Origin of the sequence: Variovorax sp. YR216 (assembly GCF_900107745.1) — a bacterium.
GTDB lineage: Bacteria > Pseudomonadota > Gammaproteobacteria > Burkholderiales > Burkholderiaceae_C > Variovorax.
Map to the genome: position 1 here is coordinate 1 of NZ_FNRO01000031.1, position 43,302 is coordinate 43,302.

The 43,302-nt window shown below is 62.5% G+C and carries 47 protein-coding genes and 2 pseudogenes; 10 read left to right on the forward strand and 39 right to left on the reverse strand.

Translation table 11 applies throughout. The features are described 5' to 3' along the window. Positions 1–227: 227 nt before the first annotated feature. From BLW05_RS34305 to BLW05_RS34315, 3 genes and pseudogenes are all read left to right on the forward strand, one after another. Positions 228–368: pseudogene (locus BLW05_RS34305) on the forward strand (quercetin 2,3-dioxygenase); the annotation flags it as partial. Between the two features lie 57 nt (positions 369–425). Next, entirely contained in the window at positions 426–869 is a 444-nt protein-coding gene (locus BLW05_RS34310) for a DoxX family protein (protein ID WP_093169260.1), read from the forward strand. Positions 870–1,025: 156 nt separating this feature from the next. Then, complete coding sequence (locus BLW05_RS34315; protein ID WP_093169262.1) at positions 1,026–1,928, forward strand: hypothetical protein; 903 nt, start codon at positions 1,026–1,028, stop codon at positions 1,926–1,928. 290 nt (positions 1,929–2,218) lie between these two features. Here BLW05_RS34315 and BLW05_RS34320 read toward each other — a convergent pair whose 3' ends face one another. From BLW05_RS34320 to BLW05_RS34380, 14 genes are all read right to left on the reverse strand, one after another. After that, complete coding sequence (locus BLW05_RS34320) at positions 2,219–3,001, reverse strand: cyclase family protein (protein ID WP_093169264.1); 783 nt, start codon at positions 2,999–3,001, stop codon at positions 2,219–2,221. Positions 3,002–3,054: 53 nt separating this feature from the next. Continuing rightward, on the reverse strand, positions 3,055–3,609 hold the full coding sequence (locus BLW05_RS34325) for a flavin reductase family protein (RefSeq protein WP_093169266.1): 555 nt from the start codon (positions 3,607–3,609) through the stop codon (positions 3,055–3,057). After that, entirely contained in the window at positions 3,606–4,733 is a 1,128-nt protein-coding gene (locus BLW05_RS34330; protein WP_093169268.1) for an LLM class flavin-dependent oxidoreductase, read from the reverse strand. The genes BLW05_RS34325 and BLW05_RS34330 overlap by 4 nt, the downstream gene beginning before the upstream one ends. 220 nt (positions 4,734–4,953) lie before the next feature. Further along, the gene (locus tag BLW05_RS34335) at positions 4,954–5,493 is read right to left on the reverse strand and encodes a winged helix DNA-binding protein (protein WP_093169270.1); all 540 of its coding nucleotides are present in this window, start codon (positions 5,491–5,493) and stop codon (positions 4,954–4,956) included. 499 nt (positions 5,494–5,992) lie between these two features. Continuing rightward, positions 5,993–7,720: a type IV secretion system DNA-binding domain-containing protein gene (locus tag BLW05_RS34340; protein ID WP_093169272.1), complete on the reverse strand. Its 1,728-nt coding sequence runs from the start codon at positions 7,718–7,720 to the stop codon at positions 5,993–5,995. After that, on the reverse strand, positions 7,720–7,863 hold the full coding sequence (locus BLW05_RS35780; protein WP_143045017.1) for a helix-turn-helix domain-containing protein: 144 nt from the start codon (positions 7,861–7,863) through the stop codon (positions 7,720–7,722). Before BLW05_RS35780 ends, BLW05_RS34340 begins: the two co-directional genes overlap by 1 nt. 167 nt (positions 7,864–8,030) lie before the next feature. Continuing rightward, positions 8,031–10,283, reverse strand: a complete 2,253-nt coding sequence (locus BLW05_RS36715) for a helix-turn-helix domain-containing protein (RefSeq protein ID WP_256330641.1) — start codon at positions 10,281–10,283, stop codon at positions 8,031–8,033. Between the two features lie 237 nt (positions 10,284–10,520). Then, positions 10,521–11,789, reverse strand: coding sequence for a DUF1173 domain-containing protein (locus BLW05_RS34355; protein WP_093169276.1), 1,269 nt, complete (start codon positions 11,787–11,789; stop codon positions 10,521–10,523). Beyond that, positions 11,786–11,992, reverse strand: a complete 207-nt coding sequence (locus tag BLW05_RS34360; RefSeq protein ID WP_093169278.1) for a hypothetical protein — start codon at positions 11,990–11,992, stop codon at positions 11,786–11,788. Before BLW05_RS34360 ends, BLW05_RS34355 begins: the two co-directional genes overlap by 4 nt. 13 nt (positions 11,993–12,005) lie before the next feature. Continuing rightward, positions 12,006–12,254, reverse strand: a complete 249-nt coding sequence (locus BLW05_RS35785) for a hypothetical protein (protein WP_143045018.1) — start codon at positions 12,252–12,254, stop codon at positions 12,006–12,008. Between the two features lie 22 nt (positions 12,255–12,276). Beyond that, entirely contained in the window at positions 12,277–12,936 is a 660-nt protein-coding gene (locus tag BLW05_RS34365; protein ID WP_371127019.1) for a phospholipase D family nuclease, read from the reverse strand. Next, complete coding sequence (locus BLW05_RS34370; RefSeq protein WP_093169282.1) at positions 12,876–13,238, reverse strand: hypothetical protein; 363 nt, start codon at positions 13,236–13,238, stop codon at positions 12,876–12,878. The genes BLW05_RS34365 and BLW05_RS34370 overlap by 61 nt, the downstream gene beginning before the upstream one ends. Next, positions 13,238–13,525, reverse strand: a complete 288-nt coding sequence (locus BLW05_RS34375) for a hypothetical protein (RefSeq protein WP_093169284.1) — start codon at positions 13,523–13,525, stop codon at positions 13,238–13,240. Before BLW05_RS34375 ends, BLW05_RS34370 begins: the two co-directional genes overlap by 1 nt. Positions 13,526–13,579: 54 nt before the next feature. After that, positions 13,580–14,440, reverse strand: coding sequence for a lytic transglycosylase domain-containing protein (locus BLW05_RS34380; protein ID WP_256330642.1), 861 nt, complete (start codon positions 14,438–14,440; stop codon positions 13,580–13,582). Between the two features lie 75 nt (positions 14,441–14,515). Between BLW05_RS34380 and BLW05_RS36235 the strand changes: the two genes are divergently transcribed. Continuing rightward, positions 14,516–14,743, forward strand: coding sequence for a hypothetical protein (locus BLW05_RS36235; RefSeq protein WP_177142949.1), 228 nt, complete (start codon positions 14,516–14,518; stop codon positions 14,741–14,743). 31 nt (positions 14,744–14,774) lie between these two features. On the opposite strand, the gene virB11 is transcribed toward BLW05_RS36235, so the two are convergent. The 16 genes from virB11 to BLW05_RS34460 form a co-directional block, all read right to left on the reverse strand. Further along, positions 14,775–15,797 carry a P-type DNA transfer ATPase VirB11 gene (gene virB11, locus BLW05_RS34385; protein WP_093169286.1) on the reverse strand — a complete coding sequence of 341 codons (1,023 nt, stop codon included), beginning with the start codon at positions 15,795–15,797 and terminating at the stop codon, positions 14,775–14,777. Between the two features lie 11 nt (positions 15,798–15,808). After that, positions 15,809–17,038 carry a TrbI/VirB10 family protein gene (locus BLW05_RS34390; protein ID WP_093169288.1) on the reverse strand — a complete coding sequence of 410 codons (1,230 nt, stop codon included), beginning with the start codon at positions 17,036–17,038 and terminating at the stop codon, positions 15,809–15,811. After that, positions 17,038–17,946, reverse strand: a complete 909-nt coding sequence (virB9, locus tag BLW05_RS34395; RefSeq protein WP_256330643.1) for a P-type conjugative transfer protein VirB9 — start codon at positions 17,944–17,946, stop codon at positions 17,038–17,040. Before virB9 ends, BLW05_RS34390 begins: the two co-directional genes overlap by 1 nt. A 7-nt stretch (positions 17,947–17,953) precedes the next feature. Next, entirely contained in the window at positions 17,954–18,622 is a 669-nt protein-coding gene (locus BLW05_RS34400) for a VirB8 family type IV secretion system protein (RefSeq protein WP_093169292.1), read from the reverse strand. Continuing rightward, positions 18,619–19,503, reverse strand: a complete 885-nt coding sequence (locus BLW05_RS34405) for a TrbL/VirB6 family protein (RefSeq protein WP_093169294.1) — start codon at positions 19,501–19,503, stop codon at positions 18,619–18,621. Before BLW05_RS34405 ends, BLW05_RS34400 begins: the two co-directional genes overlap by 4 nt. A gap of 2 nt (positions 19,504–19,505) precedes the next feature. Next, on the reverse strand, positions 19,506–19,847 hold the full coding sequence (locus BLW05_RS34410) for a hypothetical protein (RefSeq protein ID WP_093169296.1): 342 nt from the start codon (positions 19,845–19,847) through the stop codon (positions 19,506–19,508). Next, positions 19,840–20,076, reverse strand: a complete 237-nt coding sequence (locus BLW05_RS34415; protein ID WP_093169298.1) for a hypothetical protein — start codon at positions 20,074–20,076, stop codon at positions 19,840–19,842. The genes BLW05_RS34410 and BLW05_RS34415 overlap by 8 nt, the downstream gene beginning before the upstream one ends. Positions 20,077–20,094: 18 nt before the next feature. Beyond that, entirely contained in the window at positions 20,095–20,781 is a 687-nt protein-coding gene (locus BLW05_RS34420) for a TrbJ/VirB5 family protein (protein ID WP_093169300.1), read from the reverse strand. Then, the gene (locus BLW05_RS34425) at positions 20,778–23,456 is read right to left on the reverse strand and encodes a VirB4 family type IV secretion/conjugal transfer ATPase (protein WP_218135275.1); all 2,679 of its coding nucleotides are present in this window, start codon (positions 23,454–23,456) and stop codon (positions 20,778–20,780) included. Before BLW05_RS34425 ends, BLW05_RS34420 begins: the two co-directional genes overlap by 4 nt. Further along, complete coding sequence (locus BLW05_RS34430) at positions 23,443–23,742, reverse strand: VirB3 family type IV secretion system protein (protein ID WP_256330644.1); 300 nt, start codon at positions 23,740–23,742, stop codon at positions 23,443–23,445. The genes BLW05_RS34425 and BLW05_RS34430 overlap by 14 nt, the downstream gene beginning before the upstream one ends. 6 nt (positions 23,743–23,748) lie before the next feature. Then, positions 23,749–24,132 (reverse strand): TrbC/VirB2 family protein, encoded by a 384-nt coding sequence (locus tag BLW05_RS34435; protein ID WP_093169303.1) that lies wholly within the window; start codon positions 24,130–24,132, stop codon positions 23,749–23,751. 64 nt (positions 24,133–24,196) lie between these two features. Continuing rightward, positions 24,197–24,736, reverse strand: a complete 540-nt coding sequence (locus BLW05_RS34440) for a KfrB domain-containing protein (RefSeq protein ID WP_093169305.1) — start codon at positions 24,734–24,736, stop codon at positions 24,197–24,199. 11 nt (positions 24,737–24,747) lie between these two features. Continuing rightward, on the reverse strand, positions 24,748–25,809 hold the full coding sequence (locus BLW05_RS35790; RefSeq protein ID WP_143045020.1) for a CAP domain-containing protein: 1,062 nt from the start codon (positions 25,807–25,809) through the stop codon (positions 24,748–24,750). Positions 25,810–25,907: 98 nt separating this feature from the next. Beyond that, entirely contained in the window at positions 25,908–26,933 is a 1,026-nt protein-coding gene (locus BLW05_RS34450; protein WP_093169309.1) for an OmpA family protein, read from the reverse strand. Positions 26,934–26,945: 12 nt separating this feature from the next. Further along, positions 26,946–28,544, reverse strand: a complete 1,599-nt coding sequence (locus BLW05_RS34455; RefSeq protein WP_093169311.1) for a YadA family autotransporter adhesin — start codon at positions 28,542–28,544, stop codon at positions 26,946–26,948. A gap of 505 nt (positions 28,545–29,049) precedes the next feature. Next, entirely contained in the window at positions 29,050–29,886 is an 837-nt protein-coding gene (locus BLW05_RS34460) for a TcpQ domain-containing protein (protein WP_093169313.1), read from the reverse strand. Positions 29,887–30,261: 375 nt separating this feature from the next. Here BLW05_RS34460 and BLW05_RS34465 point away from each other — a divergent pair, with 375 nt between their 5' ends. Then, entirely contained in the window at positions 30,262–30,687 is a 426-nt protein-coding gene (locus BLW05_RS34465) for a hypothetical protein (RefSeq protein WP_093169315.1), read from the forward strand. A gap of 683 nt (positions 30,688–31,370) precedes the next feature. Here the strand turns inward: BLW05_RS34465 and BLW05_RS34470 are convergent. The 4 genes from BLW05_RS34470 to BLW05_RS34490 all read right to left on the reverse strand — a co-directional run bounded on the left by BLW05_RS34470 (position 31,371) and on the right by BLW05_RS34490 (position 36,789). After that, positions 31,371–32,816: a carotenoid oxygenase family protein gene (locus BLW05_RS34470; RefSeq protein ID WP_177142950.1), complete on the reverse strand. Its 1,446-nt coding sequence runs from the start codon at positions 32,814–32,816 to the stop codon at positions 31,371–31,373. Position 32,817: 1 nt separating this feature from the next. Then, positions 32,818–34,281, reverse strand: a complete 1,464-nt coding sequence (locus BLW05_RS34475) for a sensor histidine kinase (RefSeq protein ID WP_093169320.1) — start codon at positions 34,279–34,281, stop codon at positions 32,818–32,820. Beyond that, the gene (locus tag BLW05_RS34480; protein WP_177142951.1) at positions 34,281–34,910 is read right to left on the reverse strand and encodes a response regulator transcription factor; all 630 of its coding nucleotides are present in this window, start codon (positions 34,908–34,910) and stop codon (positions 34,281–34,283) included. The genes BLW05_RS34475 and BLW05_RS34480 overlap by 1 nt, the downstream gene beginning before the upstream one ends. Positions 34,911–36,027: 1,117 nt before the next feature. Continuing rightward, complete coding sequence (locus BLW05_RS34490) at positions 36,028–36,789, reverse strand: SOS response-associated peptidase (protein WP_093169326.1); 762 nt, start codon at positions 36,787–36,789, stop codon at positions 36,028–36,030. Positions 36,790–37,412: 623 nt separating this feature from the next. On the opposite strand from BLW05_RS34490, the gene BLW05_RS34500 reads away from it, so the two are divergent. After that, complete coding sequence (locus BLW05_RS34500) at positions 37,413–37,883, forward strand: excisionase family DNA-binding protein (RefSeq protein WP_093169328.1); 471 nt, start codon at positions 37,413–37,415, stop codon at positions 37,881–37,883. After that, the gene (locus tag BLW05_RS34505) at positions 37,883–38,464 is read left to right on the forward strand and encodes a PIN domain-containing protein (RefSeq protein WP_093169330.1); all 582 of its coding nucleotides are present in this window, start codon (positions 37,883–37,885) and stop codon (positions 38,462–38,464) included. Before BLW05_RS34500 ends, BLW05_RS34505 begins: the two co-directional genes overlap by 1 nt. 108 nt (positions 38,465–38,572) lie before the next feature. Here BLW05_RS34505 and BLW05_RS34510 read toward each other — a convergent pair whose 3' ends face one another. After that, positions 38,573–38,785: a hypothetical protein gene (locus BLW05_RS34510; protein ID WP_093169332.1), complete on the reverse strand. Its 213-nt coding sequence runs from the start codon at positions 38,783–38,785 to the stop codon at positions 38,573–38,575. Between the two features lie 511 nt (positions 38,786–39,296). Here BLW05_RS34510 and BLW05_RS36990 point away from each other — a divergent pair. Next, a pseudogene (locus BLW05_RS36990) lies at positions 39,297–39,404 on the forward strand (3-deoxy-7-phosphoheptulonate synthase); the annotation flags it as partial. Positions 39,405–39,586: 182 nt separating this feature from the next. Here BLW05_RS36990 and BLW05_RS34525 read toward each other — a convergent pair. Both BLW05_RS34525 and BLW05_RS34530 read right to left on the reverse strand, forming a co-directional pair. Then, entirely contained in the window at positions 39,587–40,801 is a 1,215-nt protein-coding gene (locus BLW05_RS34525) for an alkane 1-monooxygenase (RefSeq protein WP_093169334.1), read from the reverse strand. Between the two features lie 226 nt (positions 40,802–41,027). Then, entirely contained in the window at positions 41,028–41,222 is a 195-nt protein-coding gene (locus BLW05_RS34530; protein WP_093169336.1) for a hypothetical protein, read from the reverse strand. A gap of 58 nt (positions 41,223–41,280) precedes the next feature. On the opposite strand from BLW05_RS34530, the gene BLW05_RS34535 reads away from it, so the two are divergent. After that, positions 41,281–41,571: a hypothetical protein gene (locus BLW05_RS34535; RefSeq protein WP_143045022.1), complete on the forward strand. Its 291-nt coding sequence runs from the start codon at positions 41,281–41,283 to the stop codon at positions 41,569–41,571. 321 nt (positions 41,572–41,892) lie between these two features. Here BLW05_RS34535 and BLW05_RS34540 read toward each other — a convergent pair whose 3' ends face one another. Continuing rightward, on the reverse strand, positions 41,893–42,264 hold the full coding sequence (locus BLW05_RS34540) for a type II toxin-antitoxin system VapC family toxin (RefSeq protein ID WP_093169340.1): 372 nt from the start codon (positions 42,262–42,264) through the stop codon (positions 41,893–41,895). Next, positions 42,251–42,460: a type II toxin-antitoxin system VapB family antitoxin gene (locus BLW05_RS34545; protein WP_093169342.1), complete on the reverse strand. Its 210-nt coding sequence runs from the start codon at positions 42,458–42,460 to the stop codon at positions 42,251–42,253. Before BLW05_RS34545 ends, BLW05_RS34540 begins: the two co-directional genes overlap by 14 nt. Positions 42,461–42,898: 438 nt before the next feature. On the opposite strand from BLW05_RS34545, the gene BLW05_RS34550 reads away from it, so the two are divergent. Continuing rightward, a partial coding sequence (locus BLW05_RS34550) for a 3-keto-5-aminohexanoate cleavage protein (protein ID WP_143045023.1) occupies positions 42,899–43,302 on the forward strand: 404 nt, incomplete at its 3' end.

The window sequence follows — 43,302 nt, forward strand, 5'->3', positions numbered from 1 at the left end:
TTTCCTCCCTCGAGGTTTGTGCGACACCTGCCCTCAGCTTGTGGTCACTCCATGCGCTGCGCGTTTGCCGGGCAGATGTCTCACAAACCTTAACGAGTGCAGTCCTTAAAGAGGGCGGGGCGGACTGCGGCTTCGTGCCCTGAGCGGAAGTCCCAGGCTGCAAATTTTGACGTTCGGGCGCCTGAGGCTTCATGCGCAAAGCGGCTGATGAAACCGATCTGCACGCTGTGCACATGGTGCGCGGCGAGCTCGAGGTGAACGGCCAGAAGCTCACCGGCGGCGACGCGGCGAAACTCGAAGGCGAGTCGCAACTGCAGATCAAGGCCGGCAAGGACGCAGAGGTGCTGGTGTTCGACCTTCAGCCCTGACCCAAAACCCAAACGGCAACCACCGGTTCAACCTTTTCAACACACAGGAGAAATTTCATGTCCAACTCGATCACCGCCACAGCAGGCCGCAGCGACGCCGGCGCGCTCCCCGCAGCCGATGTCTTCGCCCTGATCGGCCGCCTGCTGGTGGCCTACCTCTTCATCCCAGCCGGCTTCGCCAAGCTGACGGGCTTCTCCGGCATTGTGGGCTACATCACGTCCGTCGGGATGCCGATGCCCACTGTGGCCGCGGCCGTCGCCATCATCGTGGAGCTCGGCGCCGGCATCGCGCTGCTGCTGGGCTTCAAGACCCGCATCGCCGCCATCGTGCTGGCCGTATTCACGCTGGTGGCCTCGTTCTACTTCCACGCCTACTGGGCGGCGCCTGGAGCCATGAAGATGGTCGCCACGCTCCTGTTCAACAAGAACATCGCGGTGGTGGGCGGCCTGCTGGCGCTTGCGGCCTTCGGTCCCGGCCGCTTGTCGATCGACAAGAAGTAAGCCGGCCAGGGCCTGGCGCCCGAGCCCCGGGACGCGCAGCGTGGCGTGTCTCGGGGCTTCTTCCTTGGCTCACCCATCGCCTTGAGGATTTGTTAGCCCGCCTGAAAGGCAGATCATTCGAGAAATTCGTCCGTGTCGCGGATGGCTGGAGGCGCTATGTCCAAGCGTTGGGCTTTCATCTTGGTGGTTCTGGGGCTTGGCTTTCTCGCGCAGCATCAGGCGAGGGCAAGCATGTTCGACGCGCCACTTCCGGAAGACCTCTTCGTGATGGAACCCGCCCCTGAGGTACCAAGCCAACTCAAAGCGTTCTCCGGGAAGTGGACCGGCAAGTTGATTGGCGCGCAGATCCAGTCTGAGCACACGATGGTGGTGGAGCGCATGGACCCCAACATGACATGGGTGGTCTGGGCCATCGGCCCAGGTCGCTCCATTGTTGGAGGAGGGCAGTCCGGGTGGTTCCGTGTGCCCGGCCTGCTGAACAAGTCCTCGGAGCTTGTTCTCCTCATTGGATCTGCTCGGGTCGTCTACAGGCTCTCCGGCCCCGATGAACTCGAGGTAGTGAGTACCGTGCAGGGCTTCAATCAGAAAGGAACCCTCAAGCGGGTTGCAATGCCCGTGCTGCCCTACACAAGCAAGCAGCCTCCCACCTATTGGCCGAACCGGGCGGGACGCGGAGACGTGAAGCCAACGACGTCCACCGTCGTGGCCACCTTTCCGGAGACGGCCGTCATCTCGCCAGTGAAACCAGACACACCACCGGAGCGCGCCAAATGGCTCGGCAAGTGGGTGGGCTCCGCGTGTAACGACTTCGAATGCGATGTGAAGCTTGCAGTGCTCAGTGTGACGGCAGATTCGGCTCGCGTGATTCAGCTTTTCGCGTCCAAATGGGGGCCGCCTGAGCCGGCGATCCGCGATGCAGTGTTTGAAGGCGACGAGCTCATTCTGCGCGCCGGTCGGATGCGCACCGCCTATCGCATGCGTCCTTCAGGGCAACTCGATGTCTTTCGGGTCGACCCGAACGGCACGTTCGTTTGGGGGGCTTTGGCGAAGGAGCCCTAGCGGGTCCGCCATCGCCTGGAGCCGGGCCTGGCAGTTGGCAGATCGTTCCTTTTTTGGGTACCTTTGTACCTCAAATAGGAATTCACGAAAGGCGCCCTTGAGGCCTTTTTCTCGCAGGCCGAACAGCAGCGTGAACCGTCCTTAGGGAGGGCAGGGCGGATCAGCGGGTTCGTGCCCTTTGGTGGACCTCTGCGCGAGTTCGTCGAACTGGAGCAACCGGCCACGAGCAGTCCTTTGCTGGGCGTGCTGCGGCCGTCAAGTGTCAGAACGACAAGCAGTCAAGCGTTGGCTTACCCCACCAGCGCAAGGACTCGTAGTGGACTGCCCGACCCGCCCTCGATCTTCAGCGGTGCAGCAAGGATCACGACGCCCGTCGGCGGCAACTGGTCGAGGTTCGTCAGGCATTGCAGTCCGTACCTGTTCGAGCCATGCATCAGTGTGTGACAGGGATAGGCCACTGGCCACGCATGAGACTGGCCCGCATCGGTGTTGATCGTCTCGACGCCGAATCCCCTGACATCGCGCTCCTCGATCAGCCATTGCACCGCCTCCTGCGTCGGACCCGGCGTGTGCGCGCCGTCCTCGCGCATGTTGACGAATGCAGCCGGATCGTCGAGGCGCTTGGACCAGTCGGTCCGAAACAGCACCCAGGCGCCGGCCGGAATGCGTCCATGCCGGGCTTCCCATTCCTCGAGGAAATCCACAGTCAACAGCCAGTCGGGGTCCAGTGCGACCTGGGCACTCGCGTCCACCACCACCGCCGGACCGACAAAGTGCGAGGGGTCGATCGTGTCGACGGCGTTGTTGGGATGGTCCTTGCCGGTCACCCAGTGCACCGGCGCATCGAAGTGCGTGCCGGTGTGTTCGCCGCATGAGAAGTTGTTCCAGTACCAGCCCGGGCCGGCATCGTCGTATTGCGAGATCTTCTCCACCTTGAACGACCACACCTGGCCGAACTGCGGCGGCAGTTGCAGTGCGGGAAAGGATGGCGACAAGGTCTGGGTTAGGTCAACGATGCGCACCGAGTCGGTAGTCAGGGCACGCTGGAGCGGGGACAGGGAGCTTTGGTTCATGGAGGGTCTCTGCAAATGAAGTGGCGCGAGCGATGCGTGGCTCGCACGACGAACTAGGCGCGGCAATCGGCGAGCTGGTGATAGCCGCCTCGCCAGTACACCAGCGGGGCCGCCTCGATCTCGCCGCGGTGAATAGCCATCACACGTCCGACCAGGATCCAGTGCGAGTGCTTCTGGATCATGTCGTCGATGCGGCAGTCCAGCGAGATCGCACTGTCGAGCATGACGGGTGCGCCGCCTGCGGTGAGCTGCGTCCAGCGCTCGGTGGCGTAGCGCTGGCTGCCGGTCACGCCGCTCATGCCGGCGAATCGATCAGCGACCTGCTGCTGGGCGTGTGTGAGCATGCTCACTCCGAAGCGATCGGTTCTGAGCAGCAGCGATGCCGATGAACTCGTCCGGTTGACGCAGGCGATGACCGTGGGCGGATCGGCCGAGAGTGAGGTCACCGAAGTGGCGGTGAATCCGGAGCGCTCATGCCCGACCTGCACCGTGACGACGCTGACGCCCCCGGCGAGTTCGCGCATCGCCGACTTGAAGGCCGACGGTTCGGCCGCTATGGCGAGCGAATGCGGCGCGCCCGAGATGGATGTGGCTTGCTCGGCATTCATGCTGCCAACCGCAAGGAATCGGGGGCCACTTCGACGGGCGCGCGCAGCCCTCGGGATTCGAGGATGGGCAGGACCTGGTCGCGGAAGTAAGGGAACTCCTCGACGTAGTCAACGAAAGACAGGGTGGTTCCCTTGAAGCCCGCCGCGGCCAGCGCGCAAATGCCGTCCGCCACCTGCTCGGGGGTGCCGGTCAAGGGATAGCCTCCATGGCCGGCCGCCATGCGATCGCGGATCAGCGCCAACAAGTCATGAGGAAAAGACTTGGCATTGGCGAACTGCAGCGCAATGAGGTTGTCGACCGCAGCCCAGTCGGCGTGGTCGTTGCCGAAGTGCTTGAGATAATCCTTTGCCTCTCGCTCGGTGGGCCGGCACACGACATGCGAGAAGGTCAGTATGTCGACCTTGCGCTCTTGTGCGACGGCCTTGGCCTTCAACTCGGCAATCTCCTGGCTGGATCGATCGAGATCTATCGCGGGCGTGAACAGGAAGTCCGCGTTGTTCAGGGCGAACTCGCGCCCTTCGCTGGAGCCCGCGGCGTTCAGGATGGGCGGTCGGCCGCTGCGCGGCGCAGGAAGGCCGTAGGCCTTGCTGAGCTTGAAATACTCGCCGTGCCAATCGAAGGGACGCGGGTGTGTCCACAGTTTCTGGATGATGTCGAACCACTCCTGCGCGTAGCCATAGCGGGTCTTGTGATCGTCGGCCAGCGCCAGGCCGAGCGCTTCGTACTCCGGCCGGTTCCATCCGGCAACGATGTTGAGACCGGCGCGTCCCGCGCCGACCTGATCGAGCGTGGCGATCTGCTTGGCCACCACCATCGGATGGTTCGCCGCGGTATGGACCGTCGCGAACACAGTCAGACGCCGGGTGTGGGCCAGCAGCGCGGCTGCCCAGGTGACAGTCTCCAGCACGTTGCCATGAAAGTCCGTCTCGCCACCGTAGCCGATCCATCGCGCGATGGGCAGCATGAAGTCGATGCCAGCCTCATCTAGCAGCCTTGCCAGCCGCAAGTTGTTATCCCAGGAGTTGTCCCATCGTTCTTCGACCTTGGTGACAGACATGCCGCCCGAGCAGTTGGAGGCGAACGTGCCCAGCAGGAAGTCGGATGTATTCAGCAATCGATTCATGGATGCTCCTTCGGTTGACGACGGCTTGGATGCCGAGTTGGATCAGATAGACATTTAAATAGACTTTCTATTTGATTGAAGTATAGAAATCCACCTTCGAGCCGGTACCGGGGTTTTCCCCGGGGTTGCGAGTTCAGGGCAGGGCACGCCCCGTCGTGGTCCTCGTGCCCCGCCCGGGGGCCGAAGAGATGCGCTGCGTGGGATGAGGAAGAGGTGCGAATCAGCCTCGACGGTGGAACGTGGCGGCTTCCCGCGTCACTGATTCGTACAGCCGTTCCAGGAGCTCAAGATGGGCTCCGGCGCTGTGCGAATGCTGCCTGAAGGCGGGGTAGCGTTTGGCACCTTCCAGCAGCAACTTCTTTCGTAACTTGGCGTAGTCGTCACAGACCTTGGCGCCTTCCGCCGTGGCTTCGTAGTAGACGCCAGCCCTTCCCGAACCCTGCTTTTCGATGAAACCCATTTTGAGCAGCTTGCGGAGGCCGTACTGCACATTGGGCACGTCCTGGCGGTTCGTGAGATGCAGCAGATCTTTGATGGTCTTCGGTTGGTCGTGCATGCGAATCACGTGCAGCAGCGCGTTCTCCTGGCCGGTCAGGACCGCGCCCGTGACGGCCGCCAGGCACTCGGCCTGCCATCGCACGAACGACTCGTAGGTGCGCATCACGGCGTACTCGAGATCGGTCAACGCGACACCGAGATCGTCTTCGGCCAGGTGCCAGTGGTGCGAGGCGGTGGCGCGCTTTGATTTTTCGGATTTCATCGATTCGAGGAAGGCGCAAGGGTTGCCGAAGGCGAAATCGGCTGCGTGAGTGACGACGAATCATAGGGGAGTAGAAGCACCGAAGAGCTACACTTCCGCTTTTCGCTCGGAGCGTCTGCGATCGGATGACTCCGGCGGAAGTCGGGGCCGTTTGCACTCGTCACGCCATGAACTTGTCGCCGTGACGGTGCAGGTCAAAAGGCCGATTAGAGATCGAGGCATGATGTGCCATGCGAGCGTCTGCTCTCGCTTGAACACTATGTTCGCAATGGGACTGCGCAGCCTGGATGATTGAACTGTTCGAATACCGCTGCGCAGTAGCGGTGCGAGCAGGCGGGCATTGCATGCCTGACTGCTTGATGCTAAAGACCAGCCACTGCAAGTTGCAGGAGCTACGACTGTGCCCCACAAAATCCAGTTCTATTGGGTAAATCCCTGCGCCTTCACTCGGACTGGCAGGCTTGCTCATCGCCGACCAAAGGATGGGTCTGCGTGTGACTCAGCTTGAGGTGTGAGGCGCGGCGTCAGCGAACAGGTCTGCTGTGCGGTCTGCATTAATGGATCGGCGCGCCCGGCGTTTGGGTGCCTTCGAGGATGTCGTTGTCGTTGGAACTTCCGACGCCGGGCCTGGCTGTTGCACGGGCTTGGCGGTTTGCGCGGTGATCTCGATCGCCGTCGCCCGCTGCGGGTAGGCCACGTAGGGCAGCGTAATTTTCGCGATCGGGAAATCCTCCGCGAACATCACGTAGCCCTGCAGGTCCTTGAGGTTGGAGATCTCCGAGTCCATGACGACCGGTTCAGGCGGGCTGGCCACCAGCTGCCGGCTCCCGCCACCGCCGCGCCCAACGGTGTTCGTGATCTGGATACGCTCGACGTGCTGCTTGCCCAGGATTTCGCTGGCCTTGTCGGCATTGAATGCGTTGGACGCACCGAAAATCAGGTAGTTGCGGAAGCACGCGAGCAGGGTCTTCGCCGAGTCCTTGCCGTATGTTTCGTCCAGCTGCGCCCAGTCCTGGATGCTGCCGACGATGCGCAGACCGTGCTTGCGGCCCTTGGTGGCTGCAGGCACGAAGGATTCGAGCTTGCCCAGCGACTCCAACTCGTCAAGGAACAGCCAGAGGCGCGCGTCGGTCATCGGCTCGTGGCTGAGCGCCGTGGCACAGATCATGTCGATCCAGGTGGCGACCAGCGGGCGCTGCTCGGCGCGCATGTCCTCGCGCCAGGTGATGAACAAGTTGCCCGCCTCCGGGTTCTGAACCCACGCCCGCAGCGAAAATTCGCCCCTGGTCATGAAACGCAGCGGCCGCACGTACTTGTTCATCATGAACTGGACCGACGCAATGGCCTTCTCGGCGTTCTCGCGGAAGTAGCCTTGTGAATCCGTGCCTTCCAGGAAATCGCGGATCACGGAGCCGTCCTCGCGAACAAGCAGCGTGACCAGCGCGTCCTGGTCGGCTGCATTCGTCTCCACGAGCTTGCGCATCGTGTCGGCCAGAACGTCCCGCGTGTAGGCGCACCACTGCTCGTCGTTCGAATCGACCTGCGGCGGAATGATGCTCTTGGCGATGCGAGCGTAGTCGTGCACACCCTGGATTTCGTTGAAGATCGTCCAGCCCGCCGAGCGCGTGTCGAACGGGTTGAGGATCGTGTCGCCCGGGAAGCTGAACTTGGAATAGAAGGTGCCGTTGGGATCGATGACCGCCATGCGATCGCGCCGTTTGACGGCTGAGGAGATCATGGCCTCCATCGCGACGGACTTGCCGGCGCCCACCGACGCGCAGATCAGCGTGTTGCGGTTCTCCAGATGGATCGGCACGGGCATCAGCCCGACCATGATCGGCGCGAGGTCCTTGATGTCGGGATCGACCTTGCGGAATTCCTTGCGCCGGCGTGCGTTCTCGCGGCGATTGGCGGCGAGCACCAGGCTCTTGACCCGATGCCAGTTGGCCATCTTCGATCCGCGCATCCAGCGCCGAAATGGCGCGCCGCGGAACATGTCGTCCCCGTACTCGTGCAGCAGCCAGCCGACACCAGCGGCGATCGCCAGGCCTGACAGCAAGCCGCCCATGATGACTGGGTGATGAGGCGTGATCTGGAGAGCTGCGTTCAGCGCCTGTGGGAAGGGCGCCAGCGGGACGTTGCCCAGATAGGTGCCGGCGAGCCAACCCGCGACGGGCGCAGTGAGTCCGAAGAGCAGGGTGGCGTTTTCGACTTCGTGCTTTTGCATCAGTGCGACTCCCCCATCAGTGCCTCGGGCGGCAACGCGAGCCAGCTCGAGATCGTCGTGGCCGTGGTGCCCAGGGCGCGCGCGATTTCGCGCAAGCCTTGCCCTTGCGAGCGCAGCGCGTGCGCCTGCCGGGCCCGTGGCACGTTGGCCTCGCGGATGCCAAGGCCCGTGTAGTGGTCCGGTCTCTTGGCGCGTCTGGCCTGGCGTCTGCGTTCTTTGAGCAGTGCGGCTCGCGCCTGGGGGTCGCGAGGCAGGTCAATCGCGCGTATGCGGGTCCGGCGAGTGTTCGTATGAGCTTCCATCTGTCGGTTCAGGTGAGTGAAGGTGATAGCGGCGGCGAGTTCAGAAGTGCGCGCACCGCCGAGACGAAATCGCACGCGCGCAGGTGCATGACCAGATCGATGAGGCCGCCGCCGCCCTTGCCGGCCCGGGTGTCGAACCATTGCAAGCCCGAGAGCACGAGCTCCACGACCCGGCCACCATCCAGGCTGACGTGGATGCGCTGCCCGCTCTTGCGCGGCGCGTAGGTCGCATCGACCTTGAAGTGCAGGCCCAGCGCATCGAGGCCGCCGGTCAGCGACCCATGGCGAAGCTCGCGCAGCCGCTGCGCATCGAAGCGCCGGCCCTCCTGGCGGCACTCGCCGCGTACGGGTCCGGCTGACTGCACGAGCTGCAGCTGAACCGAGCCGCGATGCGCCACTCGACCCGGGGCGGGCGTGGCGTGCGGTGGGGTGCTCACCGGTTCCGCTGCGCCCTGGATCGGACTCAAGATCCCCCCCGACCCCCCCTGGGCTGCTCGCATCAAAGATGCGGGGACGGGAACCTGCACGGCTACGCCATTACTTAAAAAACTTTTGCTAGACGCTGGCCGGCGGAAGGGCAGCGCGCACGCGGGCTGTGGATAAGTTGCAGGCGTGAGGGCGCAGAGCGGTCGACCGGATTCAGTGGGCTCGGGAAGTGGCGCGCGGGCCTGGGCAGGCGTCGCGGTCGCTTTGCCTGCTTCGCCGTTGCTTGCTTCGATGCCATGGCCACCACACGTCATCGCCGCCGGGCTCGCTTCGATCCCCAGCGCCTCGGGCGACAGCTCCAGCCAGGCGGAAATCGTCTTGGGCGTGACCCCGAGGGCTCGCGCAATCTCACGCAGGCCCTGGCCTTGCGAGCGAAGAGCCTGCGCCTGCACGGCGCGCGGAATGTTCCCCTCACGGATGCCGCGGCCGGTGTAGTGGTCCGCACGTTGGGCCCTGCGCGCCTGGCGAGAGCGCTCTTTACGCACCCCCGCCGGCAGGATGACCACCATCTGATCGACCAGGCCCGCGCGCTCGATGTCTTCTCCAACCAGGCTCCACATTCCTTCGGGGGAATGAACGTAGCGTGGGTCCTTGTAAGGGGTCAGCCGCGCGCCGGCTGCCTTCCGCTCGTAGGCTTGGCTCGCGTTGCGCACGGCCGTGCCCATGGTGTCCAGCGCCTCGCGATCGCTCATGCCCGCGATGTGCGCGTTCTTCCAGGCCAGCAATTCGGTCTTGAGAGACGTCTCGTCGCTGCATGTCCACGCGAGGCAGCAGGTGGCGAGGAAGAGATATCGGTCGCGCGCGCCCTGCGCAATGCCCTGCGGATACGCCTTCGTGGAAAGCAGCGTCAGGTCCGCAAGGCGTGCAGCAGCGGTGGCAGCGAAGGAACGACCCCTACGGCACGTTCCCGGGGATGACGCATCCGGCGCCGCCCGCCTCGTCGCCTTCAGGTCACGCCGCGGCGCCAGCTCGAGGACCCGCGCCTTGCGTTGGGCCTGCAACTCGACACGCGCGAGCGGCAGGATCTGATCGGCCAGGAAGTCAAAGGCATAGCGCCGTGGCACGAGCACCTCGGCCGTCACCCGGCGGCAGTGCGCGGGCGCCTTCGTGTTGACGGTGCCCACGAGTCGGAGCACGCGAGCCGAATCGCACACGGAGGCGTCTGCCCCGAGAGGGCGGAGCAGTTCGATGAGGCGCTTCAGGCAAACCTTCCAGCGCAACTCGGCCTTGCCCGTCACAGCCCGCTCGAAAAGCCAGTACAGGTGCACGCCGTTGCCGGTGTGGGTGGCCATGTTCGGTGTCGGAATGCCCGCTTGTGCGAGCGCGTTCAGGGCCTCTTCGCGCATGGCCATGAAGTCGTCCTCGAAGTCGCGCCCGCGCGCCTTGGCCAGGCCGAGATCCAGATCGACCATCAGGCATGTCAGATGTTTGAGGCTCCTCCCGTTGCGCCAGCCGTAGAACGTGTTGACGCTGATGTAGCAGTCCGCTGCGCCCTGCAGCGTCTGCAGTTGCCGGACGATCGCCTCGAGCTGTTCTTGCCGCGTCCCATCTTCCGGCCTGCTCGTGACGCAAAGGAGCCGGTCCGACAGTGCGCGTGGATCGCCGGGACCGCCAGAATCGGCGGCGGGGTGCACCAACTCCAGCCTCACGGCAGCCTTCTTGCGCTGAACGGGCTGGTGATCACCCCTGGGTCGCACGATCGCCTTGTTGCCCACTGGCGTGCCGATTGCGAACCCAGGCCACAGCGCCGCCACGTGATGCAGGGGTGTTTCCATCCGATGCAAGGAAGGGAATGCATGGCCTTGCGCAGGCTGCTGTGATGGATCTCTAAGCGCCGACATGACTCACCATGCCGGCAGTTCGCATGTCTTTGAACATCGATTGCCTTTACGTGGCTTGGTGAGATAATCTTTGCGCTCCTGATCGACTCACCAAGCCTTGAACACTTGGATCAGGAACATCGGCAGCAGCGCGTTGCGAGCGCGCTTCTTCCACACGGTCTCAGGATCGGGTCAAAGGCCTCCAGGAATCTGGAGGCCTTTGACTTTTGGGGCCTCCGTCGCGTGACCGGGATGGTGTTGATCGAGCGGCAACGCAGGCATCTCGAGCTCGCCCGCGCGCCACAGCCATCGAGCGAGGTGGCTGCTCTGCATCAGTTCGTCGAGCGCGGCTTCGTCATCCCCAGTGGCGCCCGGTGGCAGCACATACATCGCCGTGGGCTGGGGGCTTGTATCCGTCGCGACCAGGCTAGCGAGCGGCCGATTGGCAGGCAGGTTGTAGCGAAGGGCCTTCGAAAAACGACGATGCGCCCCGGCCATCGCGTCGATCACCGTCTTGTCGTAGCTGCTCTCGAAGGGAATCCAACCCTCGGTGACCGTCATCAAGGCCACCTCTTCCAGCGAGGCGACTCCGGTATGGCCCACGCCGAATGTCCCGATGGCCACGAGGTGGGTGTCGGGCATGGCATCCCACAACCCGAGTTCGGTCTCGAAGCGCTTGCGCAGGCGCTTGTGGAGATCGTCGTTCATCATGAAATGCCAGTCAGGCAGATGCTTGAAGACGATCTTGTGCCCGTAACGGGAGGGCGCGAGTTCCTTGACTTCGCCGACCACGATCATGAGGGGACGAGGTCCGGATGCGATCTCTGTTGCGGCGGCTTTGGTGGTGTGCTTGATCCGGCGCTGCGCGATCTCGTGCGTGCGTTCGGCGTTGAAGCTCTCCGGAATGTAGAGGAGGTCCGCCAATGAGACGCCCTTTGCCGTCTTGTCCGAGGCCGCCTGCAGGAGGTGCTTGCGGATGACATACCAGTTGCGCTTGCCTGCCATCGTCGGCGACCAGCGGTTGAAGCCAGCTTCCTCCCACAGGTAGTGCAGCGTTCCCCGCAGCGTGAGCCTGTTGCCATCCGTCATGACGCTGCTCGCATCGGAGCCGCCGGTAGCCGGCGCAGGGCGGCCAGACGACTTCGCCAACGCAAAGTCGAATTTGAGCGCGGTCAGGCCCTTCTCCGGGTCTTCGTGGATGGCGCTGCCCATGACCTGGCCGATCCCGGAGAGCTCCGGGGGTGGCTCGTAGGAGTCGCAGGCAGGTGCATGGTCACGTCCGGTGTTGGGCATGCGCTTGATCGCGAGCCTGCCCGCGATCTTCGCGATGTACATCTCGATGCCGGGATTGCGGCAGAGGCAGAGCGGGCGAACCTTGCCGGCGTAGGCAGTCACCAGCTCGGCCGCAAAGCCGGGGTCGTCGCCCTGGACGATGACGTCGTTAATGCGGTAGAGGCTCATGTCACCGCACCCGGGAGAAGCGTTTCCTGCACGGCCTCGCATCGCTGGACCATCAGGCGCGCAAGGAGCTCGGCGTCTCGCGCGGCATCGACGATGTCGCGCCCCATGGCGCTTTTGAGCGCGTGCTTGAACCAGTGGCTTGCAGTGGGCGAGTCGAGGAGATCCTCGATCTCCGACAGGACTTTGTTCAGAGCGTTCGCCATCTGAAGCTCTCCCTCAGATGCGGCGGCGCACGAGCGCGGCCCGCTTGTCCGTCGCCTGCTGTCCGGCGGCGCTTCCCTCGATGGGTGGGCTGAAGTGCGCTCGGTGCTTGCCGGTCGCTTCCCCGCGGCCCTGTCTGGACCGCCGAAACGACTCGGCCAGGATGCTGGGTTGGCCTCGCCAGAAGAAGGCGCTCGTGGGTGCCGCAGGTTTCTGGCTCTTGCCCGCACTTCGCGCATTTCGATTATTTTTGCTTGCGTCCATGTTGTTTGCTCCCTGGCACTGTCTAGTAGGTCGATCGATAGGGTTGGCCTTGGGCCCAGCGGCTTTGCCAGTGCGCGATGTACTGGGCCGCGAGAGCCGGGTCGTTCCGCACCACGAGCACGTTCTCGCTGTTGCGTTTGGCGGCCGCGGCCGTGAAGTTGAAGCTGCCGGTCTCCACATGCCGTCCGTCGACGACGATGTACTTGTCGTGATGGATCGCATAGACGCTCACCGTTCGGGTCGGTATGCCGGCATTGATCAGAAGGTTGAGCGCCTCTCGGGAGGCGTGGGTCCGGCTCTCCGTCAGGTTGTTCTTGTGGTCCACCACGACGGCCACATCAACGCCGCGACGCTTCGCATCCAGCAGCGCCCGCACCACGCTCGGAGAGGTGAACGAGTAGGCAGCAAGCCGGATCGAGGAGTTGGCGGAGCCGATGACCTGGATGACGAGGCCTTCGGCGCCGCCATCCGGAGAGAACGCGACCTCGACGGATTCATGGGTCGCAGGAAGATCCGGGACGCTTGGCGCGGGACCTCGCGCGTGAGCCGCAGAAGCAAGCGCGATCAGGAGCGCAGGCGCAAGCAGCCGTGCGATCGCGGCGGATAGCTTGATGGATGGGGTCATTCCGTGGCCCCGATCTTTTCGCCTGACAGGGCCCACAGCTGCAGGCGATCCCTGCATGGAGCGGCCTTTTCGTGGAGGTCCGAGGTCAGGGTGTCGATGACGACATAGCCGGCGTAGCGCGCCTTCACCTCGCGCAGCACGAGGCGGCGCGCCTCGGCCGCATCGCTCGCGAAGACGCGGGAATGAACCAGCTTGACGATGGAGTCGGCGTCCCGTCGCTTCAGGAGCGCAGAGACCATGAAGGTCTTCGATTGCGCCTGGTCCGCACTCGCCAGGTTTGGCGTGAAGGTCAGGGCGATCGCGACGGCAACGCTCGACAGCCCGCGCATGGCCATGGAGAGCAGTTCGGCCGTGCCCATCACCGAGGCTCCCCATCCCCGCAGATCCAGTCGATGCAGGAGGCGTGCGTCACCTCCCGGGTGTCGGCGACCGTCAGTTCGGCGGTGTGATACCCACCGCGGTCGGGCTGGACCGCAAAGGTTGCGGCGAGCCGTGCCTCGGCGAGATTGGCGAAGACGACCGACTGAGGAACCCCCAGTCGCCCTGTGTAGGACATCCTGCAAGGGCCTTCATAGCCCAGGGGTAGCCTGCTGAAGGCTGTGACGGTACCGTGGTGGTCCTGACCTCCGGCTATCAATGTTCTCATGTGCTGGTCTCCTGATCATGGGACGGGGCTCTGTGGTTCATGGCAGTGCCCGCCCTAGTTGACGAACTGGACGAACGGCGCGTCTTGCTGCGCGTTGGTCGGCTGAACTGCTCGCGCAGGTGTCGGTGTTGGTGCCAGTGCGTTCCGTGCCGCTGAGGCTGGCGCGGGTGATGTGGGCGTGAGCAGCTGCACCTTGACCGGCGCCGTGTCAGGCGAGGCGGCCTGTTGTGGGGTGTCGACACGCTGGGCGGGCGCATCCGCATAGACGACCCATGGCGAAGGATCTGAAGGCCGCGTCCTCGCTGTCCGTGGGGAGGAGGGCCGAGCGGCCGATCGAACTGGTATCGCACTGTCGGAAGCCTGCGGCTGGACCGCAGGCACGACCGGGCTGGATTGCGCCAGATCGATCGCGTTGGCGACGACCTTCTGTACGTAGCTCGGCTGGCCCGTCGAATCCGGACGGAAGCCGCGCGTGAAGTTGCCCGAGTAGTAGCAGCTGAAGGCGGCGCGCAGTGCCTGCTGGTCGTCAGGAATCCGTTCCCGGGCGCGCAGGTAGCAGTCCTTCAGGATCGCCGCACCTGCCTTGAGATTCCCGCAGGGTTCGAAGATGGTCTCGTAGGTGTGGCTGTACTTGGCGAGGTTGTAGCGGTTGACCTGGCCGAGACCCATGGAGAAGTTGAAGCCCTTGCTCTCCAGGTCTCGGGCCGCGGCCACCGCCTCGTCGAGGCTGCGTGGCTGACGCTGGAGGCTTCCGCCCACCACGCCGATCGCGTAGGGGTTCCACGACGATTCGGTGGACACCACACCCTTGAGCGTGGTCGGATGGATGTCGGGCGCGCAGCGCGCGGCCAGCTCGTCGAAGGGGAGCGGTGACGGGTTTGCAGAGACAGGACCCGGCGCGATAGCCAGGAGCACTGCGCAGACAGCCGTCAATAGCACGCCTGGGTAAGATCGCCAAAAACAAGTCAAACCGTCCAGGAGGAGATTGCGATGGCGTCGCTTACCTGCATCGACTGCGGTCGATCGCTCATTCCGACAGCACGGTCCTGTCTGCACTGCAGCTCGGACGATCCCTTTGGGCATGCTCGCAGGCGCGAACGGCTGGCCTTCATTGCGCAGGTCGTCATCACCGTGCTGCTGATCTTGCTGGCGATTGCTGTCAATCGAGGATGGGTGGCGTCTGCGATGCTCGACGACGCCTCCCGCCATCTGCTCTAGCACGGGGAACTTCGCGTCCCTTCGCCGACGTTCAAGCACCCGCATACTGGATCTCCGAGATGTAGCGGCCGTTGCGCTCGGTGTATTTCCACTGCACGACAACGTCGACGCGGCGCTTCACGCGCTCGATGATCTGGTCACGGGTGAGCGACGTGTTCCCGTCCATCAGTTCGCCGAAGCGGTCGTACATCTCGGCCGGCGAATCGGCATGCAGCGTGGTGATCGAACCCCGGTGGCCGGTGTTGAGCATGTTCAGGAACTCGATCGCTTCCGGGCCACGGATCTCGCCGATGATGATGCGGTCAGGGGTGAGCCGCATGCAGCACCGCAGGAGAAGCATCGGGGTCACGGCAAACTGGCTGGCCGCCTGGCTGCGCGCATAGGACAGCCGCACCCAGTTCAGCTGGATGGGCTCGACCTCACGCGAGTCCTCGATGGTCACCAGGCGCTCATGTGCAGGGATGTACTGCAGCAAGGCGTTCAGACACGTGGTCTTGCCGCAGTACGTGCCGGCGGAAATGACGATCGTCTTGTGCGCGAGCACGGCCGCACGAAGGAACTCCTTCCAGTTGCCCGACCGGTAAAGGTCTCGCAGGCGATCGTCCGAATACGGCTCGTCGTCGACCTCCTGGTTCACGAACCGGAAAGCGCCTTGGGCCTGGTACTTGTCCAGGTCCATCTTCACCAGCGACTGCTTGCGGATCGTGATCGTGACGGTCCCCTCCGGAACGACGGGAGGCAGGATCATCTCGGTGCGGTAGGTCCCCCGCTCGAAGTCGGGGACGCCGTCCTCGAGGTTGACCGGGATCTCGGCCGAGAGGATCGGGCTGTCCCTGTCGACTTCCAGGCTCCTGAACGAGGCCGTGACTTCCGCAAGGGAGTGCAAGAGTTGGAAATTCAGCTCAGGCACTTCAATCCGCTGCGCGTAGAAGGAATCCCTCGTGCGCAGCCAGATCTCTCCGGGCTTGTTGATTTGGAGCTCGGTGACGCTCGGGTCATCGAGGTAGCGCGTGAGCGGGGCGAGCTTCGACCTGAAGGACGCGATCTGCGACATCGACCGGCCCTTCAGTTGATGAAGGTCACGCCATCGTGCTTGGCAAGCTCGATGTCGGCCTTGTAGATCGACGTGAAGTCCAGATCCCGGTTGACGTAGATCCGGATGCGGGTGGCCGCTGGCACCGTGATGGTGGGCGGCATGTTCACATAGGGCTGCAGCACCGTCTGGGAAGTCTGCGCGGCTGCCTGCTGGACCGACTGGCGGTAGTAGGACGAGGAGTTCTGCTGGTCCATCGAGCTCACACCCACATTGGCGGCGCCGGCGCCGATGATCGAGAGCAGGGCGGAGACGCCGAAGATCTCCGCGAAGTGCGTGTCGACCAGACCGCCCATGCCCGCGGTGCCAAGCTGGTCGGCGCCGACGCTGTCAAGCGTGACTTGCACGCCATCGGGCCGACGCAGGGTGTTCCAGACCGCAAAGAGGCGATCCTGTCCCTTGCGCAACTCGGCGCTGTAAACCCCGCAGACCCTCGATCCCCATGGAATCAGCGTGACGCGGCCCTGCGAGCCGTAGACGTCGCGCTGAACCGTCGCGCAGATCATGCCCGGCAGGTCGGAGATCGCACGCGGCTCGAGCACCGCCTCGACCATCTTCCCCTGCAGGATCTTGTAGTCGAGATGGTCGATGGTACTGGCCAGGCTTGTCGGCACGCCATTGCCGGACACCCCCCGGGCAAACCGCGAGTTGCTGTCCTGTGGCGCTCGCGCGGCTTGCTCGGCGGCCGCCACCCGGTCGCCTGCTGCGGCGATCGATTTTTGGGCGTCGTCTTGCTGCGGCGCACGGTTCGCGGAGTTCGGCGGGATGATCGCGGACTTCAGGCGCGCCTCGAGCATGCGGCGCTCTTGCTCACGGCGCTGAGCTTCGAGCGGGTCCTCTTGCGGGCCGGAGGTCTGCGTGACCGTTGCCGGCGTTGGGGAGGTCGCGGGCGCTGCGGCATTGGTGACGGGCGGGACGGTGGCTGCAGCCTGGTTCGAGGGTTCCTTGAGTTTCGGAACGGGCTTGCGCTCGGCGATCGTCAGATCGCGGTTCGCGGAAGGGGTCTGGGATCTGGAGCCATTCTGGACATACCAGACCGCGCCAAGCGCGGCCAACGTCAAGACGGCAAGGGCGACACCACTCAGCTTCTTCTTGCGCCCGTCGGCGATGATCGAACTGTTGGCCTGCTTCTCCCAGGATCCCAGGGCGGCTTCTCGCTCGGCCTTCAGAGGGTTGGTGGGCTTGTCACCGTGCTCGGCCATCACTCGCCGCCCCGACTGGTGCGTCCGCCGGGGCGACCGAAGATGATGGACGAGCGGTGACCGGCGAGCGCGTTGCTCTGCACGCACAGGTACGCTTCTCCGTTACGAAGCGTGAAGCGACCCGCAGTGCGTTCGACCACGAGGTAACCACCTTCTCGGCGCGTGTTGACGATCGACTCAGTCCCATCCGGCCCGACGGTGTAGACGGCGGGGATCTCGGCGCCCTTGTCGAACTGGAAATAGGTGAACTGGCCGTCGTCAAAAGCGCGCTTCAGCTGGATGGCACCGGTCTCTCCGGAAGTGCTGTAGTCGATGTTCATGCGGGCCATGTCGATGGCCGGCGCGTTGCCGGACGTGCCTGGGCCGTTCATGCCGCTGAACGTGTCGCGCTGCATCGAGCCTGCCGATCGCTGCAAGGCCTGTGGGTAGACGAAGCGCACCAGGAAGGTCTGCGTGGCCCGCCCCTTGCCGCTCATGAGTTTGAAGTAGTAGGTGCGCCGGTCGGTGATGACCGTCAGGTTCGTCTCGGCGTTTGGCTCAACAGGCTTCAGGAACAGGCGGTTGCGGTAGGGCACCGTCTGCCAGGCGATGGAGTCACCGAGGGTGACGACCTCGACTTTCTCGTCTGCGGCGAACTCGATCGATGTCTGGTAGCCGTAGGTGCCGACGATCTCGTACACCTGGTTCGGGTCGTAGGCCACCTGCCTGACGCGGTTGTCGGTGACCAGCGGGTTCGGGAACTTGGCCGCGTGTGCGGGCGCCGCACACGAGCAAAGGCCTGCGCCGAGAGCGAGCACTGCGGCGAATGAAGCGAAAAGAGGTGTGACAGCGAGAGGGTTCTTTGGAGTCTGATTCTTCATATCGTTCTCTTTCTTGTCATGAGGCGCAGCCGTATGGGCGCGATGCATTGGTGCGCTATTGGCGGCTCAGCTCCTGGTCCTTGCGGTACGCGGTGGCCGCGAAGCCGAGCGGGTTCTCCCAACGGTCGCCCAGAGCCAGTGGCTTGAAGGTGTATGTGTAGTGAACGAGCGCGGTGAAGTACTCGACCTTGGCTTCGGCACCCGGCTTCTCGAGAATAGACTGGAAGGACACCTGGTCCTTGCCAATCGCGGTGATCGCCGTGATGCGTGGCGAGCGCCTGCCGCCCGCACCGAGGTGGTAGTACGGATTGTTCGGGTTCTCGGCAGCCGTCTCGGCGTCGTACTGACGCGCAACCTCCTGCGTGGCGTGCAACCGGCACAGATCCGCATATCGCTGGCGCCAGGCCGGATCGAAGGTGTTGCAATACACGACGAAGTCGTTGATCTGGCTCTGCACGAAGCTTTCGTGGGCCGTCAAGGACTCGCGCGACGTGATCTCCTGCTTGATGACATGACCGTTGGCGTCTAGTACCGACACCACGGGAATGACCGTGTGTATCTTCGCCAGCACGGCGACTGCGCCACCGAGGCCGGCCACGCAGATGAGGAGCAGGGCGATGAGGAGGTAGGCCCTGTTGCGTTCCTGCCGGAGCTTGTTGGTTCCCCCGAGCTGCAGCGCCGCGCTCGCGACATCGCCTCGGAAGGTTTTGCTGCCCGCGCTCATCGTCCTGCTCCCTTGGTGATGGCAGAGCGCACGATCATCATGAGAACGCCGGTGGATGCGGCAGCTCCGCTGGCGAGCGCGGCGGCCCAGCTACGCACGCCCAGCATGAATAGGATCAGAATGCCTTCTACGACCACAAGCTGGAAGATGTCTGCACTCACCAGCGTTGTATCGGCCGCCGCTTGCACCACCGACGTGTTCTGCGCGATCTTCCCGGCCGCATCGAATGCGTCGCCAAAAGCCAGGAAGCCGAAGCGCACGATGGCCACAACCAGGACGTACATGATGCTGGACGTCAACATGGTGTTGAGCCAATTCATCCCCCAATGGCGCGTCTGCTCGAAAAGGAAGAAGGCCGAGAAGATCGGCAGCAGAACCATGGTGATTGCCAGGCCGAACTTGGCAATGGTCATGTAGAACAGCGCGACCACGAACAGGATGCAGTTCACAAGGAACAGGATCACGCCCGCCTGGATCATGGCGAGCTGATAGAAGTTGGCCTTCAGTAGCGCGTTGGCCACCGCCGAGACGTTCTGAAAGAGCGCGTCCAGCATGTTCGCGGTCGGTTGGCCGGCCATGATCGTGCCGGCCGCGCCTTCCATGAAGGACACGAAGGCGTTGTAGATCGAGCCCGCGAAGCCGCTCCAGTTCAACGTGCCAAAGACAGCAGCGGTGAGGACCGCCTTGGCCAGAAAGTCCTTCCACGCCAATGGCGAGTGACCGGCGTAGATTCGATAGCCGAACAATGCCCAGTAAAGGATCGCTGCCAAGTAGACTGGGGTGCTGACCGCTGTGGCGAGTGCCGGATACGTCTGGTTCAGAAATGCCTGAGTGACACTGTCGGCTCCGCCGACCATCCCAGTGAGGGTCATCGATGCCATGGCTACTTACCCCTCACTACTTGAAGCCAGCGCGCTCTGACGCGAGGATCGAGGACATCGTCGTCGTTCAGGCGAATTTGGCTTTGATTCCAGACGCTGGTCTTGATCTGATCGACGCAGCCTTCCTTGGCATGCGGCGAGGAGGTCTTGGCATCTTCGAAGACGATGGCGCCGCAGGGCTCGAAGAAGTTCGGCACCAGTCGCAGCATTTCTGCGCGATTCGCGGTCAGTAGCGGATTGGCCGGCGGGGCAATGGTCTGGCCCGCATGCAGGATGTAGACAGCGCCGCCTCCCGTCGCGATACCCGTGACGAAGGCGACGATTAATGTCCAAAGCCTACGCATGGTCTGTGCTCTCCAGAGCGATCGTGTTCAGGGGCCTGAAATCGCAGGCGCAGGGCGACTTGTCGAACTTGTTCGACAGGCTTGTGCAACCGGAAGCCGCGCTCACGACGAAGGCAAGAAGGAGCAGACGCCACCCCTTCCTGAGCAGCCATAGAGTCAACCAGCTTGGAAGCCAGAACGGAGCGGTGATGATCTTCACGAGCGTGAAGAGGTTCTTGAGAAGCGACATGTTTCCTCCCTTGGTCGGTCAGTTGCGGAAGAAGCGGTTGTTCTCCGCCGTGGCCTGGTTCTGCTGATTGAGCGCGTTGGCCTGCAGGTTGAGGTTCATCGCACCCAGCTTGCCCATGGCGCTTTGCAGCATCCCGTTCTCGGTCGCGATCCGGTTCTGCAGGTCCTGGGCATCCTTGACGTTGGAGGTCGAGTCCACCTGCTGGCTGAGCTTGGCGAGGTTGTTCAGGTGCGTCTGCACTTGCCCGTAAAGCGCATCACCGCCGGACATGGCCGCGCGCACTGAGTCGGTGCTGAGCTTGTAGCTCGTCGCGGTCTGCCCCTGCGGGTTCTGGAAGAGCTCCTGCGGCATGGTCTTGAGTAACTGCTCGTACTGGTCCTGCTTGGTGCCGTAGGAGCCCTTGGACTGCAGGGCGACAACCTCCTGCCAGGAGCCGGGCACGACCGAGGAGGCGTTGATCGAATCCGAAAGACCGATCTGACCGCGGCCGTAGCTGCCCGTCACGGCGTCGTACTGCTGCTTGAGTTGGTCGTACTGACGCTTCATCTCGGCGATCTGCTCCACCCACTTGGCAATCGTCTCGGCCTGGTTCATGGTGCTCAGCGTGTCCGAGATCGGGGCCGCGACGACGAGCTGGGCGGATGCGCCGGCGTGCATGCACAGGGCGAGGCAGGCAAGTGCAAGGTTCTTGGTGACAGGTTTCATCCGGTAGCTCCCTTTGGTATGAGGTTGTGGGTGTTCTTGGCGATCGCGCGCTCCATGAAGACCGGCACCCAGCGCTCGGGGTCTTCGGTGCCAAGCTCGCGCTGGATCTCGTGCATCAGGGCCACGCCCTTGTCGTTGGAGGACAGGACGGGAATGAACTGCGGCATGTCCGAAAGGTCGAAGATCGCCTTGACGGTCTCGTTGCCGCGCTGGATGAGGAACTTGCGCTGCTCGGGCGGTGTGTCGCGCACGAATTCGTAGGCGGTGGGCGAGACGTCCAGGGCATCCACGTAGTCGGCGCGCTTGGCTTGCCCATTGGGCAGGTAGATCCTGGTGGCCGACTGCTTCTGGATCGAATCGGTCTCGCAGTACAGGTACTTGGCGTCTGGCGTGACGAAGATCAGGAGGCCGTTCTTGCGCCGGATCTGCATGATGTAGCTGTCGATCTTGGCGCGCCAGAAGGCGTGCTTCACAAGGTTCTGCCCTTCCTCAAGGACCAGGATGAAAGGCTCGCCGTTCATGGCCTGCTCGATGCGGTGGAACGGATAGCTCAGGACGACAGGCAGCTCCGGGCGGGCGACCTCGTCCTTGATGAGCTGGCGCATCTCGAAGCAGTAGTGCCGGCATCTCGTCAAGTCGACGCTGTCGTGCTCGTTGTCGAAAACACCGGCGTTCGCGCCGTTGCCATGCCATACGCGCATGTCCTTGGCGAGTTCTCCCTGCCCGAAGCACCAGGCGATGTTGCGCAGGCGCCGATCGGCTTCGGGCAACTGGTAGTTTTCGGTGACCGCCTTCTGGAAGCGCTCGATGTCATCGGGCTGGATCTCCCCGCCGTAGCAGGTACGCATGAGGGTGAGGAGCTCGACGAGGTAGGAGCGGTTCTCGGGCGTGTCGGGGAGCCTGAACGGATTCCATCCCATGCTGCCGTGCACCGAGAGCGTCGTGTGCAGACCGCCCATCGCGCACATGAACACTTTTGCGCCTTCGCGGTTGTCGAACCAGAAGACCCGCGGGCGGGCCTTGTCGGCCATGGCGATCAAAGCGGCGAGGAGGGTGGTCTTGCCGGCGCCGGTGTCCGAAGTGAAAGCGGTGTGGCCGGCGACCATGCCTTCCAGCTCCCGATGGAAGTTGAAGTTGTAGGCGGAGCCGCTCTCGGTCTCGAAGGCCATGATCGCCGGGCCCCAGAGGTTCCCGTGGACCTTGCCAGTCGCGAAGTTGTGCAGCGAGGCGAAGCCTGCGAAGTTGCCGGACTTGATCTTCCCGCGCCGGCCCATGAAGTGCTGGGCCTGGCCGGGCAGCTGCGCCCAGAAGAAGGTCTCGGCCGCGAACCATTCGCGCACCGGCCGCACGCCGAGGTTCACGAAGGCCTTCTTCATGAGACCGACCGCGTCGTCAAGTTCGGCGATGGTTTGGCGCTTGGCTTCGACCGCATCCTTGGAGCTGGTGTCGGCGCCAATATGGACGAGGATGGTCAGATGATGCAGGCCGTTGACCGAGCGACCGCGCGTGAGATCCTGCAGGCCCTTGGTGATCTCCTGCGTGTCCTCTTCCGAGACGCCCGAATGATCGTTGACCGCGAGGCGTCGGCGTTCCTGCTTCATGTCGTGCTCGGCGCTGATGCGATCGGTGAAGAAGAACGACTGGGTGAGGACGAACTCAACCGGCTGCTTGAGGAATTCGTCGAGCATCCGCGACGGGGTGCGGGCCGGCCACTCGGCCATGCTGAGCACGGCGGCAGCGCGTGTGCCGTCGACGTTCTGTACGGCCATGGTGTTGCCAACCATCCTGCAGTCAATCCAGGACGCGGCCAGGGAACGATCGAGCGGTAGTTCAGAGACGGGGATGCGCTGATCCTCGAGGTTGACGAGGTAGTGCAGAAAGCCGCCTATCTCGGTGAAGTCCTCGCCCAGGTAGTCGAGGACGTGATCGCTGCGGTACAGATCTTCGTAGCCGTGGTCGCGCTGGAACTGGTGCCAGCTCAGGCCAAAGCGCTCGATCGCAGCCTGCGCCTCGGCGCGGGTTGCCCTAGCCCAGGGAAACGTCGGTCGGCGCTGAATGCGCAGCTTGCGCGCGCCGTAGGCCGATAGCGTCTGGACCACCAGGCTCGCGGCCTCGTTGAGGTCCTTCGACTGTTCTTCGAAGGACTCGATGTCTTCCTGGGTGGCCTTGGAGGCAGAAAAGACCGAGAACAGGCGATCGAGAAAGCCCGGCATGCCCTGCCGGAAGCGGTTGCGGACGATCGAGATGTAGATCTCGTTGACGAAAAATGAGCGTTGCTCGTAGCGCCGACGCCAGGCTTCGTTGAAATGGCGCGAAAACCATGTGCCGCCTTCGCCCTCGGGATAGCGGTTGAGCCGCTTGCGGATCAGATGGACGTAGACGCCGCGATCGCTATTGGCGATGGAGCGGAGTACCGTATTGCGCTGGCGTTCGAACTGCTTGATCTGCTCGTCGCTGAGCGATTCGAAGTACAGGCCATCGATCTTGATGACCTGCACCAGACCGTCGTCCTTGGTGATGACGGTCTCGTCGTCGTAGTGGACGGTGTACGGGATCATGTCGCTCAGGGCCAGTTCCCTTGCATCGACTACTGCGCCTGCGGGGGCGGGTGGCACCGACATCGACATGTCAAACGTGCGCCTGAGGCTCTCGGTGAACGCTTTAGCGAGGCGCATAACGGCGGCACCTCCAGTGCTTCTTGTTCGGACAATGCTTCAGGCGCATAGCCGCTTCGAAGATGTCGAAGAGGTAGACGTCTTTCAGGCACACGAGGTAGCTCACGAGTAGGAAGACCGGCACCAGCGCCGCGGCCCAGAGCGATCGCATAGTGAGTGCGGCCATGCCCGGGAAGTAGATGCTCAGGGCGAGGCTCGTGAGCGTGAAGCCGCCCACCATGGTGGGACGGGTCATCGCGGCGACGAGCACTTCGCCGTCGCTACCATCGTCGTGGGTCGACTTCACCGGCGCTCACCCCACCGAACCGCTCGCAGCGCTGCGAATGCTTCCGACCAAATTGGGCGCGAAGAAGACCAGAGCGATGCCGAATCCCCAGCCGCCCAGTGTCATCAGGTCGATCCGACCGGTCTTCCAGCGGTAGCCCTGAATGGCCAGCGTGATGATGCCGATGTAGTACCCCCACTCGTAAATGAGGAGGTTGACGACGGATTTGAGGATGCTGGTGAGGCCGCCGAAAAGCCCGGAAGCGTCGGCGGTTTGCGCGCTGGCGAGCCCCGGGAGGAGCAGGATGCCGAAGACTAGGGCGTTGATTGCGAGTTCGGTCGCCTTATCTCGCTCGTTGGACGCGGCGGGCGCAGCGTCGGTGTTCTTCAGGAGAGCGGTTTCGTTATTCATTTGAAAGCCTTGTTGATGTGTGACAGTCTTTGGAAATGTTGGAATCGTTAGGGCAGGGAGGGCATCAACCGAACCCCTTGGGCTCGCGGCCCTTGGAGGTGCCTGTGCGCATCTCCATCGCGCCCCATTCGCGCAGGATGCCGACGCGGTTTGCGGGGTAGCGAATCTCGACCTTGGCGCCTGGGGAAAGCAGGCCTTGCGGGCCACTTAGTTCGCGCCGTTCGTGCCGAATATGTTGGCCCTCGACAGCCATGACGAGGTCGGCGTCGGTGATGGAGATGACCGTGCCGCGATAGGTCTTTCCCACTTCCGGGTAGTGCTGCAGCGGGGTGTCGTGTTCGCGGAGGCGCTCGTAAATGTGGGACTCGGCCGCCTTCTGCGCTTCGGGCAGGCTTGCATGGGGAGGCCCGGCGTAGACGACTGGGCCTTCGCCACCGCGCCATGAGGATTCGTAGCCGGCTATGAAACCTTCGGTGCTCTGGCGGGCAACAGGACGTACCTCGTAGCGACCGTCGGTGGAGACTTCCCAACCGCCGGTCCAGGTCGGTTTGCTGCTTGCGTCGACCGAAGCTGAGACAGCGCTAGCGTTATGCTGATTGGCCAAGTTGCTCTCCTTTAGTTCGGCGCGCTCGCAGCGTTGGCGAAGGCGCCGGTCGTGAAAGTGAAGGTCTTTGTGAAGGGCTTGCCGGCGTTGATGCCAACGATCGTCACCCGGTAAGCCGTGCTGGTTTTGAGCGGCTGGTCGGGCAGGATGGCTGCCTCGTGAGCCCAGAGGTAACCGTTGGGATCAGTGGTGGCCGACATAGTCGGCAATAGCGTCGGGGTGTTGCCGGTGATGACTTCCTGAAGGAGCGCCGAGCTGATCGTCAGCGACTTGCCGTAGTCGCCGAAGACAAAGATGGGCTGACCCGTTGGCGAAGTGCGCCCCGGCACGGGGTTGGGCGACTCGCTCGTAGACTGGGCGAATGTGCCGTTTGTTCCATCGCACGGATAGGTCGACACGACACCGGGGCTAGACGATCGCCTGCCGTCTTTGCCGGTGTATCCAATGTCCACCTGCGCCACAACACGCTTAGCCTGGTTTGTGGCGCCCGCTTCCTCGCTGGTCATGACAGCGAGCCCTACATCGCGATAGCCGTCAACTAGGCCCCTCATGTGATATGGGCCACTCAAGAGAGTGCGAATGCTCAGTTGTCCCACGCCTGTCGCACTGCTTCTGGCAAAGGAAGCGTTTTCGTCCTCGACCCAGCCGGCAGAGTAGCCCGCAGTAGAAGCACGGTCGAGCACGTTCACGCCCGTAAATCCTTGGGTGCGTTCAGTCTGGTAGTGCCCATTTCGGTTGTTGAGCAGCAGCCAGTTCGCGTGTCCCCTTGCCGCAGCATCCAGCGCGCTGTTGCGCACAAGGGGACCAAACCCGCACTTCAATCGCTCGTCGTTCAGAAGTTCGAACGCCGCAAGCTCTTCGGAGCCAGGCTCGGCTGCGGTCTGTTGCGTGCCGGTTGAACTCCCTGTCGCTGTTGAACTGGGCGTCGACGTTGTCGTCGACATGGCTGCCGGATAGCCGCCTGTGCCACCGCCTCCTCCACCGCCGCATGCGGTCAGTGCGAACGCGACCATGGTCCCGAATGCTGCCGTAAGCGCCTTCTCGAATGCTCCTGCCTTGTGATTCCTGATCATGTGTGCCTCTCTGATCTGTGTGCCAGAAACTCGGTCGGTGGGACGCAGACGAGACGACGCCTCGCCCGCGTTCCTTCCCGAGCAGATGTCGCTAACCTCTACCGCGCCGCGGGCATGATCCGGACGACGACGCGCCGATCCGGCTGCAGGCAGTCGATGAGAGCTTGCTGGGGCCTCGCGGCCCTGCAGGCGTCACCTGTCGCGGGATCGTTCGCCCCAACACCGGTTGCGGTGATGGGTAGCGTCACGCCGGCGCCCTTGAGCAGGTCCGCCACGGTGTTCGCGCGCTGCTGCGAGAGCGCGGCGTTATAGCTGGCCGTGCCCAGGCGATCCGTGTGCCCGACCACCTGCAGCCCGCCGACGCGCGGGCCATAGCCCATAACCTTGCCGGCTAGCGCGGTGACCGCCTCGCGTCCACCCGGCAGCAAACCGCCCGTGTCGGCCTGATCGAATCGGAAGAGCGTGTCCGAAGGCAGTTCGATGGTTTCCAGCGGCCGCTCGAGCTTGGAGACTTCCATGCCATTGAGCGATTTGGGTGGCCCGCAGACGGCGTCGACCTCGGCTGCCGCCTCCGACGCCAGGGCAAGCGCCTTGTCGATCTCCGGGCGGCCGTGGTTCCACCGAGCACCCCGGGTCTCTTCCATGTTCTCGTACACGGACTGCTGTGCCACCTCCAGGCAGCCTAGCCTGGGGGTTCGGCAAGCTCTCTCCTTATAGCGATTGAGGACGGCGTCGACGGTCTCGATGTCGGCGCGCCACCTCGGTCGACCGTAGCGTGCGTCCTTTGACGGGACGTACTTGCGGGAGAAGATTGGTCGCTCGGCGTCAGGGCCAGGCTCGCTGCCTGCTTGTAGCGATTCCCGGATCCGGCGCGCATTGCCCGCGGCAATCTCCGCCGTCTTGTGGGTATCTCCCTGCGAGGCTTCTGCCTGTGACAAGTCGGCCCAACATTGGGCTTTGGCTTTCCAATAGGCCGTGGTTTGCGCCGACTGCGCGTCTTCGGGCGCGACAGTCGAAATGACGGCGCCCTCGGTGGCGGTTGTGGTTTGCGCTGAGGCTGCGGTCAACCCGCAGATAAGTCCCAGCGCTGTCGCGATCAGCGACAGCTGATGTGTTCGCTTCATGGCGGGCGTGCCTCAGAAGCCGAACGTGGCGCCGATTGCGAAGCCGACCTTGGAAGGGCCTGCGCTGGTCACGCCGACCTTGGCGTTGAGCAGCACCTGGTTGCTGGCGTAGTAGTTGACGCCGGCGGCAATCGCCGCCTGACCGCCGTACTCGCCCGCGGCCATGCTGATGCTCGTGTTGCCTTCTGCGCGGGCATTGGGCACCAGTGCCGAGGAGGCCATGGCGAGCGCACCGACCCCCGCCATATCCTTCTTTGTCTTGGAATCGAGCGCCTGAATCTGACGATCTGTGTACGCGTTCGACTGCTGCACCGCCTCCTGGGTGCCCGAGCGGACGAGACCTTGCACTTGGCCGAGGTTTGCCGCATCGGTGGAGTTCACACCGGGTGCCACGTTTGTCAACTGGCGTTCGGCGCCGGGCGAGCCGAAACTGACCGTGTTGTTTCGATCCGCCACGCTTCCTGGGCCGATCGCAACGGAGTTCTCGCCGGGTGCTTGGGCACCCGGCAGGTTGTTGGAGTTGTTCCCTGTGATGTTGACACCGATGGCGTTGACGGCCTGGTTCGTCGCATTCAGCTGGCTACCGTTGACGGCATCGGTACTGGTCGCGCTCAGGCGTCCCGCGGCCACGTTGGTGACGGTGCGCTCCGCGCCTTCTGCGCCCACGCTGATGGTGCTCGTGGGGGCGGTGCCGGCGAAGGTGTAGGTAGTGGAGTTGATCGTCGCTCCGGTGGTTGCGACGGCCGCGGCCGTGGTCGAGCCTGCGCCGAGCGCGACATCGTTGGCGTTATTGGCGGTGGCTCCGGTGCCAAGCGCAATGCCGTTGGCGTGCAAGGCACGGGCGGTGTCGCCAATCGCGACGCCGCCTGCCGCACCGGTCGTTGACTTGTTGCCCATCGCGACCGATCCCTGACCGGTGGCGATCGACTCGTTGCCGATCGCCACCGCGCCGTCGGCGGCGCCGCCCGTTGCGGTTCCGTCGGCCGTCGCAATGGCGTTGAAGCCCATTGCGACAGTGCCAGTGCCGGTGGCGATGCTGGGGTCGCCGATCGCTACTGCACCCGCACCGCTCGCGCGGTTGCCGGCGCCGATCGCGACGGCCGAGCCGACGCCGGTGACGCCCTCAGCAACGGCACCGTAGCCCATAGCCACATCGCCGTCCTTGCTCGCTTGTGCGCCGGACCCTACCGCGACGGTACCGGTGCCGGTTCCCTTGGCGTTCGCACCGAAGACAACGGAGTCGTCGCCAACGGCTTCGGCGTTCAGGCCGCCGGCGATGGCGCGATCGCCGCTGGCGATTGCACCGCCACCCACGGCGATGGCATCGACGCCCTTGGCAATGGCGTCCGGCTCGGTCGAGTTCGCCTTGAAGTACTTGGTCTTCTCGTCGGTGTAGTTATAGGCGTCTCCCAGTTTGGTATCGGTGTAGTTGTTGGCGATATTGATCGATTCGTTGACCTTGCTGTCCGTGTAGCTGTTGGCGTTGTTCAACGTGTTCGACATGCCGTCGTTGAGCTGGTCGACGTTGACGGCGTCCTTGCCGTTCACGCCGTCGGCGACGGTGACGGTGCCGGGGCTTTCAGACGTGCCGCCGTTGTTGTAGCGGACCATGTTGGGATCTGCTGAGCCGCTGCTGGAGTGACTGTCCATGAGGGCCTGCAGTTCAGCGGTCGTCGCGGCGTAGCCGACTGCGTATGAACCCGTGGGGCATTGAGTTGAAGTGTCAGCGCCTGCGATGAATCCGAGCCGTCCCGTCGTGATGCCGGCTCCGCCGTTCTCGCCACCTTGGTCCCACCCGAGCGCGGTGGATTCCAGTGGTGATCCTGTCGAGGCTCCGGGGGCACCAGTCCCCAGGTTTTGGCACATCAAGACTCCGGCGTGAGACGCAGGCGCTGCGACGATGAAGAATGCAGCCGAGGCCGCTGATAGGATGGTTTTCTTGTGGTTGAAGTTTGCTTTCATGAGCGAGGGTTCCCTTGTGTGTGACAGCAATGAATCTTTTATTTGGGTCTTGTTGTTCTGAGCGTTATCGGGTGATCGGTGACATGAGGTGCGTGGAGGTCTCCTTTCTCGCGGTGTGGGTCGACGAAGGTGCTGAGAGGTGCTAGCGGATTTCTTAGAGATCGAAAACGCGCAGAACCGGGCGGCCGCCCGACTGACCGAACGTCATGCCCAAAGGCGCATCGAGGCGGCCGAATGATCCGGCGAGTTGCATCAATGCTTCGCGGAAGGTGCCGGTGTATCGGATGGTCTTGACCGCGTCCGTGATTTGGTAGTCGTGCGTCGAAGCCCACTCGACCTGGTGACCGCTTTGACGAGCCCATATCTCGATGACCGAGCGAAGGGATGGGCTGTCGCCGACAAGCCACGTGGCGGGCATGACGCCAGCTGACTTGCGAGCTGCGGCATCCCACGTCGGGGCAGGCATCACTTTGGTGGACGCGCTTGCGGATGTCGTCGGTGGCGGCAGAGGCTTTGTTGCCGGCGGTGGCGAAGCCGTTTGCCGCGAAGGAGGGCTTTGAGGCGGCGCGACCGATGCCACCGCAGGTGTCGCCCTCTTCGTCGTGATCGAGAGGAAGTAGGGAGGCTTGAAGACTGCGGATACTTCGACATCTGACCGGTAGGCGGCGTAGGTCTTCAGCGCAGCCGTGATCGCCTGCTCGGCAGTCGCTCCTGTCGTGGCCCTCGCTTCGGGTGTCAGTGGGAGATCAAGATATGCCTCTTCGCGCAGGCTCCTGGTCGTGACGCGGCGGCCGTCGACCACGACCGCGAAACCATCTGTTTGGGCCCAGCGGACGAGTACAGGCACCAGCGAAGTGTCCGACGCACTGACCATGAAGGGCATCAACGTGCCGCCGGAAACAGGCGGAGAGCCGACGGCAATGGCCGAGTTCGAACAAGTGCCAAGGGCGACGTTAAGTACCACGGCGATCAACCGTCGGTGTGTTTTCATGCAACAACTCCTATGTAGATGATTAGCGTCGGGCTATGCCGTGGGAGGTAAGGGTTCGGCCGCGCGATCCGGGAGAGGAGGTGGCAAAGATCTTTCCCCCCGATCTACCGCCTGGAAATAGGCGATCAATGGTTGAATCGTTTGGACTCGCGGGTTGTCGCGGTCGCCATATACCAATTTGCGCGGCAAAGTCTTGGCGACGCCTGCATCGCTCGCGATCTGCTCCCAGCGAGACGGCCCGACAGCGCGCAATCGGTCAATCAGGGCATGAAGAATGCTGCTCATTCGTGGGAAGTCTACCCATAAATGGGTTGATGTCAACCCAATCATGGGTATTCGCAACAGTAGAGTCCGTCGAATGGAAGTCGGCAGCACATGAGTTCCTCTCAACCGATACGGGAAATCCTCGGGAAGAATCTCGCGACTCTGATGGCGGAGAGCGAGGCATATGGCAGCGCTCCTGCAGTGGAGCGGGCGACTGAGAAGCTCGGCCTGAAAGTCGGCCGCAGTACTGTTGATCGGGCAAAAGCCGGCGCCAATCCACTGAACGTGGACTACGTCGCCATACTGGCCCGGTTGTTCAAGAAAAAGCCTTGGCAATTGCTCCACCCCACAATGGGCGACGGTACCGACGACGCTCCGTCCATAGAGCAAGCCCTGACAGTGCTTGCGCATGCGTTGAACAACTTGCCTGAGGAACGTCGGAAGCAGGTTGTCGAACGACTCGATACTCTCGCGCTCGCGCCAGACAGCTACAAGGTTCGCGAAGCTCTTGTCGCCATGTTGCACACAGATACCTAACGAACGCAGCAAACTGCTGGAAGCTGCTCGGCGCGGAACCGCCTGTTTTCAAAGGCTTGAAGGCGCTGGCTTCATGTGTGGTGGGAGTTCGCATCTGCAGGTCTCGATCTAACTAGAAAGCTGGGCTGGATTGATCTCGAAGCCGCTTAGGCGCATTCATTCGTTTGCTCTCCATGCCGACGCTATTCAATCAGGCATTGCTGCACGAAGCGAGATGTAGAACTTCATGACTTCGGTGCCTCTGCCGAAGGCTCTCGACACAACAATCACGAACCGGGTGTGGGGTGCAACAAAACGCCGTCTTTGAGGTCATGACGGCAATCTGTTGCCCCCGCTAGGGACAGAAGCGGAGGTGGCCGGGCCATGTGCGCCGAATGATGAAATGCACTTCACTCATGGCGCAGCGAGAGGGCACCGGACGTAGCTCGGAACTCAGCCTGACCAAGAGGCCCAACCTAATCGTCGGCTTGTTTGCGTCAACCGATCAGTAGCCCGGCCTGACAGTGCGACGTTCCGTCAGTCCGCAGGTGCTCAGGTGTGCGAGTGCTCAGGTGCGCGGGTGGGCGCGAGCTAGGCGCCGAGTGCTCCAACTCGCTCGACGATCAGGAAACCATTGGGCTACTCCGTCGGGGCCCGAGCCTCAACGCTTGAAATGCGATGAGAGAGGGCCGGCGCGCTTCGAATCAGCGGCTGTGCGCGTGATGGAAGTGACCATGAAGTCCGAATGGGAGGGCATACGGTAGTCCCGCCACTCCTACCGGTCCAGCGGACAGATTGCTGGCTTCGAATATGGTTAGCTCAGTCCTTCTCGAACTCAGGTTGAGAACAACTCCGATAACCCACTCGGCACCACGCCCGGGAGCACCTGCAAAGACGTGCTCTTCGACCACGTAACCGTCCCCAAAGCAGAATGAATTCATATGTCGATCATCGACGTCGAACATGCATACCGCATCCCATCCCGGAAGGTTGGCAGGGCGAGACAATGTTCTTTCCAAGCAGAGTACCTTCCTGTATCTAGATCCGACGACGGCCGGGTCGACCACCGGGAACTCGGCTTCGAGTGCATCAACGAGCTCCAAGCTTGCGCCTCCGTTTGCACGAATTTCGGCAAGTGTCATGACGGCGCCTTTGGCGTGGCTGTATTCGCCGGCCATCATGGTCCAGCCGCTAAACATTGACGTAGGATTCTGCGCGCCCATGAAGTCGAGGCGGATGGTGCCTAAGGAGTCTTCCCATGCATTCCCGATGTGAAATCCCGCCATCGGTGGAAGTTCGTGCCATTTACAAGTCCACGTATCTTTTCGAACGACTAGAACGCGCGTGCCCAAGTTTGGTCTCCATGCGCTGGCTCGCGCGAACGCATGTCCGGACCGCAAGCGTTCAGTGTCGAATTCCATTGGCGGCATCAGAAATACCATATGCCTCGCTGTGACAGCAAAGTCATGAATCGGCGGCAGCTTCTCCACATTGAACCGCTTGAACGCTTCAACTTGCCCTCGGTTGGAGATCTTGAAGATGGTCAGGACCCCGTTGATCGGATCGGATCCGAAGTTCCACATCGTTCCTGATGAATCGATCTTCGGATGCGCTGAGAAGGGGCGAACGAGCTCACCCGCCCTCCAGTCCTTGACTCCGATCGTCTGCAACGTCTTCGGATCGAGGGCATAGGCGGAACCGGCCTCCCAAAGAGCTAGAAGTTCGTTGTTGAACATCGTGACGCTGATGTTGGCCACGTTCATCTCGTCGACGTCAGTATTGAGAGCGTTCATGCCCAACACGGGGGTAGCAAAAGTGCTGGTGAGCAACGCGTCTGCAGCTGATTCATTCAGGTGCTTCTTCGTCGACACATAGCGACCCATGTGCCGAATTCCGTCATCGCCAATTCGAAATGCTTGAACCATGCCGTCGGCGTCCCATTTGTGCGAATAGCGCGCAACGCCGCGCTCGTGACGGGCTGGACCATTCCGATAAAACACGCCGCGAAGCGAGGGCGGAATGCTGCCTGAGAGCAGTTGGAGTGGCCCTGATTCCAGATATTCCACGTCCAGCGATTCGAGGCCCGCGGTCCACGCCTTTCCTCTGTTCGCGCGAAACGCCCGTTGCAGGTTGCCGTTGAGCCAATCCACCCTAGTCCTTTCTTGATCGTCCCGGTGTGTCAAGCAATGGGGTAGCGCCCTCACGTGCGGGAATGTTCACTCGAAAAACGGAGCCTCTGCCTGGCGCGCTGTTGATGGAAATCGCGTACCCGAGAGCGTCGACGAACCTCTTTACGACAGCGAGGCCAAGTCCCACCCCCCGTGTACCGCGCACCTTGCTCGTTGGATCTTGATGGAATGCTTCGAAGATTCGGTCGCGTTCATCCGCCCTGATACCTTTACCCTGATCCCAGACCTCGATTGTTGCTCCTTGGCCCCTCGGGCGCGCCGCAACCAGCACGCGACCACGCGTGAACTTCAGCGCATTCGAAACCAGGTTCTCCATGATGCGTTGGAGCATGGCAGCATCAGTTGTGATTCTCATCTTCGTCACCCGGACTCTCAGATCCACCTCGCGTGAGAAGGCTACGTCTTCAAAATGAAGCGCGAGCTTTTGAAAGATGCGCTGCAACTCCACCTGATCGACCTGCGGCTTTGTATCGATGGTTTCCATCCGCGCGAACTCCAGAACTTGAGAGAGCTCCTGCTCCAAGTCCTCAACTTCGTCCGAAACCCGCTGGAGGGAGTCCCGCGACCGGTCATCGGGTTTGAGGCTGACGATCGTGGACAGAACCATCGCTTTCATCGCGAACAATCGCTGCCGAATATCATGGCTCGCTTGCGCGAAGAAGCTGGATCGCCTTTGCAGGGTTGCGAACATCTCGTCTTTCATCGCCTCAAGATCGCTATTGGACCGTTTGAGCTCGGCCATCAGCAGGTCAATTTGGTCAGATCGTGCGAGATGAGGCCTGACCTGAATGACCGGGACATACACGGCCAGCCAGAGGACAACCGCTACGCAGGCCCCGATCGAAAGGGCTTGCGTCCAAGGAATGGCGCTGCTTTCAACTAGACGGAAAAGGATCGCCCCCCAGATGACGAATAGCTGCGAGGCCGCTGCAGCCGGCGCAGCGGGCCACATCCCGATCATTGCGATTCCAAGAGCGAGGAGCCCTGTAAACAGCACGACGACCGTTGGACTCAGTTGAGGGCCAACGAACAGTAGGATCGACCAAACCCAAAATGCCGTCGACATTGAGATCATTGCGAGCGGGATCAATCGCAACATGACAGACTTCGCGAGGTCAGAGGGCGGAACGCGGAAGACTTGGTAGTACATCCCGAGTCGAAAGAGCCAAGTCGAGATGGCCACCGTGAGCCACACGTTCAGCGTGGACCTGGTGGCAACGCCGTCAACGAGGGCGCTGTAGAACAGCGTCGGAACAGTGACCACATAGGCCACTTGATTTGCCAGGAACTGGTTCAGCGCAAGTTTGCGATGCCCGGTCGTGACCTCAATGAGGAGCTTCTTGCCTCGGACCTCGCCGCCTACAACCGAGTTTGTCTCTGCGATCTCGCCTTCAGTGAAAGGATGCTGGTCGCTGAATCTCTCCATCACGCCTCGTTACTGTTAATACAGAGGAAGCCCATCCCGATCGCCTTCGCTACTGCATGGGTCCTAGAGTGAGCGCCCAAAGCTGCAACGGCGTTGCTGACGAGATTGTTCACCGTGCCAACGGAAAGACACATGGCGCTAGAGATCTGCTTGGACCCCAGACCTTGGCGCACGAAGTCCAAGGCCTCGAGCTGCCTCTTGGTCAGTCGAATGGCGTCAAGTCGATTCGCAACCGTGTAGTTCACGGTATTGAAGACGCGCTCGCCAGCGAACATTCTGATCAAGCTGTCATGCACCTCCTTGGTCGAAGACTTAAGCAGGTAGCCGAGGAATCCCATATTCTGAACTTCGCCCGAAAAGTCGACTTGCTTTGAACCGGTGAAGATGCAGCAGACGGGCGCCAGTCCGCGTTGGCGAACTCCTTTCGCCAAGGAGAGCCCATAGGCTCCTGGGACATCCAGATCGAGCAGAATCCGATGCCAGCATTTCGTTTTGTCGTCGAGGGCCGCTAACGCGTCGTCTGCTGTCCTCCGAACCGTTGTCGAGATCCCGGTGAATGCTCGTGATATAAGCTCTGTGATGGCATCGGCCACAAATTGTTCATCTTCGATGATCAGGACATCCTTCATTTCTGTCGCGTTCAAGTTGAAAGATGGCGTACTCATTGAGCAAAGAGTCTGCCCTGCAAAACTGATCGAATTCGTCGCTTGACGCGAAGAAGACTTGAATCGTCACGACGCCGGTCTCGTTGGGGCCGTGAGCAACCTGCTGCCGGCGCTCGACGTGTACGCCAGAGGGCGTTCGTTGGAACAAAAAAGATAGCTTGCCGTCCCAACTGGTCACCGGCCGCTCGGCGGGAGGCTTCAGGCCTTGACGGCACTTAGAACTCGGTCTCTCCTGCATAGTCAGTCCGCGTCGCATGGCCGCACTTGTCACATCTGATCGAGTCGAGAACGTCGGCTGCAGGTGTTTCCGCCCATGTGCGGGCCTGCTCGTTCGCGCACCGGGCGCACTCCGACAGCGTGAACGCAAAGAGCTTTGAGCATTCGTGACAGCGCATCGAATCTAGACTGTCGGAGTCGATGACTTCGAGACAATCTATGTGCGCGTGGTCGCAGAAATGGCATTTGATAGCTAAGGGGTTCACAGACATTCAGGTGTGAAGCAAGCTCGATCTTGAAGTAGAGCTATGGCTGCGAACGCGCCTTGCTTTCCATCGAGTCGGCTTTCAACGAACTCCCGTCTATCGCGGCGGCAGGCGTTCCGCGGCGACCACGAGCGGTGAGCGCCGCGTCGAAGGCCAAACAGGCAATCTCATTCGCGTTCATGTGGGTTGTGTCCACAGACGAGGCCGCCACTTGCCAACTAACGGCGTCTAGCTTCTCACGCCCAGAGCCGACGTTCTGAAGATTCAAATGAGGATATTCGTGTGAATGGGGCATGCGATTCGCGGGTGTTGTTCTCGGGATAGGCGAATCGCACGTTATGAATGCCGGTGCGTGCGGACAATCAGATTCGTCTGAAAGATCTCAGGAGAAGTGGGTCTTCCAAATCGAGCGCTGCCCAGTGGACCATGAGCCTGAACAGGCCATCCGGGACCGTGTATCCCAGGGAAGATGTGCGTGGCGCGGCCGCGACCGTTTGCTGCTCGGCGGCGGAACGCTATCCAATGCTCGGTGAGCCTGACTGATCGGGCTGTCTACGTGCGTGCCGATCGCGCTCGGGCGGACAGCGGCTCAGTGCACCTCAGAATAGGTCTGGATTCGGCTCTGGCTGAACGGACGTACGCGGCCTCAACGTCGGCTTGCTTTCCTTCGGTGGTGGCGGCTCGGGTGTCATGACGAGCTGCTCCGCGGGGAACTGGCGAATGAACTCCATGGAGTGCTCCGCTGGCGCATCGAGCCAGTCGTTGTAGCGCGATGGGGGCAGGATCACGACCATACGCTTGTCCTGCATGTGTGGTGGCCTGGTTGGATCGGGCCGGTGCATCAGCTTGAAGAGGGGGTGGTCGTCGGCGTTGATGGTGAGCATCGCGAAGCTCAGATCCCACTTGTTGGTCGCGGGGTTCCTCCATGGCGACCAGATTCCGGCGACGCCAAGCATTTCGCCGTCCGAATGTGCGAAGCGGGTTGGGATGTTGTTGCCGCTGCGCCAGTCGGGTTCGTAGATCGCTTCGCACGGCACGATGCAATGGCGTGCCTTGGCCCATGCGGATTTGAAGCTAGGAAGCTCGGCGACTGTTTCCGACCTCGCGTTGTACGTCTTGGTGCCGAAGCGGATGTCTTTGGCAAAACCGGGCAGCAGGCCGAAGTGCGCATCGGGGATCTCGAAGTCCGGCACGGCCTCGTCGCCTGAGTCGCGCTCGGGCGGCCTGCGGATCATCGGGGCTAGGTATGTGGGCCAGATGTGCAGCCCTCCTGGAGGCGGCTCCCAGTTCGGCGGCAGCTGAATGCCGAAGTGCTTTTCGAGCTGGCGGCGGCGTTTCTCAGCTTGATAGTGGCTGCACATATCGGTTCATTTTCCGAGGGGTGCCTGCTCGCGTGCAATCGGGGCTAGCCACTCGATGGCCGCCTGCGCCGGCGGCAGCTCGCGTAGCTGCTCGTTTTGCCAAAGTGCCAAAGGTCGCCGGCCAGGTCATCCAGCTGCTCTGGGTCCACCGTGCGCCAGCGGCGCTGGAGCTCGTGGGCGCAGATGGCGATCCAGTCTTCCCGTTGCATGGATGCATAATAGTCAAACACTGTAAAAATATCCAGTATTCGAACTATGCGCGTCAGGGTGGAACTTCGCCGCAGCGGCGGCCATTTCATCCCGCGCTTTCGCCCACAAACGTGGTTCGTTCATTGGACGCGCAAGCGACCACTACCCATCGCGTCGGACGACGAGGGCGCGAAACATCCAGCCAGGGGCGCCTCAGAATTCGTTGCCACTCAAAGTCGCGGAACGGCGAGCAAGCGCCATAGCTTGTGCCGCCGCGGGACCGCGCTGTGCTCGGCCCGGCGGAAAAAAGCCACACCAGACAAGTGCATTAAGTGAATGAGCGTGCACTTATTGCATTTGCTGAAGTAAAGTATCGAAGGCCGCTTGCGGTCGCGTGCCGAGGGTGGTCCCCGGCAAACACAAGGAGAACAGTCATGGCTACCCTGGAACGCACGAGGCGCCAGCAGCCCGCGGAGATGACCCCCGAAGAGTTGGAGATGGCGCGTACGGCGCAGCGCTGCATTGGTGAGGCGCTGGATCGGTCGCGAGCCGCCAGCATCCTGCTGACCAGCGAGGAGGGAGATCTGCCGCCCGTGCAACTGCCGACCAAGGCGCTGCGGCTGATCGGCGAGGTGCTGGGCGCGCTGAGTGAGCGCCAGGCGGTGACCGTGATCTCCGACAAGCGGGAGATGACGACGGTAGAGGCGGCCAACTTCCTCAACGTCTCGCGGCCGTTCGTGATTCGCGCGATCGAAGCCAATCGCCTGCCGCACCGCATGGTCGGCACTCACCGACGCATCCTCTTTGAAGACTTGGTGGCGTTCCGCGCGCAGATGCGTGAAAAGCAGAAAGCAGCGCTGCAGCGGCTTTCTGACAACGCCAACGAACTGGGCCTGGACTACTGATGGCGGGGCACGCACGGTACACAGCCATCCTGGACGCCTGCGTGCTGTATCCCGTCAGTGTGGCCGATGCATTGATGAGCATCGCCATTGCGGGCCTGTATGCGCCGAAATGGACGACCGAGATTGAGTTGGAATGGATCCGAAACCTTGAAACCGCACGACCGGATCTTGTCGGTCGCCTCGACTACCGCCGCGACAACATGCGCGACGCAATTCCCGATTGGGAGGTTCCGGAGTTCGCTTGGCGTCCGCTCGCGATTGGCCTGAAGCTTCCAGATGCGGGCGATGTGCACGTGCTCGCCGCCGCGATCGCTGGTCACGCCGACTGCATTGTGACGGCCAACCTCAAGGACTTTCCGGCGGACGTTCTGGCCGCGCATGGCCTGACCGCGATCCACCCGGATGACTTCCTGATCGCGCAGCTCGATCTCGATGAAATCACCGCGCTGACGGCCTTCAAGGAGATGCGCGCACGATCGAAGCGACCGCCCGTTACGCCCGATGAGTTCGCGGACATTCTTGCGCGCAACGGGCTCGCAGCCACCGCGGAGCGCCTAAGAGATGCCGCGGCACTGCTGTAACTAAAGCCTGGTGCCAGGAAGCCTTCGCGGTACTTTTTCGAAAAAGGGGTAGTACCTTTCGAGCGGATCGGCCTCCTTCGCAGGCATGGTTGTTCGGTCCTCGAACCGCTATTGCCGCGAGGCGCGGGCAGGTTCGAGCTGACGCCGCGATGCACGCTTGGCCGGCTTGCGGGGACCGAAGTCCAGGAGCGGCAGCGGCGGGGCAGGCTCGACGGCCGGCACCTCCAGGACCTTCTGCATGCCCGATGAGAAGTCGAGGCAAACTTGCTGGAACTCGGCGATCGCGCCGAGGACTTCGCGGCGAGCGGCTTTGTGCTTCATGAGTCGTTCAGTGTGCGCGCTTTTGCCAGGGCGCGCCTCAACTGGCGCCAGCCGAGCAGCATGAAATGGAACAGCATGGCGCTCCCTATCAACTCTTCTTGTGAGAACGGGAAATCTTTGCCGCTTCAGCTTTCGCTGGCTAGCCGGGCGGACTGGTTCTCGTGCGCGGCTTGCTGGCGGCTGCTGCGCTGCGCCCCTTGAGTGAATCGATCAGGCGCTGACGGGCCTAGTCGAAGGTCGTCGAGACCGGCATGCGCCGTCCCGATCGTCAGGACGACTTGAACAGATAGTTGCGCACCTTCTCGGCTGAGTTGCCGACAGCTTGAGAGCACTGGTGTACCGCCGGCTGCCGCGATAACTGTCCTCGCCGATGCCGTCGAAGACGACATCGAACCCCCAGGCACGACGCGCGTGAAGTCTTCGCCCTGGTAGTCGATCGGCGTGGCGCCGAGTTCGCTGATGAGCGGTGCATGCCGACCATGCGCAGCGCCCCACAGCTCCACGCCGGCGTCCAGTCATCAAGGGCGGGCGCATCGCAGGGCAGTTTGCCAAGCCGCGGTCTTCAGATACCGAGATCGTGCAAGGCGTGACGCCACCGTCATACCGCGGCGACATCATCACGGCGCCGAATTTAGTGCGAATACGCCCTGTTCAAAGCGGTGCCACATCCATCCAAGCCAGGAGGGTCGGTCCGTGCTGCCAGGCGACCTGCGCAGGCACGTCAGTCGCTCGCAAAGCCAAGGAGAAAAGCCGGGGAGCCGAAGCAGCGGTCCAAGTGAGCCTCTCCGCCGACGCAACAACTCAAGCCTGCACACTTCCGCTCGCTTCCCCCGCGCCGGCGTACCTGGCAAAAATCCTCGCGCGGCGTTCCGGATCTTGGTCGATGTTGACGCGCGCCAGGTTGCCATTCACATGCGGCAGTGCCAGCAGCCGCGGGTCCATCACGCGGAACCATAGCGCGGGAACATACGAGAGCGGGAACATGCCGAAGTAGCCGCTCGGCAGCTGCGGAAGATCCTCGAAGTGCCGCAGCGACTGGTAGCGGCGCGACGGGTACGCATGGTGGTCCGAGTGCCGCTGCAGGTGGAACAACGCAAGGTTGGTGACCAGGTGGTTGGTGTTCCACGAATGGTGCGGCTGCGGCGTTTCGTACTTGCCATTCGGCAGTCGCTCGCGCAGCAGGCCATAGTGCTCGACATAGTTCGCCGACGTGAGCTGCCACCATGCCACCATGTTGTGCACGATCAGGAAGGGCACCATCACCCATCCGAAAGCGATGGTCAGCGAGATCTGCAACACCGCCGTCACGGCATAGCTCTGGAGCATGGTGTTGTGCACGCTCCAGACCGACCTGTGCTGCTGGGCGAGGCGCTCGGCTTCCAATGACCATGCGCGGCGGATGCCACCCGGCAGCTCCCGGCACGCGAAGCGATAGATGCTCTCGCCCATACGTGCGCTCGCGTGGTCCTCGGGCGTCGATACCGAGCGATGGTGCCCGCGACCGTGCTCGACGGTGAAGTGCCCGTAGGCCGGCACCGCCAGGACGAGGCGCGCCAGCCATTGTTCGACTGCGGTGTACTTGTGTCCAAGTTCGTGCCCGGTGTTTATGCCGAGCCCCGAATCGGTGCCCGCCACATAGGCGAGCATCAGGACCGCCCACCAAGATAGGTTCTGCGTTCCCACCCACCAGGCGCAACCCACGAGCGCAACGAAGTGAAGCGGCACCGTGAGCCACGTGAGCCAGCGGTAGTAGCGCTCCTGCTCGAGCTGCGGCACGACGGCCTCCGGCGGATTGTTCTGGTCCTCCCCGATCAGCAAGTCCAGCAGTGGCATCAGGCCGTAGCTGATCAGCAAAGGCAAGCCCAAGGCAATCTCGTGGCCGGTGGCGGCGTGCAAAGCAATGCCGGTGAACGGCAACAGCGGGTAGACCACCGACAGCAGCCACCACCAGCGCTTCCTGTCGCGGTACTCGACCCGCTGGCCGTCGGGACCGACGGAAAGATACAGCTTGGTCATGCTGTGGCACCTCGGAGAAACCTCGACATTCTTCGCCCAAGCGCCCCTGATGGCAATCCTTCGCCTTCGCGGGACCGGGCGGCCTGCGGATCATCGGGGCCAGGTATGTGGGCCAGATGTGCAGCCCTCCTGGAGGCGGCTACCAGTTCGGCGGCAGCTGAATGCCGAAGTGCCTTTCGAGCTGGCGGCGGCGTTTCTCAGCTTGATAGTGGCTGCACATATCGGTTCATTTTCCGAGGGGTGCCTGCTCGCGTGCAATCGGGGACAGCCACGCGATGGCCGCCTGCGCCGGCGGCAGCTCGCGTAGCTGCTCGTTTTGCCAAAGGTCGCCGGCCAGGTCATCCAGCTGCTCTGGGTCCACCGTGCGCCAGCGGCGCTGGAGCTCGTGGGCGCAGATGGCGATCCAGTCTTCGCGTTGCATGGATGCATAATAGTCAAACACTGTAAAAATATCCAGTAGTCGAACTATGCGCGTCAGGGTGGAGCTTCGCCGCAGCGGCGGCCATTTCATCCCGCGCTATCGGCCGCAGACGGGATTCACCGGCCAGTTGGTGAGCGAGCGTCGCAAGGTGCAGGATCGGGAGATCCGTTGCTTGCGCGTACTTTGCGAGCCGCTCCAAGGCTATCCGAATGAGTCCGTGGTCGGGCCGGTGCTGTACGACGTGAGAATCGGTGACGTGATGCTCAGCTCGGACGGGCTCGAGCTGATCGGCTTTGAGGTGGTGGACGGTGCGATCCACCTGCAGGAGTGGGATGTGTTTTTTCTCTGAGGACTTGGACTACCGCGACATGGATCGGCTGCGGTTCGTTGAGCAGAGTCGGCGAGCCCGATGAACGTGCTCAAGTCTCGAGAGGAAAAGCCGCCCCCCGATGGAGGGGCGGCTAAGTTCGCACGTGGTCCTGGCACACCCTCGAATGTTGCGACCGACCTGCTTCAAATGCTCGAGCGATCGCAGGCGCTGGCGGATCGCATCTTCGAGAACTTGGGGATGGCGGACGCCGCGGCCTCAGCCGCCGTGGCTATGCGTTTCGAGCAAGGCCAGGACGTCCGGGCGCTCATTTCACGCCTTGCCGTGTCGACCGCGTGGGCTTCAATGTGTGCTACGTGCAGCAAGGTCCAACTTGAACGCCACCTGGAGAAGGCGCCGATCCCGTGTCCAGAGCCTGCAGTCAACGGCAAGACGGGTCGCGGCAAGCAGGTGCAGATCGACATATCCGATCCCCATGCCGAACAGCCGCTCGTTGTCGAGGAACGCCATCACCTCACCATGGCTCGCCAAAGGGATCTCCGGCAAGGCCTGCAGCGCGTCCACCGTTTGCTTGCGCTGATTCAGGCTGCCGAGGGCAATTTCCGCGACGATGTACGGGTGCATGAGGACTTCACCATCTTCAAGCAGCCTCTGCAGTTCTGCATCCCCACGGGCGAGATGGTCGATCCAAACCGAGGTATCAACGAGGATCATCTACGGGCTCTGCGCGCCGTCGCGGCGGGACGCGCAAACCAGGCTCACTGCCTCCCAAGCGCGCAAGACGTCTTGCAGCTTCGCGCTGGACAAGCGTCTTAAGCGCTTGCTGAATCAAAGCGGAATTCTCCTGGATGCCCGTGTATGTCCGGGCTTGTGAGAGCAATTCGTCGTCCAAGGTTACGGTGGTGCGCATCTCGTTCTCCGGCTGCGATCAATTGTAGCATCAATTGATGCATGTTTTGAAGCATGGCGGGGACGCGCAAGCCGTCGTCGCGAACGGAGCGCCCCAAGCTATGACAGGTCGAGACTGGTTGCGGTCAGTCGATGCGATCCGCCTCCACGGCCGCTGAAAACCTGATAGCGGAAATTCGTCGTGGTGGTTAGACACGCCTTGATACGCACCATTCGAGGGGAGCGTCGATGCAGCGCCTCGCTGGTGTTCTCGACTTTGTGAAGGTCCTCGCGGCATTCAAGTTCGATGCTCCCTTGCGTTTCTGGAGTCGCCGATCTGAACGCTGTCGTCAAACGACAAGTGAAAGGCACAAAAGGTCAAGAGGGGCCGTGTCGACGCTCAGAAGATCTGGTTGTCGAAACATTCAGCATCAGTATTCCCGCATGAGGACTCGTCAGCATGAACTTCCTTGACGGACACCTGTACCCCGAGAACCAGCAGCCCCTGATCATCACCGCCGCGCCCTATGCGCCGGGCTGGATCCCCTCGGACTTCCCGGAAGACATTCCGATCACCATGGAAGAGCAGATCCAGAAGGCGGTGGATTGCTACGAGGCCGGCGCCACCGTGCTGCACCTGCATGTGCGCGAACCCGACGGCAAGGGCAGCAAGCGGCTGTCGATGTTCAACGAGTTGATCGCCGGGGTGCGCGCCCGTGTGCCGGAAATGATCATCCAGGTGGGCGGCTCCATCAGCTTCGCGCCTGAAGAAGGGCAAGCGGCCAAGTGGCTGAGCGATGACACGCGGCACATGCTGGCCGAGCTCGACCCCAAGCCCGACCAGGTGACGGTGACCGTCAACAC

Coding starts and splice junctions, on each gene's coding strand:
- BLW05_RS34310 (WP_093169260.1), top strand. CDS start 426: ATGTCCAACTCGATCACCGCCACAGCAGGCCGCAGCGACGCCGGCGCG.
- BLW05_RS34315 (WP_093169262.1), top strand. CDS start 1,026: ATGTCCAAGCGTTGGGCTTTCATCTTGGTGGTTCTGGGGCTTGGCTTT.
- BLW05_RS34320 (WP_093169264.1), bottom strand. CDS start 3,001: ATGAACCAAAGCTCCCTGTCCCCGCTCCAGCGTGCCCTGACTACCGAC.
- BLW05_RS34325 (WP_093169266.1), bottom strand. CDS start 3,609: ATGAATGCCGAGCAAGCCACATCCATCTCGGGCGCGCCGCATTCGCTC.
- BLW05_RS34330 (WP_093169268.1), bottom strand. CDS start 4,733: ATGAATCGATTGCTGAATACATCCGACTTCCTGCTGGGCACGTTCGCC.
- BLW05_RS34335 (WP_093169270.1), bottom strand. CDS start 5,493: ATGAAATCCGAAAAATCAAAGCGCGCCACCGCCTCGCACCACTGGCAC.
- BLW05_RS34340 (WP_093169272.1), bottom strand. CDS start 7,720: ATGCAAAAGCACGAAGTCGAAAACGCCACCCTGCTCTTCGGACTCACT.
- BLW05_RS36715 (WP_256330641.1), bottom strand. CDS start 10,283: ATGGAAACACCCCTGCATCACGTGGCGGCGCTGTGGCCTGGGTTCGCA.
- BLW05_RS34355 (WP_093169276.1), bottom strand. CDS start 11,789: ATGAGCCTCTACCGCATTAACGACGTCATCGTCCAGGGCGACGACCCC.
- BLW05_RS34360 (WP_093169278.1), bottom strand. CDS start 11,992: ATGGCGAACGCTCTGAACAAAGTCCTGTCGGAGATCGAGGATCTCCTC.
- BLW05_RS35785 (WP_143045018.1), bottom strand. CDS start 12,254: ATGGACGCAAGCAAAAATAATCGAAATGCGCGAAGTGCGGGCAAGAGC.
- BLW05_RS34365 (WP_371127019.1), bottom strand. CDS start 12,936: ATGCAGGGATCGCCTGCAGCTGTGGGCCCTGTCAGGCGAAAAGATCGG.
- BLW05_RS34370 (WP_093169282.1), bottom strand. CDS start 13,238: ATGGGCACGGCCGAACTGCTCTCCATGGCCATGCGCGGGCTGTCGAGC.
- BLW05_RS34375 (WP_093169284.1), bottom strand. CDS start 13,525: ATGAGAACATTGATAGCCGGAGGTCAGGACCACCACGGTACCGTCACA.
- BLW05_RS36235 (WP_177142949.1), top strand. CDS start 14,516: ATGGCGTCGCTTACCTGCATCGACTGCGGTCGATCGCTCATTCCGACA.
- virB11 (WP_093169286.1), bottom strand. CDS start 15,797: ATGTCGCAGATCGCGTCCTTCAGGTCGAAGCTCGCCCCGCTCACGCGC.
- BLW05_RS34390 (WP_093169288.1), bottom strand. CDS start 17,038: ATGGCCGAGCACGGTGACAAGCCCACCAACCCTCTGAAGGCCGAGCGA.
- virB9 (WP_256330643.1), bottom strand. CDS start 17,946: ATGCATCGCGCCCATACGGCTGCGCCTCATGACAAGAAAGAGAACGAT.
- BLW05_RS34400 (WP_093169292.1), bottom strand. CDS start 18,622: ATGAGCGCGGGCAGCAAAACCTTCCGAGGCGATGTCGCGAGCGCGGCG.
- BLW05_RS34405 (WP_093169294.1), bottom strand. CDS start 19,503: ATGGCATCGATGACCCTCACTGGGATGGTCGGCGGAGCCGACAGTGTC.
- BLW05_RS34410 (WP_093169296.1), bottom strand. CDS start 19,847: ATGCGTAGGCTTTGGACATTAATCGTCGCCTTCGTCACGGGTATCGCG.
- BLW05_RS34415 (WP_093169298.1), bottom strand. CDS start 20,076: ATGTCGCTTCTCAAGAACCTCTTCACGCTCGTGAAGATCATCACCGCT.
- BLW05_RS34420 (WP_093169300.1), bottom strand. CDS start 20,781: ATGAAACCTGTCACCAAGAACCTTGCACTTGCCTGCCTCGCCCTGTGC.
- BLW05_RS34425 (WP_218135275.1), bottom strand. CDS start 23,456: ATGCGCCTCGCTAAAGCGTTCACCGAGAGCCTCAGGCGCACGTTTGAC.
- BLW05_RS34435 (WP_093169303.1), bottom strand. CDS start 24,132: ATGAATAACGAAACCGCTCTCCTGAAGAACACCGACGCTGCGCCCGCC.
- BLW05_RS35790 (WP_143045020.1), bottom strand. CDS start 25,809: ATGATCAGGAATCACAAGGCAGGAGCATTCGAGAAGGCGCTTACGGCA.
- BLW05_RS34450 (WP_093169309.1), bottom strand. CDS start 26,933: ATGAAGCGAACACATCAGCTGTCGCTGATCGCGACAGCGCTGGGACTT.
- BLW05_RS34455 (WP_093169311.1), bottom strand. CDS start 28,544: ATGGTCCGCTACAACAACGGCGGCACGTCTGAAAGCCCCGGCACCGTC.
- BLW05_RS34460 (WP_093169313.1), bottom strand. CDS start 29,886: ATGAAAACACACCGACGGTTGATCGCCGTGGTACTTAACGTCGCCCTT.
- BLW05_RS34465 (WP_093169315.1), top strand. CDS start 30,262: ATGAGTTCCTCTCAACCGATACGGGAAATCCTCGGGAAGAATCTCGCG.
- BLW05_RS34475 (WP_093169320.1), bottom strand. CDS start 34,281: ATGGAGAGATTCAGCGACCAGCATCCTTTCACTGAAGGCGAGATCGCA.
- BLW05_RS34480 (WP_177142951.1), bottom strand. CDS start 34,910: ATGAAGGATGTCCTGATCATCGAAGATGAACAATTTGTGGCCGATGCC.
- BLW05_RS34490 (WP_093169326.1), bottom strand. CDS start 36,789: ATGTGCAGCCACTATCAAGCTGAGAAACGCCGCCGCCAGCTCGAAAAG.
- BLW05_RS34500 (WP_093169328.1), top strand. CDS start 37,413: ATGGCTACCCTGGAACGCACGAGGCGCCAGCAGCCCGCGGAGATGACC.
- BLW05_RS34505 (WP_093169330.1), top strand. CDS start 37,883: ATGGCGGGGCACGCACGGTACACAGCCATCCTGGACGCCTGCGTGCTG.
- BLW05_RS34510 (WP_093169332.1), bottom strand. CDS start 38,785: ATGAAGCACAAAGCCGCTCGCCGCGAAGTCCTCGGCGCGATCGCCGAG.
- BLW05_RS34525 (WP_093169334.1), bottom strand. CDS start 40,801: ATGACCAAGCTGTATCTTTCCGTCGGTCCCGACGGCCAGCGGGTCGAG.
- BLW05_RS34530 (WP_093169336.1), bottom strand. CDS start 41,222: ATGCAACGCGAAGACTGGATCGCCATCTGCGCCCACGAGCTCCAGCGC.
- BLW05_RS34540 (WP_093169340.1), bottom strand. CDS start 42,264: ATGATCCTCGTTGATACCTCGGTTTGGATCGACCATCTCGCCCGTGGG.
- BLW05_RS34545 (WP_093169342.1), bottom strand. CDS start 42,460: ATGCGCACCACCGTAACCTTGGACGACGAATTGCTCTCACAAGCCCGG.